We start from the raw sequence: 56,572 nt of genomic DNA, 5'->3' as shown, positions 1-56,572 counted from the left end.
GCCCACGTGGCTGGCCGGGGCGAAGCCCGTGACGACCGGGCCGATCACCGCCGCGGTGACCGCCGTACCGATCACCGCGACACCGAGCGACTGGCCGACCTGCCGACTGGTCGAGGCGACGGCCGCCGCCACACCGGCCTGGGCGCGGGGCATGCCGGAGACCGCGGCGTTGGTGATCGGCGCGTTCACCATGCCGAAGCCGAAGCCGAACAGCGCGTACGCGGCCAGCAGGAGGGCGGGCGGGGAGTCGGCGGCCAGCCGGGTGAGCAGCAGGCCGCTGCCGGTGAGGCCGATCCCGGCCAGCACCAGCGGGCCGCGCGGGCCCCGGCTGCCGACGATCCGGCCCGAGAGCGGCGCGCACACCAGCATCATCCCGGCCATCGGCAGCGTCCACAGGCCCGCCTCGACCGGGCTGTAGCCGCGGACGTCCTGGAGGTAGAGGGTGTTGAGGAAGAGGAAGCCGCCGAGCGCGGCGAAGGCGCAGACCGCCGTCAGGGTGGCGCCGGTGAACGGCGCACTGCGGAAGAACCGCGGGTCGACCAGCGGCTCGGCGACCCGGCGCTCCCACAGCGGGAAGGCCACCAGCGCGACCAGCGCCGTCGTGGCCAGGCCGAGGATCAGCGGGGACGTCCACCCGTGCTCCGGACCCTCGATGATCGCGGCGGTGCCGCAGCCGAGCAGCGCCACCATGAGCAGTTGTCCGACCGGGTCCAGCCGTCGGGCGCGGGGGGCGCGCGACTCGGGGACGTAGCGCGCGGTCAGCAGGAAGGCGACCAGGCCGACCGGGACGTTGATCAGGAAGATCGCCGGCCAGCCGGCGGCGTGCACGAGGAAGCCGCCGAGCAGCGGTCCGAGCGCCATGGAGATGCCGACCACGCCGCCCCAGACACCGATCGCCCGGGCCCGTTCGCGCGGCTCGGTGAAGGTGTTGGTGATGATCGACATCGCCACGGGGTTCAGCATCGAGCCACCGACCGCCTGCACCGCGCGGAACAGGACCAGCCACTCCAGGCTCGGCGCCAGGCTGCAGAGCAGCGAGCCGAGCACGAAGAGCAGCAGACCCGTCTGGAACACCCGGCGGCGGCCGAACCGGTCGGCCACCGACCCGAACAGCATCAGCAGCGAGGCCAGCACCAGGGTGTAGGCGTCGATGATCCACTGCAGGCCGGAGGCGGGGGCGTCCAGGTCCTTCTGGATCTCCGGGAGGGCGATGTTCACGACGGTGTTGTCGAGCCCGACGATGAACAGGCTCAGGCAGCAGATCGCCAGGATCAGCAGGCGGCGGCGCCGGCCGGGATCGGCGGACGGGCCCGGGTGCGGGGCGGCGGGCGGTGGACTGGGGGAGGTCGCTTCGGCCACGGGTCGATCCTCCCACCGGCCGGGCCGTCAGACGGCGGTGAAGCGGACCGTACGGGTGGCGGGGTCGGCGACGACCAGCCGGACCCGCACCAGCTCGCCGAGCGGCAGACCCCCGCCGCCTGACGCGCCGTCGGGGCTCTCGCAGCGGGCCCGGACGGCGGGATCCCGCAGCTGGACGGTGCCGCGACCGGGCCGCTTGCCGTCGACGTCGACCACGACCGCGGCGAAGTCCTCGCCCTCCCGGCCGGCCAGCAGCTCCGCCTCCACCAGGTCGATGCAGGCCCGCTCGACCTCACCCGAACGGCGGTCCCCCGCCGCCATCAGCGCCGGGATCCCGGGCAGCGACTCGCGCGCCCAGGCCGGCACCTCCTCCCCCGCCGCCACCGCCGCGCACACCTCCTGGGCGAACCGGTCCCCCAGCCGGCGCAGCGGCGCGGTGCAGTGCGCGTACGGCGCGGCGAGCGCGGCGTGCACCGGGTCGGCGGGCGCGGGCACGCCGCCGCTCACGTCGAAGGCGGCGTAGCCGGCCCCGCGCAGCAGGCCGGTGCACTCGTCGAGGAACGCGGCGTGCAGCGGGCGCTGCGGATCGAGGGAGCGGATCAGCTCCGGGTACGGCAGGCCGTCCGGCCAGTCCACGTCCAGCGCGCGGGCGGTGCGGCGCAGCCGCTCGTACGCGGCGGGCGGGGCGGCGGGCAGGGTGCGCAGCAGGCCGACGCCCGCGTCGAGCATCAGCTCGGCCGCGGCCATGCCGGTGAGCAGCGAGATCTGGGCGTTCCAGCCGTCGGCGGGGGTGGGCGCGCGGTAGCCGAGCGCATAGCCGCGCGGGGTCTCCTCGATCTCCTGCTCGGGGACGGGGAGGCTGATCCCGCCGCGCTCGCGCTCCCGCTCCTCGCGGAGCCGGCCGACGGTGGCGAGCAGGCCGAGCTGCTCGTCGGCTCCGCCGGCGTCCACGGCGCGCTGGACGGTCGCGTAGTCGAGCCGGCGCCGGGAGCGGACCACCGCGCGCCGGAGGTCGGCGAGGACGACGGCGCCGTCCGCGTCCAGGTCGAGCTGCCAGAGCAGGGCCGGGCGGAGCTCTCCGGGCAGCAGGCTGGCCGCGTCCTCGGAGAGCCGGGTCGGATGCAGCGGGACGCGCCGGTCGGGGAAGTAGAGGGTCTCGACCCGGCGGCGGGCCTCCTCGTCGATCGCCCCGCCGGGGCGGACGAAGGCGGCGACGTCGGCGATGGCGTAGTGCACCCGGAAGCCGCCGCCGGGGCGGTGGGCGAGGTGCATCGCCTGGTCGAGGTCGCGGGAGCCGGGCGGGTCGACGGTGAACAGCGGCAGGTCCGTGGCGTCGTACTCGGGCAGGCGCGGGCATTCGGCGGCCTGTTCGGCCTCCGCCAGGACGGCCTCGGGCCACTCGGTGCGGATCTCCGGTCGGGCCCGCAACTCGGCCAGTTCGGCGTTGATCCGGGCGGAGTCGGCGGCCTTGACACGCAGTTTTCGGCGGGGCATGGAGGCAGCGTAGGGCCGGCCGGGTGGTTCCGGCCGGACGTCGCCCGCGGGCGGCGTGCCGACGTCCGGCCGGTCCTGCGACGGCCGCGAGGCGGGGGCTCAGCGGCCCAGCAGCGACCTGAAGTCCTTGGCAGCAGCGGCCACGTCGTCGTCGTGGCGGGGCCGGTGGGGTGCCGGGGTGGCGGTGTAAGGGGTCGTAGCGTGGGGGGAGCTGGTGATCGCAACGGAGGAGGGGGATCGGGCGATGCGTGGGTCGAAGGTCGTGGGGTCGGCGGTGGCCGGGGTACTGGCGGGGACCGGGGCGCTGCACGCGCTGTGGACGGTGACGCCGTGGCCGCTGCGGACGCCGGAGGAGTTCGCGGACACCGTGGTCGGCACCGGCGAGGGGGTGCCCCCGGCCGCGGCGTGCGCGGCGGTGGCGGGGCTGCTGGGTTCGGCCGCGTACTTGGTGGCCGCGGAGGCCGGGGTGGTGCCGGCGGTCGGGCCCGCGCGGCTGCGCCGGGTGGGGGTGCGGGCGGTGTCTGCGGTGATGCTGGCGCGCGGCGCGGGCGGGCTGCTGCTCTTCGGTGGTGGGCTGCTCGGGCGCTCGGAGCGGTTCCGGCGCCTGGACACCCGGTACTACTCGCCGCTCTGCCTGGCGCTCGGCGCCGGGGCCGCGGCGGTCGCGGCGACGGGTTACCGGGAGCGGGGGCCGGTTGCGTAGGGTGGCCGGGTCCGCCGCCACGAAGTGTTGAGGAGTACGCCGTGCTGGTCCTGTTGCCGCCCTCGGAGGGGAAGGCCGCGTCCGGGGACGGTGTGCCGTTGGCGCTCGACGGGCTGTCGCTGCCCGGGCTGACGGCGGCCCGGGCCCGGGTGCTGGAGACCCTGGTCGACCTCTGCCGGGGCGACGGCGACGCGGCCGCCGAGGTGCTCGGCCTGAGTCCCGGCCTGCGCGGCGAGGTGGCGAGGAACGCCGGCCTGCCGACGACGGGCGCGCTCCCGGCCGGGGAGGTGTACACCGGGGTGCTCTTCGACAACCTCGGACTGGCGACGCTCGACGAGGCCGCGTACGACCGGGCGGCGCGGACGCTGCTGGTCTTCTCCGGGCTCTGGGGCGCTGTGCGGATCGACGACCGGATCCCGCCCTACCGCTGCTCGATGGGCGTGAAACTCCCCGGCCTGGGGGCGCTCGGAGCGTACTGGCGGGGTGCGATGGCGCCCGTGCTGCCGGAGGTGGCCGACGGGCTGGTGCTGGACCTGCGCTCCGCCGCGTACGCGACCGCCTGGAAGCCCGCCGGCGAGGTGGTGTCCCGGACGGCGACCGTCCGGGTGCTCCAGGAACGGGACGGCCGGCGCACCGTGGTCAGCCACTTCAACAAGGCGACCAAGGGCCGGCTGGTCCGCGACCTGCTGGTCACGGACGCGGCGCCCAAGGCGCCCGGTGAGCTGGTGGACGCGCTGCTGGGGCTCGGCTACCGGGTGGAGGTCGCCGCCGAGGGCACCGCGCGCAAGCCGTGGCAGCTGGACGTGGTGGTCACCGAGGTGCACTGAGGTGCACCGAGTCCGCCGGCACGCGTACCGCACGTCGAAGGGCCGGTCGTTCCCGACCGGCCCTTCCGTGGTTCCCGGCGGTCCCCGGCGCGGGTGCGCGCGGTTCCGCGAGCCCGCACGGTCAGCGCAGGTGCCCGGTGTCGTTGAGCAGCCGCACCGAGGCGTTGCCGTCCGCGTAGTACTGGACGGCGCAGAGCGAGGCGGCGGACAACTCCATCCGGTAGAGCGCGTCCGGCGGTGCGCCGAGCGCCAGCCGGACCAGCGTCTTGATGGGGCTGACGTGCGAGACGACCAGCACGGTCTTCCCCGGGTAGCGGGCGAGGACCTTGTCCCGGGCCACCCCGACGCGGTGGGTGAGGGTGGTGAAGCTCTCGCCGCCGCCGGTCGGCCTGGCCTTGGCGGAGCCCAGCCAGGCGGTGAGGTCCTCCGGGTGGCGCTCCTGCACCTCGCCGAAGGTCAGTCCCTCCCAGGCCCCGAAGTCGACCTCGCGCAGCCCCTCCTCGTACCGGACGTCGAGGCCGAGCCGGGCGGCGACGGTCTCGGCGGTCTGGCGGGTGCGGAGCATCGGCGACGCGACCACGGCCTGGACCGAGCCGCGCGCGGCCAGCGCCTCGGCGGCCCGCTCGGCCTGCCAACGGCCCTTCTCGGAGAGCTCCGGGTCGGTGCCGCCACTGCCGGAGAACCGCTTCTCCGGGGTGAGGTGGGTCTCGCCGTGCCGGAGCAGGACGAAGGTGGTCGGGGTGCCGAGGTCGGCGTCGCCGGCCCAGCCGGCCTTGGGCGCGGCGGTCTCCAGCGGCGGTTCCTCGACGACGGCGGCGGCGGCCTTGGGGGCCTTGGGCTCCCACTGGCGGCCGGCCTTGCCCGCGTCCATCGCCTCGTTGGCGAGCCGGTCGGCGTCCTTGTTCCGCTCGCGCGGGATCCAGGTGTACTTGACCTGCCCGCGCGGCAGGACGGTCCGGGCCTCGGCGGCGAGCGGCTGCATGTCCGGGTGCTTGATCTTCCAGCGCCCGGACATCTGCTCGACGACCAGCTTGGAGTCCATCCGGACGTCCACCGAGGCGTCCGGGTCGAGGTCCCGGGCCGCCTTCAGTCCGGCGATCAGGCCCTTGTACTCGGCGACGTTGTTGGTGGCGTGGCCGATGAACTCGGCCGCCTCGGCGATGATCCGGCCGGTGTCGCCGTCGCGGACCACCGCGCCGTAACCGGCCGGCCCCGGGTTGCCCCGGGACCCGCCGTCCGCCTCGACGACGAATCTGCGCCCCGCCACCGGCTCAGGCGCCCGAGTCGGCGGTGCGGACCAGGATCCGCCCGCAGTTCTCGCAACGGACCACCTTGTCGACCGGCTCGGCCTTGATGGCGTTGAGCTCGGTGATCGAGAACTCGGTGCGGCAGCCCTCGCAGCGGCGCTGGTAGAGGCGGGCCGCGCCGACGCCGCCCTGCTGCTCGCGCAGGCGGGTGTAGACCTTGATCAGGTCGGCCGGGACGACGGCGGCGACGGTCTCGCGGTCGCGCCGGATCTTCGCCACCTCACCGTCGATCTCGGCGAACGCGGCGTCCCGGCGGCCCTCGGCCTCGGTCAGCACGACGGTGGAGTGCTCCAGCCGCGCGGTCAGCTCGGTGACCCGGGTCTGGGCGGACTCCAGCCGCTCCATGATCTCCAGGACGACGTCCTCCAGGTCCCCCTGGCGCTTGGCCAGCGAGCCGATCTCGTGCTGGAGGTTCTCCAGGTCCTTCGGCGAGTTGATCGCACCGGAGTCCAGGCGCTGCTGGTTGCGGGCGGACCGGGCGCGGACCTGCTCCACGTCCTGCTCGGCCTTGGTCAGCTCGCGGGTGGTGTCGCCGAGCTGGGCCTGGGCGGCGACCACGAGGTCCTTGAGCGCGATGTGGTCGGCGTTGACCTTCTCGATCTCGGCGTGCTCGGGCAGGCTGCGCCGCCGGTGGGCCAGCTGGTCGAGCTTGGAGTCGATGGCCTGGAGGTCGAGCAGGCGGATCTGGTCGGCGGGCGCGGCGTTCAAGCGGAGAGCTCCTGTGAATCGGGTCAGGCGGGGAAGGACATGGGGGCGTGCGCGGTCCACGGGTCGGTGACCGTGTGGGAGACCTTCGTCTCCACGGCCCAGCCGCGCTTCTCGCCGGCGCCGTTCAGCGCCCGCTCGGCCAGGGTCAGCCAGGGCCACTCGGTGGCCCAGTGCGCGGCGTCGACCAGGGCGATCGGCGCCGTCTCGGCGGCCTCCGAGGCCGGGTGGTGGCGCAGGTCTGCGGTGAGGTAGGCGTCGACGCCGGCCGCGCGCACCTCGGCGAAGAGGCTGTCGCCGGAGCCGCCGCACACCGCGACCCGGCTCACCAGGCGGTTCGGGTCACCGGAGATCCGGACGCCGGCGGCGGTCGCCGGCAGGCCCGCGGCGACCTTCGCGGCGAACGCGGCGAGCGGCAGCGGGGGCTCCAGCAGGCCGACCCGTCCGGTGCCGCGCCGGCCCAGCGGGTCGGTCGGGTCCGGGACCAGCGGGCCGGTGACGGTCACGCCGACCGCCTCGGCGAGCGCGTCCGAGACGCCCGGGTCGGCGTGGTCGGCGTTGGTGTGGGCCACGTGCAGGGCGATCCCGTTGCGGATCAGGGTGTGCACGACACGGCCCTTGAAGCCGGTGGCGGCGACGGTCGTGGTGCCGCGCAGGTAGAGCGGGTGGTGGGTGACGACCAGGTCGGCCCCCCACTCGACGGCCTCGTCGACGACCGCCTGCACGGGGTCGACGGCGAACAGCACGCGTCGGACCTCGGCCTGAGGGTCTCCGCAGACCAGGCCGACGGCGTCCCAGGACTCCGCCCACTGCGGCGGGTACAGCTCTTCGAGGGCGGCGATGACGTCGGACAGTTTCGGCACCTGTCGAGACTACCGTGCGCGCGGGGGCGGCCGGGCCTCCCGGTTCGCACGGGCGCCCGGGCCGTCCGGTGCACGGACGGGCGTCAACCTGTGGTTCGGGGTGCGCGGGCGGCCGGCGCGCGCCGTCCGGAGGGCGCTCGGGGGCCGTACGCGCCGGGCCGCACGGCCCGGGTCCCGCACACGGGATGCCTCGCACACATGCGAAACGGCGCCCGGATCACCCTTACGAGTGAAGTGACCGGTTTCGCGTTGAGCATCCCTCACTACTGAAAGTAACTTCACTCCTGCGAAAGGGAGTTGCACCGCCCCCGAGGTCGGGCGGACGCCCCGCCCGGCCGCGGGCACGGACCCGCGCGGACCCGTACGGACCACCGGCAGGAGACCGCCGGACCGCGGGCCCGGGGCGGACGCGGCCGGGGCCGAACTCCCGCGCCCACCGAGGGACCGATTCAGGCCGCGGCCGGGTGCCCGGGTGCCGGAGCAGTGGGCACCGGCGGGCACCGGCCCAGACGAAGGGATGTGGTGGCGGATGGAAGCGGGCACATCGCTGCGTACGGCCGGGGGAACGGACTCGGCGGACCACGGGCCGGATGCGGTCGGCCCGTGGCCGGAGATGACGCGGGCGGTGCTGGCCGGAGCCGGGGGCCGGGGAGGCGGCGACTGGCGGATCGCCGCCGAAGGCCCCTGGTGCACGGCCAGGCCGCCCGCGGGCGAACTCGCGGACGAGGGCTGGAAGCTCCACGTCAGCGCCGCCTCGGCGGTCGGCGGCGTGGTGCTCGCCGCCGTCACCGAAATCCTGGCCGAGGACCCGTGCACGTTCCGGTTCGCCACCGGGTCGGCCCAGCTGCACGAGATCAACTCGCGCCACCGCGAACGGGGTTCGGCGGGCAAGTTCATCACCGTCTACCCGGACGGCGAGCCGCAGTTCCGGCGGCTGGCCGCCGCGTTGCACCGCGCCACCGAGGGCCTGCCCGGGCCGGTGGTGCTCTCCGACCGCCCGTACCGGCCGGGCAGCCTCGTCCACTACCGGTACGGCGCCATCGCGGCCCGCGCCGAGCTGGGCAACGACGGCGGCTACCGGTCCATGCTGCGCGGGCCCGGCGGCGAACGGGTCGAGGACGTCAGCGAGGCCGCGTACCGCTGCCCGCCGTGGGCCCGGGACCCGCTGGTGCGCGATCCCGCCGGGGACGGGCCCGGCGCGGGCCGGCCCCCGGCGCGGCGGCGCGGCAGCGGCGGGGTCCTGCTGGCCGGGCGGTACGTGATCACCGGCACCCTCCGGAAGGGCGCCGAGGGCGGCGTCTTCCTCGGACGGGACACCGACGGCGGCACCGAGGTCGTGGTCAAGCAGGCGCGCGCCCACATCGAGGTGGACCGCGCCGGCACCGACGCCCGCACCGCACTGCGGCACGAGGCCGCTCTGCTGGCCCGGCTCGACGGCCGGGGCCTGGCCCCCCGACCGGTCGAACTGGTCGAACAGGACGACTCCCTCTTCCTCGTCCAGGAACGGATCGCCGGACAGCCGCTCGGCAGCTGGGTCGCGGCCCGGCTGCGCCGGGACGGCAGCCCCGACGTCGACTGGGCCGAGGCCGGACCGGTGGCCCACGCCCTGCTCGACCTCGTCGAGCGGGTGCACGAGCAGGGACTCGTCCTGCGGGACCTCTCCCCCGGCAACGTCCTCGTCCTGCCCGACGGCTCGCTGCGGCTGGTCGGCCTGGAGCTCGCCGCCGAGGCCGGCAGCCGGGCCGGCTCGGCCGGCGCCCCCGGGTACCGCGCCCCCGAACAGGGCCCCGGGCGGCTCACGCTGGTCACCGGCGGCGCCTCCACCGCGGACCCGGAGACCGATCTCTACGCGCTCGGCGGGCTCTTCTTCCTGCTCGCCACCGGCCACGACCCGCTGCTGCCCGAGGACCTCCCGTGCGCCCGCCCGGTCGCCGACCGGCTGGGCCGCTGGCTCGCCCTCGCGGCGCGCTCCGGTGCCACCGCCCGCCGCCTCGCCCCGGCCGTCCTCGGGCTCCGCGCCCAGGAGCCCCGGCGGCGGTGGAGCGTGGCCCGCGTCCGGGAGGTGCTGGCGGGAACGGCGGCCGGGGCGGAGGCGGCCGGGCGCGGGTCCGGCGCGGCCGCGGAGTCCGGTGGTGGCGATGGCGGTGCCCGCGCACCGGGCGGCCGTCCGGTCCCCGACGACGGGACGCCGCGCTTCGCGTCCGTGTACGGCGGCGACACCGGCATCGGCACCGGCACCGGCACCGGCACCGGTACCGCCCTGCCCGCCGCCCGACCGCACGTGCCAGGACCGGGCGGGGACGAGGCCGACCCCGACGGCGGCGCCGCCGTCGACCGGGTGCTCCACGACGGCCTGCGCCACCTCGCCGCCACCGCGACGCCGCTGCGGCGCGACCGCCTCTGGCCGGTGGTACCGGCCGGGGAACGGTCGGATCCGTGCAACGTCCAGCACGGTGCGGCGGGCGTGCTGGCCGTCCTGGCCCGGGCGGCCGCGACCCACGGGCTACCGGCCGAGGTCCGGACCGTGGCCCGGACGACCGCACGGACGGCCGCCGAGTGGGTCGAACGCCGCTGCGCCGCCGAGCCGGTGGTGCTGCCCGGCCTGCACTTCGGCCGGTCCGGCGCCGCCTGGGCGCTGCTGGACGCCGCCGACGCGCTGGACGACCGCGCCCTGGCCGGGCGGGCGGCGGAGCTGGCCGCGCGGATACCCGTCACGTGGCCCAACCCCGACGTCTGCCACGGCGCGGCCGGTGCCGGCTACCTCCAACTCCGCTTCGCCACTGGGGTGCCGCTCCACCCGACGGTCGGCGGGCCCCCGGTCGGCGGGCCGCGGGACGGCCTCGCACCGGACACCGCGGCGTTCCTCGACCGGGCCGCCCGCTGCGGACACGGGCTGCTGGCGACCGCGCGGCAGGCCCCGTACGGCACGGTGTGGCCGGTGCCGGAGGACTTCGACTCCGTGCTCGCCGGCGTCACCCACCTCGGCTTCGCCCACGGCGTCGCGGGCGTCGGCGCCTTCCTGCTGGCAGCCGCCGAGGCCACCGGCGACGGCGCGCTGCTCGACGGCGCCACGGCCGCCGGACGCACGATCGCCGCGACCGCCCGCCTCGACCGGGCCGGCTCCGGGGAGACCGCGTGGTGGCCGCAGAGCGCCGACGATCCCGAGCACGTCCGGCTGGCGCACTGGTGCAGCGGATCCTCCGGCGCGGGCACCTTCCTGCTCCGGCTCTGGCGGGCCACCGGGGATCCCGACGCCCACCGGCTGGCCCTGGCCGCCGGACGGGCGGCGGCCGCAGCGCGGTGGCACGGCGGCATCACCGCCTGCCACGGCCTGGCCGGCGACGGCGAGTACCTGCTCGACCTCGCCGAAGCCACCGGCGATCCGGAGTTCCTCTCCTCCGCCCACGAGGTGGGCGCACTGCTCGCGGCCCGTCCGGCCCTGCGGGACGGCCTGCTGGTCCTGCCGGACGAGACCGGCACCGGGTGCGCCGCGGCGTACGGCACCGGCACGGCGGGCGCGCTGGCCTTCCTGCTGCGGCTGCGGTACGGCGGGCCCCGGCTCTGGACGGACCCGGCACCGCTCCCGTCCGCGACCACTACCGCGACCTCGGGCCGAACGGCGGACGGGCCGGCGAACAGGCCGGCGGACGGGCCGGCGGACAGGCCGGCGGACGGGCACACGGTCGAACCGGCGGAGGCGAGGACGACATGAACGTGGCCACCCGGACCACGACGCAGGCGCTGCGCCGGCTCGGCTTCACCTTCGCGACCGACGGCAGCCACGCCGCCTGTCTCGCGTCCGCCGCCGACGGCGGCTGGTACGTGGAGAGTTGGCGCCTGCCCCCGGACGGCCCCGCCTCGGCGGCCGGGCTCCGGCTGCCCGGCAACCGCTCGGAGGACCCCCGGTCGCAGCTGGTCGCGCCGCCGGACGGCTCGGTGCTGGTCTGCCGGCACGACGGCGACCGGCACGACCTGGTGACGCTGTCCCACACCACCGACCAGGACGGCCGACTCGTCACCGCCGAAAGGCCGTTGGCCACCCTGCGGGCGCCCGGGCTGCGCCTCCTGCCGCTGCCGGCCGGCGCCCCGACCGGCCCCCGGGCCCCGGTCGCCCTGGCGTTGGGCACCGACACCCGCCCGGCCACCACGGTCTGGCTGGTCCGGGCCGACGGCTCGGCGCCGCACCAGGTCGCCGAGTTCCCGGGGCTGCACGGCGGCGGGGTCTGGCTGGACCACACCGGCGCCCTGCTGGCGCTCGACCGGGTGGGCGGCGGCCTGGTCCGCACCGTGGTGCTGGACCTGCGCACGGGAGCGGTCACCCCGCTGCTGGAGATCGGCGAGCGGAGCAACGACCGGCTGGTGCTGTTCGACCCGGACAGCCGGTTCGCGATGGTGCGCAGCGACGCGCCCGGGACCGACCGGATCGGCTGGGGCGTGCTGGGCGGCGACGCGCCGCTGAGGTTCCCGGAGTGCCTGCACGTCGCGGGCATGCTCCTGCGCCCGGTGGCGCTGCGTCCGACCGCGGGCGGGGCCCGGGTGGTGCTCCAGGTCGACCACGGCGCCGGTTCCTCGCTCGCGCTGTGGCAGCCGGCCGCCGGGCGGCTGGAGCAACTGCCGGTCCCGCCGGGGCGGCTCGGCGCGGTCGGGCACTGGTCGGCGGCGGGGCTGCGGATGCCGTACTCGGCGCCCGACCACCCGACGGCGCTCGCCACCCTGGACGTGGACGCGCTGCTGGCGCACGGCCCGGCGCCCGCCGCGTCCGGTGCGACGCCGCTGCCCCTGCAGTTGGCACCGCTCGGCACCGGTCTGCCCGGGCCGTGGCGGGACACCGTCCTGCCCTGGTACCCCGGCGCCCCGCGCCCCGGCCCGCGGACCCCGCAGCCGGGCTGGCGCCTGGACGGCTCCACCCCGCCGGGCGAGGGCGGGCGCTGGCACCCCGCGCAGAGCCTCGAACTGGCGGGCCCTGCCGGACCGTTGGAGGCCGTGGTGTACGGCGGGGACGGCTGGCTGAGCAGCCCGCACCTGGTACTCGCGCTGCACGGCGGCCCGGCGGACGCGTGGCGACTGGAGTTCGACCCGGCGCTGCAGCGGATGGCCGCCGAAGGGCTGGCGGTGCTGGCGCCGAACCAACGCGGCTCCACCGGCTACGGGTTGGCGCACGCGATGGCCATCCGGGGCGCCTGGGGCGGCCCGGACCTCGACGACGTCCTGTCCCTGCTGGAGGGCATCGCGGGGCAGCGCGCCGCGCTCGGTCTGGAGCCGCCGGCCCTGTTCGGGGTCAGTTACGGGGCCTTCCTGGCCCTGTTGGCGGCGGCGCACGCTCCGGCCGAGCACGTGGCCCGCTGCGCGGTCGTCGCGCCGTTCCTGTCCGGAGCCCGGCTGCTGGCCGAAGCCGCGACCCCGGTAAGGGCGTTGACCACCCGGCTGGGCGGCGGAGAACCGATCGCGGACGCCCGCGGGCCGCGTGACGTGCTCCAGCTCGCCCACCGGATCGGCGCCCCGTTGCTGATCGTGCACGGCGACCGGGACGAGGTGGCGCCGGTCAGCCAATCGAGGTCGCTGCGCCACGAGTTGCTGCGGATCGGACGCACCGAGGGGACCGACTTCCGGTATGTGGAGGCGGCCGGCGCAGGTCACGAGGTCCTGGCCGAGGAGGGCGGCGCGGTGCTGCACGAGCTGCTCGCCGCGTTCCTGCGCACCGGCCGTCCGGGATAGGTCCCCGGTCCGGTCCGGGACAGGTCCCCGGCTCCGGTCCGGGACACGTCCCCGCTCCGACCGTCCCGCCGTCCGACCCGCGCTCAGGCACGGCCGTCCGGGGCCGTGGAGCCGGTGCGGTGCTCGTCGTGACCTCGCTAGGATCTCGCCCGCTCCGGCGGTTAAGGTGACCGGGGCACGGGCCGCGATCACCGGCCGTGCGTGCCCGGAGACGCCCCGGCGCCGCCGCCCGGGTCGAGTGCCCGACCGGGCCCCGACCGCGCCGGCGGTGACGGCCGGGCGCCGAAACACCCTCACCTCCGCACGGAAAAGACGATTCTGATGTCCACCCTCACCGACACCACCGGACCCTTGGCCAACGGGACCGACGCCGACGAGACCACGGCCGAGGGCGCCGCGTCGCACGGTCGCCACCGCGGCCGCTCCGCCTCCGACGACGTGCCCGAGGCCGACCCGCACGGCCGGCACCGCGCCGCCGCAGGCCGGGGCTGACCCGCACCGACCCCGCGCCCCCGTGCGACTCGCGCCACTCGCACCCGCACCACGCGCGCCAGGGCCCGCCGGACACTCCGGCGGGCCCTGGGCCGCATCCGGCGGGGCCACCCGCCGGAGGGTCAGTCCAGCGTCACGATCGTCCGCAGCGCCTCGCCGCCCCGCATCTGCGCGAGCGCCTCGTTGACGTCCGCCAGTCCCACCCGGTGCGTGATCATCCCCGCCAGGTCGATCCGCCCGGCCCGCCACAGCTCCACCACCAGGGCGACGGTGCGCGGCACCGGTGCCCCGCCGTACAGCGAGGGCAGCAGCCGCTTCTCGTTGAAGAACAGCTCCCCCATGCTGAACTTCGCCAGATCGTCCTGGGCCCCGGCACCGATCACCACCACGGCGCCGCCGCGCCGAGCCGCGTCGTACCCCGCCCGGACGGTGGCCGAGCGGCCGACGGCCTCGAAGACGTAGTCGAACCCGCCGCCCGGCAGGGCCTTCGCCGCCGCCTTGAGCTCCTCGGGGGCGAGCGCCTCGGTGGCACCGAAGGCCAGGGCCCGCTCCCGGCGCGAGGCCACCGGGTCGACCACCGCGATCCGGCCGGCACCGCAGACCCGCGCGCCCTGCACCGCCGAGACGCCCACCCCGCCCGCGCCGATCACCGCGACCGACGCGCCGGGCTCGACCCGGGCGGTGTGGACGGCGGCGCCGATGCCGGTGGTCACACCGCAGCCGATCAGCGCGGCCGGCTCGTACGGCAGGTCGGCCGGCACGGGGACGACCGCGTCCCGGTCGACCACCACCTCCTCCGCGAAGGTGCCGGTGCCGTAGAAGCCGGACGCCTCCACGAACCCGCCCTCCGCGCCGAAGCGGAAACCGGGCGCACCGAGGCGCCGCAGGCTGGCCACGCACAGGTGGCCCCGGCCGCGCTCGCAGTGGGCGCAGCGGCCGCACGGCGCCATCCAGCAGAGCACCACGCGGTCGCCGACGGCGACGTCCGTCACCCCCTCGCCGACCTCGACCACGTCTCCCGCGCCCTCGTGACCCGGCACGAACGGTGCCGGGTGCGGCAGCACCCCGCTCATCGCCGACAGGTCCGAGTGGCAGAGGCTGGCCGCCCGGAGCCGGACCCTCACCTTGCCGGGGCCGAAACCGACCGCCACCACGTCGTCGCGGACGTCCAGGGTGTCCTGGCCGGTCTTGTGCAGGACGGCTGCGCGCATGCGGCTGCTCCGGTTCTCCTCGGATCGACGGTCGGGCCGATTCTGGCACGACGCGCCGGGGCGGAGTAGAACACGTTCCACCCGGTGGCGCGCGGGGTCCCGGGGCCGGCCGGCGCCGTACCGTCCAGTAGGGTCCGACGGCGAGCAGGACCCCCGCCACCCCCCACCCCGCCGAGGAGCAGCACCATGTCCGACCTCCTGGAGACCGCGCGCCCCCGGCCCGAGGTGCTGACCGCGTTCGAGGGCGCGACCGGGTTCATGCCGGTGGACGAGGGCCTCGCGCTGTACGCCGCCGCCGTGACCGCCGCCCGCCGCACCGGCCTGCCGGTGCTGGAGATCGGCACCTACTGCGGCCGTTCGGCCGTCCTGCTGGCCGCCGCCGCCCGGGAGACCGGCACGGTCGCCCTGACCGTCGACCACCACCGGGGCTCCGAGGAGCAGCAGCCCGGCTGGGAGTACCACGACCCGACCCTGGTCGACCCGGAGGTCGGCCGGATGGACACCCTCCCCCGCTTCCGCCGGACCCTGCACGCGGCGGGCCTGGAGGACCACGTGGTGGCCCTGGTCGGGCGCTCCCCGCAGATCGCGGCCCTCTGGGGCGGGCGGCTCGGCCTGGTCTTCATCGACGGCGGCCACACCGACGAGCACGCCACCGGCGACTACGAGGGCTGGGCGCCCCACCTGGCGCCCGAGGGCCTGTTGGTGGTGCACGACGTCTTCCCGGACCCGGCCGACGGCGGCCAGGCCCCTTACCGGGTGTACCTGCGGGCACTCGCCGAAGGGTTCGAGGAGGTCTCGGTGACGGGATCGCTGCGGGTGCTGCGCCGCGCCGCCGCCTGAGTCGCCCGCCCTGATCTGCGGGCGGACCCGGCGGGTGCGGCCGGAGGGCCCGGGGAACGCGGACCGGAACGCGGGCGGGGAGCCCGGGCGGGGAACCCGGGCGGGGAACCCGCGGCGCGGCCGGGAATCGGCCGAGCCGTCCCACGGCCGATCACGGATGCTCTAACGTCGTGCCGGGGCTGTCGGGCGGGGGCGCGGACGGTACGGTGTCCGCGCGGTCGCGGGCGCCCGCGACCGCGGCACGGCCGCACGACACAGCAGAGCATCCGGGCAGACCGTGGGGGCTAGCGCAATGACGGACCAGCAGAACACCGCTCCGGCGGTCTGGGACCCGACCGCCCGCGGTGGCGCCGGCGGTTGGGTGCGCGGACCTCAGCAGCAGGCCGCACCCGCCGGCCCGCCCCCCACGCCGCCGGCAGGACCGCCGGCAGGACCTCCCACCGGCCCCGTCGCTCCGGCCGGCCACCCCCAGCCGCCCGCCGCCCCGCAGCAGCAGCCCTCCGCCGGCGCCGTCGGCGACCAGGGACCGCCGCTGGGCGCCCGCCCGTACCTGGCCGCCGCCCCGGACCCCGCGCCCGGCTACGACGCCCCGACGGCCCGCATCCCCCTGCCGGTCCCGCCCCAGCCGGCCCCACCCCGGTCCGTGCCGCCGTACGGCACGCCGTACCAGCAGCCGCAGCAGCCCGGGCAGCAGCCGCCCCCGCCGCCGTACGGCCAGGGCCCCGGCGCCGCTCCGTACCCGGGCCAACCGCCGCAGGGCCACCCGCAGCACCACCCGCAGCCGGACTACGCGCCGAACTACGCGCAGCCGGGCTACCCCCCGCCGGACTACCCGACCGGCTACGAGGACGTCGACGACGAGGACGACCGCGGCGGCAAGCGCGCGCCGCTGCTGATCGCCTTCGCCCTGCTCTTCGTCCTGGCGCTGGGCGGCGGCATCCTCTGGGCCATCAGGGACGACGGTTCCACGACCGACCGGGCCGCCCCGTCCCCGACCTCCGCCACCGCCGACGGCGCCGCCCCGTCCGGGGCCCCCCAGCCGGCCCCGGCGCCCACCGGCGGCACCGGCGCACCGACCCCGACCGACACCCCCTCGGCGAGCGCGAGCGCGACCCCCAGCCCGACCGCCGGGGGCGGCCCGAACGCCCAGCCGCAGGCCAAGGCGCTGGACGAGCTGCTGACCCAGGGCGAGGGCGCGAAGGCGCCGATCGGCAGTGCGGTCGCGAAGGTGAGCAGCTGCCCGTCCAAGCCCGACATCGACGCCGCCGCCCAGGTGTTCGACAACGGCGCCAAGCAGCGCGACCAACTCCTCACCAAGCTGGCCGCGTTGAGCTTCACCGACCTGCCCGGCGGCGCGGAGGCGGTGCAGTCGCTGACGTCCGCCTGGCAGCTGTCCGCGGACGTCGACCGGGCGTACGCGAGCTGGGCCCGGGCGGTCGCCACCCAGGGCTGCTCGGGCACGGCCCCGAACACCGCCGACAAGAAGCGCGCGGACGAGCTCAACCCGCGGGCCACCCAGGCGAAGAAGGACTTCGTGGCGAAGTGGAAGACGATCGCCGACCAGTTCGGCCTGACCGTCCGGACCCAGGACCGGATCTGAACCACCCCGTACGGCACAGGAACAGGACCAGAACCACCCGTGACCCGCACCGCCCACGGCCCGTCCGGCCCCACCGACCCGGCTCCGCCCACCGACCCGGCTCCGCCCACCGGGCCGTCCGACCCTGCCGGGCCGGCTCGACCGACCGAACCGGCTGAACCGGCTCAACCGGCTCAACCGACCGGGCAGACCGGGCAGACCGGGCCCCGCAGGCGCTCCGCCCTGCTGCGCACCGTCACCGTGATCGGCGTGCTGGGCCCCCTCGGTCTGGCCGGCTGGCTGGGCTGGCAGGCGGTCGGCTCCCCCGACCGCGGCACGCACGCCTCGGCCCCGACCGCCCCGGCGACCGCCGCCCCGGCACCGGCCGGCGCCGCACCACCCGCTCCCGACGCGTCCGGCGCCACTCCGTTCGCCCCGGCGACGGGCGCCCCCGCGACGACCCCGGCCGTCACCGACGCCCCGGCGACGGCCCCGGCCGCCACCGGCGCCCCCACCACCCCCGCGGCGGGCGCCGCCCCCGTCTCCTCCACCGCCCTCGCCGGCCGCACCGTCCTGCTCGACCCCGGCCACAACTCCGGCAACTTCTCGCACACCGCCGAGATCAACCGGCAGGTCGACATCGGCAACGCCCGCAAGGAGTGCGACACCACCGGCACCTCCACCAACGCCGGCTACACCGAGGCCGAGTACTCCCTCGACGTGGTCCGCCGGGCGCGTGCGATCCTCGCCGCACGGGGTGCGACGGTGGTGCTGGTCCACGACGGCGACCGCCCGTGGGGACCGTGCATCGACGAGCGCGCCAGGGCCGGCACCACCGCCCACGCCGACGCGGCCGTCTCGGTGCACGGCGACGGCGGCCCGGCGAGCGGCAGCGGGTTCCACGTGATCATGCCCGCCAAGGTGGTCGCCGGCCGGGCGGACACCTCGGCGATCGTCGCCCCCTCGCACCGGCTCGGCCTCCTGCTGCGCGACGGCTTCCGCGCCGCCACCGGCGAGCCCTACGCCGACTACACGGCGAGCCAGGGGCTGGACACCCGTTCGGATCTCGGCGGGCTCAATCTGTCGACCGTACCCAAGGTGTTCATCGAGTGCGGTAACATGCGCAACCCGACGGACGCCCGTCGAATGACGGACCCTCAGTGGCGCCAGCAGGCCGCCCAGGGGATCGCCGACGCGTTGACGACGTTTCTGACCACCCGGTAGGCGACGCCGCGAACAGCGCGGCGGCGACCCGGCAGGCAGCTCCCCGAGAACGCGCCGTGGAGCACACTGTGAGGTACGCCGCACAACAGGCGTCCTGAGGAGTCGACAGCCGGTGGGCGGGCCGGTGGACGGCAGGGGTCGGAACCGCGCAGTTTGCAACGACTTCGCCCCATTGCCGAGCCCGCCGTGCACCCGCCGGGCGGTTGGCCCTAGGCTTCTGGTCCGTTCGGGGTTTTCCGGCCGGTCAGCCGACCGCGTCGGGCGCCGACACGAAACCCGCCGACCACGACACACCAACGAGGGGAACGTTAGTGAATCTGCGCGCTCTCACCAAGGGAGACGCCGCCGTCGCAGGTGCGGCCGTCCTGCTCTTCATCGCATCCTTCCTGCCCTACTGGACCGTCGAGTGCAAGGGCAAGTACTGCGGCGACACCTCGACGAACGCCTGGGACAGCGTCCTGTTCCCCGTCCTGCCCTCGGTCTTCCTGCTCGGCCTCGTGGCCGCCGCCCTGATCCTGGTGCAGCGCTTCCAGGGCCAGGCCGCCGCCAACCGCCAGATCCTCGGCCTGCGGCTGGACCAGTGGGGCATCGCCTTCTCGGTGGCGGCGCTCTGGGCTGCGCTCTGGTCCCTCGGTGGCGGCCTGGAGGGCATCGGCCACGGCTTCGGTGCCTGGCTCGCCGTCATCGCGCTGATCGTGCTGGCCGGTGCGGCCGCCGGAGGTCAGCTGATCCCGGTGCTCAAGACCCCGCTGGTCAGCGACAAGCCGGCCGTGCAGCCCTACCCGGGCGGCGGCTACCCGACCCCGCAGGCGGGCCAGCCCGGCCAGCCCGTCGGCCACTACGGCTACCCGGGCCCCGGCCAGGACCCGAACCAGGCGCAGGCTCCGGCGTTCGGCGGCCAGCCCGGCGGCTACGGCTACCCGGCCGCGCAGGCGGGCCAGCCCGGCCAGCCGCTTCCGGGCCAGTCCCAGGCCGGTCAGCCGCAGGACCTCGCCGCCCAGCACGCGGCGCAGACCGAGCAGGCCCGGCCGGCGCAGGCCGCCGCCCAGCAGGCGCCCGCGTCCGACTTCGCGCCGTTCTGGTTCGCCGTCCCGGCGCCGCGCCAGCTGGCCCCGAAGGACAGCCCGGTCGGCGCTCCGGTCGGCGACCTCGTCCCGGGCACCTGGTACCTGGCGGTCGAGCAGCGCGGCACCGCGCTGGTCGCCCAGCTCCAGGACGGCACCCAGGGCCTGCTGGTCGACACCGCCGGCATCCAGCGCGGCTGACCCGGCCGCACGCCCCGCGTGCGACACGGGAACACCCCGCACGACACCGAAAGGGGCGGGACCGGCGCGATCCGGTCCCGCCCCTTCGGCATGTCGTCGGTCCGGGCACCGGCCGGGCCCCGGCCCGACTCAGGCCCCGGCCCCGAGGGGCTCAGGGCTCAGCAGCAGTCCTGGACCACCAGCCCGGTCGGCAGGTCGTCACCACCGAACACCGCCACCGTCGCCGGGTCCCCGCCCAGCGCCGCGACCGTCAGCAGCAGCGCGCCCGCCGTCCAGGTGGTGCGCTCCTCCGGCCAGATCGCGTCGTCCTCGAAGACGTACCCGGTCCAGTACGAGCCGTCGGTGTGCCGCAGGTGCTTCTGGATCCAGCGCAGGATGTCCACCGCGCGGTCGGACTCGCCGATCGCCCAGAGGGCCATGGCCAGTTCGGCACTCTCGCCGCCGGTCACCCAGGGGCGGTCGCTGACGCAGCGCACACCGAGGCCGGGCACGACGAACCGGTCCCAGTCCCGCTCGATCCGCTCCAGCGCGGCCGGGCCGCGCAGCGCGGTGCCGAGGACGGGGTAGTACCAGTCCATCGAGTAGCGGTCCTTGTCGAGGAACCGCTCGGGGTGGTGGGAGATGGCGTGCCGGAGCCGGCCGGCCGCGAGCTCCCAGTCGGGCTGCGGCTCCTCCAGGTAGTCGGCGACGGCCAGCCCGCAGCGGAGCGCGTGCAGGATGCTGGACGAACCGGTGAGCAGCGCCTCGCCTGCGGCCTCACCGTGCTCGTCGAGCCGCCAGGAGATCGGGCCGCCGGGAAGCCGCCGGGCGACGATGAAGTCGAGGGCCCGCCGGACGGTGGGCCAGATCCAGTCCAGGAAGGCGTCGTCACCGGTGGAGAGGTGGTGGTGCCAGACGCCGACGGCCACGTAGGCGCAGAAGTTGGTCTCCTTGGCGGCGTTGCACACCTCCCCGTCCGCGAAGCCGCCGGCGGCGGTCTCCGCACCCCCGGCGCCCTGGCCGTACGCGTAGGCGGCGTACCAGGAGCCGTCCGGGTTCTGGCGGGCGGCCAGCCAGCGGTAGGCGGCCTCGGCGGCGGCGTGCTCGCCCGCGGTGTCCAGGGCCATCGCGGCCTCGGTATGGTCCCACGGGTCGAGGTGGTGGCCGGTGAACCACGGTATGGCGCCGTCGGGTTGCTGCTCGGCGAGGATGCTGCGGACGGTGCCGGCGGCCTGCTCGGCGTCGAGCACGCCGTCGAGCAGCAGGACCTCGGGGACGGCGGCGGTCACTCCGAGCCGCCCGCCGCGCCCGCGCCCGTGTCCGTGTCCGTGTTCGCGCCCGCAGCGGCGGAGGCGGTCACGCCGGACCGGCGGGGCTTGGAGGCGTAGGCGACGAAGCTCTTGCCGATGACCGGGTTGAGCGCCCGCTCGGCGGCCTTGGTGAGGGTGCTGATCACCGGGGTGCCGACGATGTCCCAGACGAGCAGCTGGTGGTAGGCCTTGACCGGCAGCGCCTTGTCGTTGCCCACGCCGACCGCGCACTTGATCCACCAGTACGGCGAGTGCAGCGCGTGCGCGTGGTGGGTCCCGTACGGCTCCAGGCCGGCGTCCTTGAGCCTGCCGAGCAGTTCGTCGCCCCGGTAGATCCGGATGTGGCCGCCCTCGACCTCGTGGTACTCGTCGGACAGCGCCCAGCAGATCTTCTCGGGGAGCCAGCGCGGCACCGTGACGGCGAGCAGACCGCCGGGCTTGAGCACCCGGAACATCTCGTTGAGCACGCCCTTGTCGTCCGGGATGTGCTCCATCACCTCGGAGATGATGATCTTGTCGAAGTACTCGTCCTCGAAGGGCAGGGCCAGCGCGTTGCCCTCCACCGCGACCGCGGACGCGCCCTCGGGGGCCTCGCCGGCCTGCTCCATGGCGGCGAACCACTTCCTGACCTCGGCGATCTCCTCGGCGTTCTGGTCGAGGGCGATCACGTTGGCACCGCGCCGGTAGCACTCGAACGCATGCCGCCCCCCGCCGCAGCCCAGGTCGAGCACCCGGTCGCCGGGGGCGAGCGGGAAGCGCGAGAAATCAACGGTCAGCACTGCGGGCTCCCATTCCTTGGTAGGAAACGTTTCTGACGCCGAGTCAGAGATATCGCGTTGCACGAACCGGGCGGCCGTCGGGCGAACCCGCCGGCCGATCGGCCCACCCCCGAACCGGCCCACCCCCGAACCGGCTCGCCGACGGACCGGCTCACCGACGGAGACCGACCCGCCGCCGGACCGGCGGCCCGGCGGACCCGCCCGACGGCCGCCCGTCAGGCGACGTAGCGCCAGCCCGGACCGGACCGGGCGTTCCGGCCGACCCCGGTGGCGATGGCCGCCCGGTAACCCTCGACGGTCAGCTCGGCGGCGCGCTCCCAGGTGAACCGTGCGAGCACCCGCTCGCGTCCGGCCGCACCGAGCGAGGCGCGCAGCGCCGGATCGTCCAGCAGCCGCCCGAGCGCCGCCGCCAGCGCGCCCGCGTCGCCCGGCGGCACCGCGAGGCAGGTCTCGCCGTCCGGGCCGGCCACCTCGGGGATCGCCCCGCCCGTGGTCGCGACCAGCGGCGTGCCGGTGGCCATCGCCTCGGCGGCGGGCAGCGAGAAGCCCTCGTACAGCGACGGCACGCAGGCCACCTCGGCCGAGCGGTAGAGGTCGACCAGCTCCCGGTCGGTCAGGCCGTGCCGGAACTCGATGTGCCGCTCCAGCCCGAACCGGCGCACCGCCTGGGCGATCGGCCCGTCCCCCTTCTGCGGCTTGCCGACCACGACCAGGTGCGCGTCCCGCTCGGTGCGGACCTTGCCCAGCGCCTCGACCAGGTGCACCAGGCCCTTCAGCGGCACGTCGGCGCTGGAGGTGGTGACGATCCGCCCGGGCACCCGGTCCACCGTCGCCGACGGGGACCAGAGGCGGGTGTCGGCGCCGATCGGCACCACCGAGACGGCGCCCGGCACGGCGCCCAGGTGCTCGGCGATCTCACGCTTCGAGGTGCCGGAGACGGTGATGATGTGGTCCAGCCTGGCGGCGACCCGGCGCTGCATCCGGGTGAAGGCGTACCAGCGGCGCAGCGACAGCCGCCTGATCCTGCTGGTGGCCGCCTCCAGCTCGACCCGTCGGTCGACGGTGATCGGGTGGTGGATCGTGGTGACCAGCGGGAAGCCGTGCCGGGCCAGCCCGAGCAGGCCGTAGCCGAGCGTCTGGTTGTCGTGCACGACGTCGTAGCGGCCGCGGTGCCGGGCCAGGTACTGGCGGGCGCGCAGCGAGAAGGTCAGCGGCTCGGGGAACCCGCCGGTGCGCATGGTGGCGTACTCCAGGAGGTCCACCGGCCCCCGGTACTCGTCCAGCGCCGGGGTGCGGAACGGGTCGTCCGTCCGGTACAGGTCCAGGCTGGGCAGCTCGACCAGGCGGACCGAACCGGGCCCCTCGACCTCGTCCAGCACGGGGTAGGGCTGGGCGCCGATCACGTCGACGTGGTGGCCTAGGCGGGCCAGTTCGCGGGACAGGTGCCGCACGTACACGCCCTGGCCACCGCAGAACGGGTCGCCCCGGTACGAGAGCAGGGCAATCCGCAGCGGTTGCGCGGTCATCGTCGGCCCTCGTCTCTGCTGCTGTCGGTGCTGCCGGTCGCTAAAGTAGATCAGGTTTCAGTGTGGTGTGGAGTTCGCCGGAAACCAGGTGAACAATGAGAGACCTCGAAGATACCGGCCCGTAGCTTCCACTCAGGAGCCAGGGCTGGTGATTCACGCCACGCCCGAGCACCATGCCCGAGCAGCCCGCCCGAACAGTCGCCCGAGCGGCCGTGGAAGCGGACGCCCGGGCACTGCCCGGACACCGCCCGGAGCCGCCGGGCACCGCCGGAGCAGCCCGTCACTCTCGCGCCCCGGGAGCCCCCTTGCCGTCGTCCGCCATGCCTCCGCCCACGTCCACCGCCCCCGCCGCCCCCGCTCTGCCGACCGTCACGCCGCCCGGTGCGCCGCCTGCCGCACCGGTCTCCGACGTGCCCCCGACCGCCGTCGGCCCGACACCGCCGCTCACCGCCCGGCAGGCCGAACGGCGCCGCCGGATCCTGCGCACCGCGACCGCGCTGGCGGCCCGCGGCGGGTACGAGGCGGTCCAGATGCGGGAGGTCGCGGAGGGCGCCCAGGTGGCGCTCGGCACGCTGTACCGGTACTTCCCGTCCAAGGTGCACCTGCTGGTGGCGGTCATGCTGGAGCAGTTGCGCGGCCTCCAGGAGCAGGTCCGACGGCACCCGCCGGCCGAGCGCGAACCCGCCCCGCGGGTCGCCGAGGCGCTCACCCGGGCGTTCCACGCCCTCCAGCGCGAACCGCTGCTCGCCGAGGCCATGGTCCGCGCGCTCTCCTTCGCCGACCGCTCCGTGAGCGCCGAGGTCGACCAGGTCTCGGTCGCCACCGGCCGGCTGATCCTGGATGCCATCGGCCAGTCCGAACCACCGACCGAGGCCCAGCGCGCGGCCGTCCGGGTGATCGAGCACACCTGGCACGCCGCGCTCGTCGCCTGGCTCTCCGGCCGCGCCTCGATCGCCGAGGTCCGCGCCGACCTGCACACGGCGGCCCGGCTGCTCACCCTGCCCTGAGGGCTCGGCGCCCCGCCCCGGGGCGGCCCCCGCTCCACCCGCCCCCTCCACCCTCGCCCCCCTCCGCACACCCCTCCTTCACGCTCCCCCTCCGCCGCCTCCTCGTTCTCCGCCCGCTCTCCCCCCACGCCCCCTCCACCCCCTCCAGGACTGGAACGTGTTCTCGCCCCGCCGGATCCACCCCGCCCGGCGCGGCGGCTAAAGTCGGCATGCAGGACAATTCCATCCCGTTTCTCCTCCGGGGAAAGCCGGTGCGAATCCGGCACTGACCCCGCAACCGTGAGCCCGGCACCACGCCTGCCGGGCGAGTCGGAGCGCCCGGGGAGAGGCGAGCGGCCCAGCCGGGCGGACCACCGCCGGGCACCGTCGAGGGCTACGGAACGGCCTGTCCAGGCCGACACCGCTCACCGAAAGGCACACCTCCCACCATGCTCACCGCCGCCCGCCTGGGCGCTGCCGCCCTGACCGCCGCGCTGCTCACCGGCACCGCCGCCGCCCCGGCGCTCGCCGACACCCCCACCCCCGGCGCCGGTGCCACCGCGCTCCCCGAGGGCCTGTACGGCAAGGGCGACCCGACCTACGACGCGGTGTGGCGGCAGTCGCTCTCGCTCACCGCGCTCGCCGCCGCGAAGGTGACCCCGGCCGACTCCGCCGTCTCCTGGCTCACCGGCCGGCAGTGCGCCGACGGCGGCTGGCTCTCCTACCGGGCCGACGTCTCGGCCGCCTGCGACCCCACGCAGGCGGACAGCAACGCGACCGCCGCGGCGATCCAGGCGCTGGTCGCCCTCGGCGGGCACCAGGACGCCGTCGACAAGGGCGTCCAGTGGCTCAAGGCCAACCAGAACGCGGACGGCACCTGGGCCTACAACCCCGGCAACCCCGGGGACGCCAACTCCACCGGCCTCGCCGTGAACGCCCTGTTCGCCGCCAAGGCCGACCCGGCCGGGGTCGCCAAGGCCGGCAAGAACGCCTTCGACGGACTGGCGACCTTCCAGCTCGGCTGCGCCGCCCCCGCCGACCAGCGCGGCGCCTTCGTCTACCAGTCCGCCCCGGACGCCGCAGGCGAGGCGAACGCCCTGGCCACCGGCCAGACCTCGCTCGCCGCGGCCGGCGGGAAGCTCCCGGTCACCAACACCAACCGGACCGACGCCGCCCCCAAGCCCCTCACCTGCACCGACGGCGCCACGGCCGCGCCCGTGCCACGCGCCGACTCGGGCGAGGCGGTGGCCGCCTACCTGACCACGCAGCTCGCGTCCGACGGGCAGCACCTGATGCTGAAGCTGGCCGGCGCGACGCCGACGCCCGACTACACCGCCACCGCCTGGGCGGTGCTCGGCCTGGTCCAGGGCGGGCACCCGCAGCAGGCCGCCGGTGCGGTGGACTGGCTGGCGAAGGAGGGCGGCACCTGGACCAAGGGCGGGACCGACGCCGCCGCCACCGCCACGCTGCTGCTGGTCGCGCAGGCGGCGCAGCGCGACCCGGCGACGTTCGGCGGGAGCGACCTGGTCGCCCAGCTGACCGCCCTCGGCCCGGCTCCCAAGGCCGTCGCCGCGAACGGGTCGCCCACCGCGTCCGCGTCCGAGACCGCGAAGAAGGACGACGGCGGCGGACTCAGCACGTACTGGGTGCTCGGCATCGGCCTGCTCATCGGCATCGGCGGCGGCCTGCTGCTGAGCCTCCAGCGCAAGCGCGGCGCCAGGCCGTGACCGACCCCGCCCCGTTGGCCGGCCACCCACGGGTGGCCGGCTCCTCCCCGTCACCGGATGCGCCCGGCTCGGATGCGCCCGGCTCGGGTGCGTCCGGCCCGGGTGCGTCCGGCGACGCGGGCGGCCCCGCTGCCGGGCTCTCGGCCGGGCTCTCGGCCGCCGAGCGACGACGGCGGTGCTGGCGGCGGGTGGCGCCCGCGGCCGTCCGGTTCCTCGCCGGGCTGGTCACCGGGGTGCTGATCCTGCTGGTGCTCGGAGCGGCTCCCGCACAGGCGGCCGGGTACCGGTACTGGTCGTTCTGGAAGTGGTCCGGCAGCGGTTGGGCCTACCAGCAGCAGGGGCCCGCCGTGCACGTCCCGCCGGACGGCGCCGTCGAGGGCTGGCGGTTCGCCGTCAGCCCGGACGGCGGCCAGGAGGCCGCGCGACCCGGCACCCCGGGGGACTTCGCGGCCGTCTGCGGGGCGACCCCGGAGCAGAGCGGGCGCAAGCGGGTCGCCGTAGTGCTGGACTTCGGCACCCCCGCCGACGCACCCGCACGCGAGACCCCGCCCGAACCGCGCACCGCCTGCGCCGTCGTCAGCGCCCGGGCCACCTCGGCGGAGGTGCTGGCCACCGTCGCACCGCCGCTGCGGTACGACGGCAACGGGCTGCTCTGCGCCATCGCCGGCTACCCGCGGACCGGCTGCGGCGAGCAACTCGGCAACGCCGACCGGCCGTCCGCCGCCGGCACCACGCCGGTCGGCGGGTCCGGGAACGCAGCCGGAAGCGGCTCCGGGACCGACTCGCACGACGACGCCTCGTCCGGCATCGGCGGCCCCGACCTCGGCGTGATCGCCGACGTCGCCCTCATCGCCCTCCTCGTGGCGGGCGCCGTCCACCAGACGCGCCGCCGCCGATGAGGACGACGGCCGTCCGCGCACCGGGTCACCGCCGCCCCGCCCCGTAGACCGACCGACGTCCGTCGACCAGAACGGAGCGGACCGACCCGCCGACCCGCCCGGACCGTCCCACCCCGCCCCGGCTCCCCCGACCCCCGCTCCCCAGGACCCCACCGTGCCCACACCCCGTGCCGCCCGCCGCCGACCGGCGCCAGGCCCCCGCCAACTGCACCCCGGGGCCTGGTGGCTGTGGGCACTCGGCCTGGGCGCCGCCGCCACCCGGACCACCAACCCCCTCCTCCTGCTCCTCCTCGCCGCCGTCGCCGGCTACGTGGTCGCCGCCCGCCGCACCGACGCGCCGTGGTCGCGCTCCTACGGCACGTTCCTCCGCCTCGGCCTCCTCGTGCTCGGCATCCGCCTCGTCTTCGCCGTCCTCCTCGGTTCGCCGGTCCCCGGCACCCACGTCCTGTTCACCCTCCCCGAAGTGCCCCTTCCCGCCTGGGCGCAGGGGGTGCGGATCGGCGGCCGGGTCACCGCCGAGGGACTCCTCGCCGCGCTGTACGACGGGCTCCGGCTGGCCACCCTGCTGGTGTGCGTCGGCGCCGCCAACGCCCTGGCCAGCCCGGCCCGTCTGCTGCGCACCCTCCCCGGTGCGCTCTACGAGGCGGGCGTGGCCGTCGTGGTGGCGATGACCTTCGCGCCGAACCTGGTCGCCGACATCCAACGACTGCGCGCCGCCCGCCGTCTGCGCGGGCGCAGCGACCGCGGGATAGCTGCCGTCCTGAGCGTCGGACTGCCCGTCCTGGAAGGGGCGTTGGAGCGTTCGGTGGCGCTGGCCGCCGCGATGGACACCCGCGGGTTCGGCCGCACCGCCGACGTTCCGCGCAGGCTGGCCCGGGCCACGGCCGCACTCACCCTGGCCGGGCTGCTCGGCATCTGCCTCGCCGCGTACGGGCTGCTGACGGCAGGCGGCGCCGGCTGGGCGGCGCCCGTGCTCCTCCTCGGCCTGGCCGCCGCCTTCACCGGACTCCTGCTGGGCAGCCGGCGCTCCGTCCGGACCCGCTACCGCCCGGACCCGTGGGCGCTGCCCGAGTGGCTGACCGCCGGATCGGGCACGGCCGTGGCCGCGTTGACGACGTGGCTCGCCGCCGGCTACCCGGCCGCCTTCGCACCCACCGTGGTGCCGCCGACCGTCCCCGTCCTGCCGCTGACCGCCGTCCTGGCCGTCCTGGTCGGTCTGGTGCCGGCGTTCGTCACCCCGGTGCCCCGCCCCACCACGGTGACCCGCCCGGTCGGCGCGGACACCGGCCCGCCGCCGGATCCCGGACCGGACACCGGGGCCCGCACCCGCACCGGCACCCGCACCCGCACCCGCACCCGCACCGGCACCGGCACCGGCACCGACCCGAACGACGCACCGACCCCGCCCCGGAGGGCCTCGTGATCACCTTCGAGCAGGTCACCGTCCAGTACTCCGACACCGACGCGCCCGCGCTCAGCGGCGTCGACCTGACCGTTCCCGAGGGCGAACTCTGCCTTCTGGTGGGCCCGTCGGGTTCCGGCAAGTCCACCCTGCTGGGTGCGGTCAGCGGCCTCGTCCCGCACTTCACCGGCGGCGTGCTGCACGGCCGGGTCACCGTCGGCGGGCGCGACACCCGCGAGCACCGCCCCCGCGAACTCGCCGACCTGGTCGGCACCGTGGGCCAGGACCCGCTGGCGCACTTCGTCACCGACACCGTCGAGGACGAACTCGCCTACGGCATGGAGTCGCTGGGCCTCCCTCCGGACGTGATGCGGCGGCGCGTCGAGGAGACCCTCGACCTGCTCGGCCTCGCCGGCCTGCGCGACCGGGCGCTCACCTCGCTCTCCGGCGGCCAGCAACAACGCGTCGCCATCGGCTCGGTGCTCACCGTCCACCCGCGCGTCCTGGTCCTGGACGAGCCCACCTCCGCCCTGGACCCGAGCGCCGCCGAGGAGGTACTGGCCGTGCTCCAGCGGCTGGTCCACGACCTGGGCACCACCGTGCTGATGGCCGAGCACCGGCTGGAGCGCGTGGTCCAGTACGCCGACCAGGTCCTGTTGCTGACCCCCGGCGCGCCGCCCGTTCTCGGCGAACCCGCCGAGGTGATGGCGCACTCGCCGGTCCACCCGCCGGTGGTCGGACTCGGCCGGCTGGCCGGCTGGCACCCGCTCCCGCTGTCCGTCCGCGACGCCCGCCGCCGGGCCGCCGGCCTCCGCACCCGCCTGGACGGCCACCACCCCACCGGATCCCCCGCCCCCCTCGGCACGGTCCTGGCCGAGGCCGGCCGCCTGGCCGTCCGTCGCGGCTCCGTCCCGGCGCTGCGCGGCGTCGACCTCGCCCTCCACGCGGGCGAGATCACCGCCCTGATGGGGCGCAACGGCGCGGGCAAGTCCACCCTGCTCGGCGCCCTGGTCGGCCTGCACGCGCCGGCCTCCGGCACCGTGACGGTCGGTGGCCGCGCCCCGCACCGCACCCGGCCCGCCGACCTGATCCGCCACGTCGGCCTCGTCCCGCAGGACCCGCGCGACCTGCTGTACGGGGAGAGCGTCGCCGCCGAGTGCGCCGCCGCCGACGGCGACGCGGGCGCCGAACCCGGCACCTGCCGCGCCCTCGTCGAACGCCTGCTGCCCGGCCTCGCCGGCGCCGCCCACCCCCGCGACCTCTCCGAGGGCCAGCGCCTCACCCTGGCCCTGGCCGTGGTGCTCACCGCCCGCCCGCCGCTCATCCTCCTGGACGAACCCACCCGGGGCCTGGACTACGCGGCCAAGGCCCGGCTCGTCGAGATCCTGCGCGCCCTGGCCGCCGACGGCCACGCCGTCCTCCTCGCCACCCACGACGTCGAGCTGGCCGCCGAACTCGCCCACCGCACGGCCATCCTGGCCGAGGGCGAGATCGTCGCGGACGGCCCGACGCCCGAAGTCGTACTCGGTTCACCGGCGTTCGCCCCGCAGGTCGCCAAGGTGCTCGCTCCGGGCCCTTGGCTCACCGTCCCCCAGGTCGCCCGCGCCCTCGCCGAGGTCGCGGAATGAGCAAGAACGGCCTGAACCGTCCCGTCCCGCTCGGTCGTCGCTCGATCACGGCCCTCCTCCTCACCTCGCTGGTCGGGGTGGCCGCGTTCGGGTGGCCGCTGCTCGCCTCCGCCGAATCGGCCCTGGTCGGCCACTCCACCGACGCCCCTTGGCTGTTCGCCCTGCTCCTCCCGCTGCTCCTCGCCGTCGTCGTCGCCCAGATCTCCGAGGGCCGCACGGCGGGCGGCGGCGCCCCCGGCCTGGACGCGAAGGCGGTCGCCCTGCTGGGCGTGCTGGCCGCCGCCGGCGCCGCCCTGCGACCGCTCGGGGCGGGCACGGCCGGGCTGGAGCCGATGTTCTTCCTGATGGTGCTCGCCGGACGGGTCCTCGGTCCGGGCTTCGGCTTCGTGCTCGGCGCGCTCTCGATGTTCGCCTCCGCCCTGCTGACCGGCGGGGTGGGGCCCTGGTTGCCGTTCCAGATGCTCGCCATGGGCTGGGTGAGCCTCGGCGCGGGGCTCCTCCCGGGCCCGGACCGCGTGCGCGGCCGGCGCGAGCTCGTCATGCTCGCCGTCTACGGGGCGGGGGCGTCCCTCCTCTACGGCATGATCATGAACCTCCAGGGCTGGCCCTACATCGCCGGGCTCGCGAGCTCGATCTCCTTCGTCCCGGGCGATCCGCTCTCCGACAACCTGGTCCGGTTCGCCGTCTACTGCCTCACCACCTCGCTCGGGTGGGACCTCCCCCGCGCCGTTCTCACCGTCACCCTCTGCCTCACCCTCGGCACCCCCGTCCTGCGCGCCCTGCGCCGGGCCACCCGCCGCGCAGCCTTCGCCGCCCCGGTCGCCTTCCACCCGCCGCGGGAGGACTGACGGCGGCGCCCCAGGGCATCGGGGTTCTCCCGGGGGCGGATCCGCGCTACCGGGAGCCGCGGCAACCGGCGCAGAGCTTCCCCGCTCCGCCGACATGACGCCCGCACATGCCGCCCCGCCCCGGACACTCGTGGTGCCGCCTCTGACCCGGGACCACGGCCACCCCGACACCCGCCGTCCGCAGGCCCGTTGAGACCGGCGAGACCGGCGGGACCGGCGGGACCGGCGGGACACCCAGCAACCGGGCGCCGAGGATCGCCCCGACGCTGCGGGTGACCTTCTCCGGCAGCGGGGCGGACAGGATGCCCGCCAGGGCGTCCGGCGCCCAGCCGCCCGCCAGCAGGCCCTCCACCCGGGCGGCCTGGTCCGTCAACGGCTTCCCCGCCAGCGCCAACCGCGGATCCCGGCGGCCGAGTTCGATCAACAGGCCCAGGCCCTCGGTCCTCCGGGGCGGCGCCGCGACCGGCCTGCCCGTCCCGGACGGAAGGACGGAAGGCTTCCCGGCTTCCTTCTCCCTCGTCGTCCTTGCCTTCGGGGAAGGGCCTCCCGCCTTCCCGGCACCTGCCGCACCGGCTCCGGCGGGCCCGGCGGCCGGGGACGCGGGAACCGGCGGCACCGTGTGAACGGCCTTTCCCACCACCGGGACTTCGTGCACCGAGACCAGCGTCCGGACCCGGCCCGAGAGGGGATCGCGCGAGGTCCGGCGGACGTAGTGCCCGGCCTCCTCCAACTCGCGCAACGCCCGGGCCACCGTCGCCCGGCCCTCGACGCTCTTCGCGGCCAGGGTCCGGACGTCCTCCCGCGCCCCGTCGGGCAGGCTGAGGAGGTACCCGAGCAGCCCACGGGCCGCCCAGCTCAGCGAGTGCTTGCGCACGACATGCCCGTTGTCGAGGATCGTGTACCCGGGCGCGTGCTTGGGGATACGATTGATCTGCATCGTGGAGCGCTTTCTCCTGGTGCCGTTCCCCGGGGTGTTGGCGCACCGCCGGGGTTTTCCTTGGAACGCTGCTGCTGAGCGCAATGATCACGCTAATCCAGCAGACCGCCCCGGAAACCCCATCCGGATCACCCGATCGGGCGGCGCACGCGCACTCACCCCGGCGCACGCCGACACCCCACAACGCGCCCTGCCCCGGCACCGACCGGCTCGACACGCACCTCGCCCGCAGCCGCGAAGCGGGACCCGACGACGGTGCGCCCCGGACGAGCCGTCCGGGGCGCACCGTCAGGAGCAGCCGGCCTCAGACCTTCGGGGCGGCGGACTGCACCACGTCGAAGGACCACAGGGTGGAGCCGCTGGCGGCCGGGCGCTGCGGGGCCTCGCCCTCGGCGGCCGGCGGGCCCTGGCGGTGGGCCGCCTGCATGGGCCCGGCGAGCCAGGCCTGGAAGGACTCCTCGTCGCGCCAGCGGGTGTAGACGAGGTACTGGTCGGTGCCCTCGACCGGGCGGAGCAGCTCGAAGTACTCGAAGCCGTCCGAGTTCTCCACCGCACCGGCCCGGGCGGCGAAGCGCTTCTCCAGCACCTCCCGCTGCTCAGCGGGGACGGTCAGGACATTGATCTTGACGACGGACACGCCGTACCTCCTCGTCCGCCCGCCCCCGACGCAAGGTCGGGGTGCGGGCCCTGTTCACTGAGAAGGCAGTCTGCTACACCTCACGCGGACGAAGCGTCGCAGGTCAGGCGATCCACGGCGGGACGACGTGGTCGCCGGTTCGGCGCGCACCACCGGTCTTGTCTCCATGGATCGCCGACGAGCAGCGGCCCGTGCCCGTCCGGCCTTCACCGGCCGGACGGGGTCTTCTGTCGCCTCAGGGGAATATTCGAGAATCAACGCCGTCCTCGGACCGATTCCACGGCATCCTGATTCGGCCTGACCGACAGCGAGGGGAGCGGCTGTGAGCCGACGACTGCGGTACATCGGAAGCAACTCGGGGAACAACGGATGCCCGACGCTCTACGAGGATGTCGAGACCGGAGAGGTGCTGGTGCAGGGCGACGCCGTCACCGACCCCGACGAAGTGGCCCAGCTCCGCAACGTCAAGCCCGGCGAGGGGTTCGTGGTCGTGCCCCGCGTGCTGCTCGCCGACTTCGCTCCGCGAGACGTGGGCCGGGAGCCCGTGCTGATCGACTTCGAGGAGTTCGACAGCATGTTCGACAGCTTCGAGCACACGGCCTTCCGGCTGGAGACCCGTCGCAGGTACCGGTCCGACGAACGAACCGAGACCTACCGCCGGTTCGTCGCCGGGCAGGATGTCGGATGGGACCTGGAGGACCCGTGGTGCCGTTCGCGCCGCGAGCAGGTGGCCCTCGGCAAGCGGTTCGAGCGGGTGAGGGTCATGGACAGCCCGCCCACCCCGGGGCAGCGGTACCTGCTCGACAACGCCGAACGGAACAGTGCCGTGGGCGAGGACATCCGGTACCTCTGGCGCGCCGACGCCGATCATCTCGGCCTTCCGGCGGAGGACACCTGGCTGTTCGACTCGCGCGTGATCGCCCTGCTGCGCTTCGACCCCGACGACGATCTGACCGGCGTGGAGCTGATCACCGACCCGGTCCAGGTGGCTCGCGCCTGCCAGGTCCGGGACGCTGCCCGGCACTTCGCCACGCCGCATCGGGCGTTCGTCGCCGGGGTACCGTCCGGCGTGTGACCACCGACTTCCGACAAGCGAGAATCGCCCTCGGCCTACGGCTCCGCGAGCTGCGCACCGAGGGCGGTCTCACGGGCCGGCAACTGGCCGAGCACCTGGGCTGGACCCAGTCCAAGGTCAGCAAGCTGGAGACCGGCCGACAGACCGCCACCCACGACGACCTCAGGGCTTGGGCAACGGGTGTCGGCCGGCCTGGCGCGGGGCCCGAACTGACGGCCAGGTTGCGGGCGTTCGAGTCGCAGTCCCGGTCATGGCGACGGCAACTCGCGGCCGGACACCGGCCGGTGCAGGACACGCTGACGATCGAGTACGAGCGGTCGACGGTCATGCGCGCCTGGGAAGGCTCCATGATCGTCGGCATGCTCCAGACGGCCGACTACGCCCGACACGTGTTCAACGCGTACGTGGACCTCCACCGGTCGCCGCGCGATGTCGAGGAGGCGGTACGAGCCCGCGTTCGACGGCAGGAAACCCTCTACCGGCCGGGCAAGCAGTACCGCATCGTCATGTGGGAGGCCGCGCTGCGTGCCCGGCTCTGCCCGCCCGCCGTCATGGCCGCTCAGTTGGACCGGCTCAGCGGCGTGATCGGCCTGGACACCGTCACCCTGGGCATCGTGCCGTTCGAGGCCCAGCTCGCCCTTCCGCCCGCCAACGGTTTCTGGATCTATGACGAACGGCTTGTCATTGTCGAGGACTGGCACGCGGAACTGTGGCTGGACCAGGCGGAGAACGTGGCCCTGTACGCGCGCGCCTGGGAAACGATGGCCGGCGCAGCCGTCTTCGGACCGGACGCCCACAGGGTTCTGGCGCGGTGCCGTAGGGCACTCGGAGCCGTCTGAGGAATCCTCGCGCATCCGGCCCGCGAGCCCTGGAATATTCGAGAATCACAGGCCCATCGGTGGTTCCCGCAGGCATAGCGTGCCGGCCAAGGAGCTTCGACCGACGCGGAAGGCCCACCCGTACCCCCTGAAGGACCCGCCGCCCCCGGCCGGTCCTCACCCACGAAGGGCTCGGCGATGCGCCGTTGACGACCGAGCAGCGTCAACGGCGGACGGCACTGCCGACCCGCTCGGACCGCCGCCGCGCAGAGCCCCGCCCGTCCGTCCCCGATGGCGGACTGCAGGATCCATGGCCGCAGAAGCGGATCGGGTCCGACCTCAGAGTCAGGAGAGTCCACATGATGTCGATCAGCACGGAGCGGATCACGGGCCGGTCCCTCGTCGACCCGGCCCTGTTCGAGCGGATGGTCACCCGGATCGCCGGAGAGGAGGAGATGGACCTCGCGCTCGCCGAGCGAGTCATGGACCAGGCCCTCGCCTTCCTGGGAGCGTGCGCAGTCAACCCCGGCGCCAGGCTCGCCCCGTCGAGCCTGGTGGACATCGGATGGCACACGTTCATCCTGCACACCGCCGACTACGCCGAGTTCTGCCGCTCGCTGTCCGGCCGGTTCCTCCACCACGTGCCGACCGAGGGCGCGGGCGAGTCCGCCGAAGGCGTCGGCATCGCCACCACGGTGGCCGTCATCGGGGCGAGCGGGTACGCCGTGGACCCCGAACTGTGGAGCATGTCCGCCGAGTGTTCCGAGGGCAGCGGAGGAGACGGAAGCGACACCAGCGGCAGCGGTAACTGCTCGCAGTGCCACCGCGGTTGCCACAGCAGCTAGGAGCCGATCAGATCGCCCGCCCAGCCCTGCGGTCCGGGACCGGGCGGGCCCGACCCCGAGGAACCCCCGATGGCCGACATCTGGAAGCAGCTACCGGACGCCCTGCGCATCAGCATCGAAGGGCGGACCGGCACGGTGACCGCCGCCGTGCCTCCCACGGCGGGAACGGTGTCCGACTTCGCCGCCACGCTGGAGACGACCGGCGGGCCGGTCTTCTGCAAGGCCGTGCGCGAGGACAACCCGAAGGCGTGGATGCACCGCCTGGAGTCCGTCGTGAACTCCGTGCTGCCGCCGCACATCGCGCCCCGCATGCTCTGGAAGGTCGAGGCCGGCGGGTGGCTGGCCCTGGGGTTCGAGCACGTTCCCGGCAGGCACGCGGATCTTTCTCCGGGGTCCGCCGACCTGCCGTTGGTCGCCCGGACGCTGGAGACGCTCGCCGGAACACTGACCCCGGCGCCGCCCCTGCGCGCCTTCAGCCTGGCCGATCGGTGGTCGGGACAGGACTTCTGGCACCACCTCGGTAACCGGCACCGGGACCGACTCGATCCGTGGACCGTGGCACGGCTGGACACGCTGGTCCTGGCCGAACGCGAAGCACCCGACCTGATCGACGGCAGGACCCTGGTCCACACCGATCTGACCGGGCCGAACCTCCTCGTGGACGGCGCAGCCGTGCGCGTCGTCGACTGGGCCTTCCCCGCCCCCGGCGCCGCATGGGCCGACACGGCTTACGTGGTCGTCCGGCTGATCGAGGCAGGGCACACTCCCGAGCGCGCCGAGCGGTGGGCCGACGGCGTCTCCCTGTGGCGTGCCGCGCCCCACCGGTCCGTCACGGCCTTCGTCGCGATCCTCACCGGCTTGTGGACCCTCCGCGCCGCCGAGACGCCCGGGCGGCAGTGGGACGCCCTGGGCGCTCACGGACTCGCCTGGCTTCGCCACCGTCTCGGGTAGCCGCCCGGAACAGGTCCGGCCGCCGACGCCTCCGCGCAGCAGCCGGACCTCCGCACCCTCAGTCGGGGAAGGCGGGCCGAGCACGGCAGGCGAGCACCCCGGTCGATCGCCGTCGCAGGTCAGGCGATCCACGGCGGGACGACGCGGTCGCCGGTCTCCGGGTTGACGGCCCGTGACGGGGTCGGGGAGGCGACCACGGCGGTGAAGCCGCCCTCGGAGCTCATCCGGCGGACGACCTCGGCCGGCAGGACGAGGGTGTCCCCGGCGGCGACCGCCAGGGCTTCACCCGCCAGGTCGACGGCGGCGGAGCCGGTGAGGAAGGTCCACACCTGCTCGGTGTCCATGGCGTGGCGGGGGCCCGAGCTCCCGGGTGCCATCTCGACCTTCCAGAGCGCGAGGCCCGTACCGCCCTGGGCGGGCGAGGCGAAGGTGGTCATGACGGCGTTGGGCGTCTCGGTACGACGGGCCTCGGTACTGCGGATGACGGACAAGAGCGGTTGACCCCCTACAATGGACAATCAAGTTGTCTATATAGTCAATGAGGTTGTCGATCGTGTCAAGGGAGAACGACCCGCAGCAGGACGAGGCCCCCCGGACCACGCCCGAATCCCGGGCGCAGCCCGGCTACGAACTGCCGCTCCGCCTGCTGCTCGCCTTCCGGGTGATCATCGACGAGCTGCACGAGCGCATCGCCCGCGAAGGCCACCCGGACCTCCGGCCGATGCACGGCTTCGTCTTCCAGGCGATCGGGCCGGAAGGCACCACGGCGGTCGAGCTGGGGCGGCGCCTCGGCGTCTCCAAGCAGGCCGCCGGCAAGACCGTCGAGCACCTCGAACAGCTCGGCTACGTCGAACGCGGGACCGATCCGGCCGACGCCCGGCGCAAGGTGGTCAGGTTGACCCCCCGCGGTGTCGACTGCCTCGTCCGCTCCGCCCGGATCTTCGAGGAGCTGCGCGGACAGTGGTCCGCGACCCTCGGCGGCGAGGAACACCTGCGCGCCCTGGAGGCGGCCCTGCGCACCCTCGCGCCCGGGGACCCGTTCCGGCTGGACACCCCGCGCTGGTTCGGGGCCCCGTAGCGAGGGGCGACGGGGAGAGAGGGGAGGAAGGGGAGAGAGGGGAAGGAGGGGAGGAAGAAGAGAGAGGAGAGGGAGCGTCAGAAGGAGCGGCCCTCGCCGTGGTAGGGCAGCTCGTGCCCGACCGGGTCCGGGCGGTCGCGGCGGTCGGCGCAGAGCGTCGAGGAGAGCCGGGTGAGCAGTGCGGCGAGGTCGTCGAACTGCTTCTCGTCCCAGTCGCCCAACAGGTCCGCGAGCTGCTCCCGGCGGGCGGCGACCAGCTTGAGCGCCACCTCCTCGCCCGGCTCGGTGAGCCGCAGCGGGAGGCCGCCGGTGCGGGACGCCAGGCCGTTGCCCTCGACCTCCCGCACCGCCTCCTCGACCACCGCGAACGGGACGATCCGACGCTCCGCCAGTTCGGCGGGCTCGACCGACCCCTGGTGGTGCATCTGGAGCAGCAGCCAGCTGGACGCGGGTTTCAGGTCGAGCCCCGCGGTGGCGGTGATCCGTTTGAACAGGTCGCGCCGGGCCTCCCGACTGCTCAGCACGGACAGCGCCCGGCTGATCTCGTCCAGCGAGGAGCGCTGCACCGGGTTGAGGCCGATCGACTCGCTGAGGTCGGGAGCGGTCACGGTGGTCCGCAGCTTCTGCTCCTTCAGGAACAGCGAGAGCACGAACGCCACCACGGCGACCGGCACCGCGTAGAGGAAGACCCGGGTGATCGACTCCGCGTACGCGTGGTAGATGTCGGCCTGCGTCGCGGCCGGCAGGCCGCTGATGACGCGCGGGTCCGAGGTGATCGCGTCGGGGTTGAAACCGGGTGGGAGCGTGGCGCCCGCCAGGGCGGTCCGCAGCCGGTCGTTCAGCCCGGACGCGAAGATCGTCCCGAAGATCGAGACGCCGAAGGAGGCGCCGATCGAGCGGAAGAAGGTGGCGCCCGCGGTCGCGACGCCCAGGTCCTCGTACCCGACCGAGTTCTGCACGATCAGCACCAGGACCTGCATCACCAGGCCCAGTCCGAGGCCGAAGACCAGGAAGTAGCAGCTCATCTCGAAGGTGCTGCTGTGCTCGTCCAGCCGGGAGAGCAGCAGCAGGCCGACGACGGTGACAGCCGTCCCGGCGATCGGGAACGCCCGGTAGTGGCCGGTGCGGGCCACGATCTGACCGGAACCGATCGACGTGGCGAGCATGCCGAGCACCATCGGCAGCATGTGGATGCCCGACATGGTCGGCGAGACCTGCATGACCACCTGGAGGAACGTGGGCAGGTAGGTCAGCGCGCCGAACATCGCGAAGCCGATGACGAAGGAGATGACGGCCACCAGGCTGAACGTCCGGGACCTGAAGAGGCGCAGCGGCAGGACGGGTTCGGCCGCCGCCCGCTCGGCCAGGACGAAGGCGACCAGCAGCAGCACGCCGAGCACGCCCAGCCCGACGATCTGCCACGAGCCCCACGCCCAGGTGGTGCCGCCGAGCGAGGTCATCAGCACCAGACAGGTCGCGACGGACGCGATCAGTACCGTGCCCAGGTAGTCGATCCGGTGACTCCGCTTCACCTCCGAGCCGTGCAGCACGGTGGCGATCACCACCAGGGCGACCACGCCGACCGGCACGTTGATGTAGAAGACCCAGCGCCAGCTGAGGTTGTCGACGAAGAGCCCGCCGAGCAGTGGACCGAGCACGCTGGTGACGCCGAAGACCGCGCCGAAGAGGCCCTGGTACTTTCCGCGGTCCCGGGGGGCGACCAGGTCGCCGACGATGGCCTGGGAGAGCACCATCAGGCCGCCGCCGCCCAACCCCTGGAGCGCGCGGAAGGCGATCAGCTCGCCCATGTTCTGGGCGATGCCGCAGAGCACCGAGCCCAGCAGGAAGATCACGATGGAGGCCTGGAAGAAGACCTTCCGGCCGTACATGTCGCCGAGCTTGCCCCAGAGCGGGGTGGCCGCGGTGGAGGCCAGCATGTAGGCGGTGACCACCCAGGAGAGGTGTTCGAGGCCGCCGAGGTCGCTGACGATGGTGGGCAGGGCGGTCGAGACGATGGTCTGGTCGAGCGCGGCGAGGAGCATCGCCAGCAGCAGGGCGCCGATCGGCACCCAGAGGTTGGGGGCGTTGGCCTCCGGAGGGCCCGGCTCGCTCACCGGGGCCCGGTCGGGGCCTCGGTCGGACGCGGCGATCGGATCCGTCATGGCGTCTCCGTAGCGGTGTCAGCGGTGTCGGCGGTGTCGGCGGCAGTGGTGGTGCCGGGGGCAGCGGTGGCGGCGGTCACGGCAGCCCGGTGCGCCCGGGGGCGCCGTTCGGATGATCACTCCCGATTCACCATGCTGTCAGAAATGCCCGGATTTGCTCCGTTCAGTTGAGCCGAACGTAAGCGGCACCGCCATGCGCCCGACATGTGGACGCCGGGCCTGCCACACCGACCGTTCATCAGTTCCCAACCGACACCAACCGGCACAAGGCCCCCACACCGGGCCGGACGCCCCTGTCCCGTCTCAGGGACGTCCTGCATAATCAGGCCCGTCCGCCACCTGGAACACGAGTCCGAGTCCGGGAGACCGAGCGAGAACCGAGGAGGGCCGGCCGATGCCGGACCAGCACTGCCCGACGTGCGGCACCGTGCGCTCCGCCGGGTGCAGGTGCTTCCCGGACCGCGCCCTCGACGAGACCACCGTCCTGCCGCACATGGAGGGCCCGCCGCTGGTCCGCCCGTACGTGCCGCAGGCGGTCGGGCAGCTCTCGGACGGCCCGTCGGACGGGACCGCCGGCGATCCGTTCGCCACCACGGTGCCGCCGTCGGCCGCCCGGCCCCGGACGGCCCCGACGCCCCCGCCGCCGGACCGTCCTCCGGTCGCCCCACCGCTGGGCCCGGACGCCGACGCCTACGCGACGACGGTGCTCCCGCCGCTCGCGTCGGCCCCCCAGTTCCCCCCGCCGTTCCCCCCGCAGCACCAGCCGTACGCCGCGTCGCCGCCCGAGGGGCTCCCGCCCGCCGAGCCCGCCGCTCCCGAGGCCGGCGAACTCGGTGTCTTCCCGTTCGCCCACGACGCCCACGGCTCCGCGTCCCACTCCGCCGCGACCGACGGCGCCGCGCCCGCCCCCGGCGGCCGGGCCGCCCGGCGCGCGGCCGAGCAGGACGCGGGTCCGGTCCCGCTCGCCCGGCGCAGGGGGGTGCTGGTCGCGGCCGGCGCCGCGCTGCTGGCGGTCACCGTCGGCATCGCGTACGCGGTGACGCCCTCCGCCGAGCCGGAGCGTCTGGCGGTGCCCGTCCCCACCACGACAGCGGCGCCGGCCCCGGTCGACCCGACCACCCCGGCCCAGCCGAGCCCGAGCGCGCCGGCGCCCACCAGCAGCTCCCCGAGCCCGACCAGGACGACCGCCAAGCCGAGCCCGACCCGGTCGACGGCCACCACCGCGGCGCCCGCGCCGATCACCCCGCCCGTGAGCGCCGCGCCCCCGGCTCCGGCACCGGCTCCCGACCCGGTCCCCCCGGCGCCGAGCCCCTCCGCCGAGACGCCACCCGCCACGACGCCCACCCCCACCCCGACGCCCGCTCCGACGGCCACCTCGACGCCGACGCCCACCTTCCAGCCACTGAAGTACGGGATGAACGGGCCGGAGGTCCTCACCCTGCAGAAGAAGCTGGCCGTCGTCATGTGCTGGATGAGCGTCCCGACGACCAGCAACTTCGACCGTCGAACCGAGAGCTCCGTCGCCTACTTCCAGGTGCTGCAGGGGGTGCAGGGCGACGAGAGCGGGGTCTACGGGCCCCACACGGCCGCCGCCCTGGCGAAGCGCACCACCTGCTGAACCGGCCCGGCACCCCGTCGGTCGGGGGCCGGGCCGGCTGCGGCAGGACTCCGGGCGTCAGCCGGTGATCGCCTGGAAGATGCTGAACCCGGCCATCAGCACCATCACACCCGCCGCCACGCGGATGATCATCTTCATCGGGACGTGCTTCAGCAGCTTCTGCCCGCCCAGGATCGCGATCCCGGCGACGGCGCAGAGCGCCAGCCAGGCGCCCAGACCCACCGCGAGCGGGTCGGCGTACTTGGCGGCAAGGTTGGCGGTCATGATCTGGGTGAGGTCGCCGAACTCGGCGATCGCCACGACCACGAAGCTGGCTCCGGCGACCTTCCAGAAGCTGTTGGCGGTGGGCTCCTTGGCCTCGTGCCCGTCCTCGTCGCCACCGCCGTGGAAGAGCAGCATCGCCGCGCCGGCCAGGAACAGCACGCCGGTGACGCCCTCCACCCAGCGGTGCGGCAGCAGCGAGAGCAGGTGCCCGGCGACCAGGGCGATGCCCACCTGGAGGGCGAAGGCGGCGGCGATGCCGGCGAAGACGTAACCGGCGCGGTACTTGGCGCCGAGCATCAGACTGGCCAGGGCGGTCTTGTCCGGCAGTTCGGACAGGAAGACGATGCCGAAGGTGATCGCGGCTACGGTCAGGCTCATCGGGGGTTCGGTCCCTCGGGTCGGGCCGCCGGACTCCCGCGGCTCCGTCAGGGGACGCTTCGGCCCGACAGCGCTGGTTGGAACATCACAGCACTGCGGCCGAAGGTCTCGCCGGCACCCCTGTGCGGTGTGCCCCGGGCGCCGGGCCCCGCAGGGGGCCAGTATGTCGACGGTCCGGTGGAGGGCTACTCCCCTTCAACGGCACCCACCCTACCCGATCCCCTCCCCCGGCCGCCCGGCGCGGACCAGACCGCGGCCCACCAGCTCCAGCACCGCCACGACCGCCACCGCCTCCACCACCAGCAGCCCGACCAGCACGAACAGTTGCACGGCGCCCGCCTGGACCGGTGACGCCCCGCCGAGCAGCATGCCGACGAAGGCGCCGGGCAGCGTGACCAGGCCGACCGTCCGGGTCTGGTCGAGCGCCGGGACGAGTGAGGTGGCGGCCGCGCTGCGGCAGATCTCCAGCCGGGCGTCCCGCTCCTCGAAACCGAGCGCCAGCGCGGCCTCCACCTCGCCGTGCCGCTGCCGGAGCTCGTCCAGGGCGCGCCGGCCGGAGAGCGAGGTGGCGGTGAGCGCACCGCCGATCAGGATGCCGGAGACCGGGATGACGGAGAGGCCCTCGGGCGGCAGGAGCCCGGTGCCGAGCAGCAGCGCGAGCACCGGCAGCACCCCGGCCCCGATCGGCGCGGCCGCCCACATCCAGGCGCGACCGCCCCCGCCGGGCATCCCCTCTCCACCGGCCGCCCCCTCTCCGCCCGCCGCTTCCTCGGCGCCCGCGCCCGCCGTGCGCCGCCCGCCGGGCATCCACCGGCCGACGGCCGCCCGCAGACCGCTCCGCACGCGCCGCCCGCCGCCCGTGCGCGGGCCGTCCACCATCCGCTGCCCGGCGGTCCGCACCGCGACCGCGAACATCAACAGCACGAAGAGCACCGACCACCCGAGCGAACCGGCCACCCAGCTGATCACCACGGCGACGGCAGCCAGCTGCACCACCGCGCGCAGCCCGGCCCGGAGCACCGCGGACCCGTGCCCGAGCCGACCCCACCCGGCGACCGCGACGGCCGCGGCCAGCAGCAGCGCGGTGACCACCCCGAGCGCCGGGGTGACCGGGAGCAGTTGGTCCTGCGCGGCCGCGAGCGCCGCCACGGGTCAGATCCAGCTGGTGAACCACATCCGGTCCTGCCAGGACGTCATCGGGATCACCTCCGCCGTGTACAGCGGGTGGAAGAAGGCGAAGCAGGCCATGATCGCCAGCACGATCACCCCGGCCCCGGCCGCACCGATCCGTCGCCGCTCGGGCGTGCACCCCTCCGGCCCGAGCATCGCTCCGAGCATCTGGGCGACGGCCAGGCAGAGGAAGGGGACGAGCACCACCATGTAGAAGGAGAAGACGGTCCGCTCCTGGTACTGGAACCACGGCAGGTAGACGCCGGCGACGCCGCAGAGCACCGCGCCCGACCGCCAGTCGCGGCGGAAGAACCAGCGCCACAGCAGGTAGAGGAGCGCGAAGCAGGCCGCCCACCAGAGCAGCGGCGTGCCCAGGCCGAGGATCTGCGACGCGCAGCCGCCGGACGCGGTGCACCCGCGCTGCCCGTTCGGCACCTGCTCCCAGTACATGGAGACCGGACGGCCCTGGACCAGCCAGCTGAACGGGTTGGACTGGTAGGTGTGCGGGGTGCTCAGGCCGGTATTGAAGTCGTACATCTGGGCGTGGTAGTGCCAGAGGCTGCGCAGTGGCGCCGGCACCCAGCTCATCGGGACCTGCGGGAGGGGGACGCCGAGGAAGCTGTCCGCGGAGAGCCCGGCCCGGTCGTCGGCCCAGTGCCGGTCGAAACCTCCGCCGGTGCCGCCCCTGCCGCCGCCGGTGAACAGCCAGCCGGCCCAGCCGCCGACGTAGACGACGAAGGCGACACCGACCGTGGAGAGGAAGGCGGGCAGCGCGTCGCGGCGGAGCATCGAGCGCCAGGGACGGCGGGCGCCGGCCCAGCGCCGACCGGACTGGTCCCAGAGGACGGTGAGCAGGCCGAAGGCGGCGAGCACCATGGCGCCGTTCCACTTGACCCCGCAGGCGGCGCCGAGGAACACACCGGCGGCGATCCGCCACGGGCGCAGGCCGAGCCGGACGGCGTCACCGCCGTAGGTGTCCCGGACGGCGGCCAACCGGACCCGGGCGTGGTCGCGGTCGACGAGCAGCGAACCGAAGGCGGCGAGCACCAGGAACATCTGGACGCCGTCCAGCAGGCCGACCCTGCTCATCACCAGCTGGAGGCCGTCGACCGCCATCAGCAGGGCGGCGGTGCAGCCGATCAGGGTCGAGCCGAAGAGCCGGCGGCCGATCCGGGCCAGCATCAGCACGGCGACCGTGCCCAGCAGCGCGGTCATGAACCGCCAGCCGAAGGGGTGCAGGCCGAAGGCCCACTCGCCGAGGGCGATGACCCACTTGCCGAGCGGCGGGTGGGCGATGAACTCGGGGGCCGCGGTGAGCGGGATGTGCTGCGGGACGCCCAGGATCTCGGAGTTGGCGTTCTCCGGCCAGGTGCCCTCGTAGCCCTGTCGCAGCAGCGACCAGGCGTCCTTGGGGTAGTAGGTCTCGTCGAAGACGAAGGCGTTGGGGTACCCGAGGTTCCAGAACCGCAGGAGTCCGGCGAAGAGCGCCACACCGATCGGGCCGAGCCAGTCGGCCCGGTCGGCCGCCTTGCGCAGCAGCCCCCGCCGCCCCGGTTCCGGGGCTGCGGGGGCTGGTGGTGCGGGTGGGTGCGTGAGCGCCACTTGCGTCATAGCCTCGCCGATTTCGCCTGTCTCGCCTGTGCCGGCCGGGGCCGGGCGGTCAACAGCCACTGACACTATGTGCCGGTGGTCGCGAAGCCAAGCGCGACGGGCGCCGTCCAGGTGACCTGCTCGATCCTGGTCCGGCGCCCGTTTCGTACACCTGTCCCACCCGGTGGCGGGCTCCCCCGGCGGTCACCCGTCGTGATCGCCCGCTGCCGTCGCCCGCCCCCGTCGCCGCTGCCGTCGCGCGCGGCCCGCGCCCCGCGGTCGGGACGCCGGTCGCGCGCCCGGCGTCACGCCGCGGTCTGGAGCTCCCGGACCACCGGGACCGGCGTGCGGACCACGGCCGGGGCCGCGTTGTCCTGGGCCGCGGTGAGGTACGGCCGCAGGCGCAGCGCCATCACCACGATCAGCACGGTGCAGCCGGCCATCGCCGCCAGGTAGAGCGGCCAGGTGCCGGAGCCGACCAGCAGCACGCCCACGGCCGGGCCGACGGCGATCGCGATCTGCTTCACGAGGGCGTAGCCGGAGTTGTAGGTGCCGAGCAGCCGGGCCGGGGCGAGGTCCGCGACGATCGGGCCCAGGGTGGGCGCGAGCAGCGACTCGCCGACGCCGAACAGGGCGTAGATCGAGACGATCGCGACGGTGGCCGCCATCGTCTCGGTCCGGATCAGACCGGCGACCAGGGCCATCGTCCAGGCGCCCAGCCAGACCACTCCGGCGGCGGCCATCGCGGTGGTCCGCCGGCGGCGGGCGGTGATCCGCACCACGAACATCTGCAGCACCACGATGGTCAGCGCGTTGGCGCCGATCGCGATGCCCAGGGTGGAGGGGGCGGTGCCGACGGTGTCGGTGGCGAACGCCGCGACGCCGGACTCGAACTGGCCGTAGCAGGTGAAGAAGATCAGCCCGGCGAGCAGGCAGAGCCGGAACATCGCCTTGTCGGCGACCAGGGCGCGCAGGCCCTGCGGACCGCCGGCCTTCTCCTGGACCGCCACCGGCGCGGCGTTCGGGATCCGGGCGGTGCCGGTCACCAGGGCGAGGCCGAGGAAGGTCGCGGCCTCGATGGTGAAGAGCCGGGTCAGGCTGGCCGGGTCGGCGACGTCCACGATCTGCCCACCGACCAGCGCGCCGATGCCCATGCCCAGGTTGATCAGCGTGAACTGCAGAGCGAAGGCGTGCGAACGGGTCGCGGCCGTCGAGCAGCGGACGATCATGGTGGCGAGCGCCGGCTGGCAGGTGGTGACACCCGCGCCGAACAGGAAGGAGGAGACCAGCAGGGCCGGGGTGTCGGTGGCGTGACCGAAGGCGAACGCGCCGGTGGCGGCGAGCGCGGCGCCGGCGAGCAGCACCGGACGCGGGCCGTACCGGTCGATGCCGCGGCCGGTGAACGGCAGGACGGCGAGCGCGGCCAGCGCGAAGACGGTGAACACCATCCCGGCGGCCAGCGACCCCAGTCCCCGCACCTGGTCCACGTACACGAACATGTACGGCATCGTGAACCCGCTGCCGAACGCGCTGAGCGCGTTGCCGATCTGGACGCGGCGCAGCGGGCCGCCCGCCCCGCGACGCTGCTGCCTCTGCTGCTTCACCGTGCCGGTCACCGTGCACACCCCTTCGTCGAGCTCCGCCAAGGCCGGATCCGTCAAGGATCCGTTGGCTTTCACTGGATACTCTTAAGGCCGGAAGACTTAAGAGCTAAAGTTTGACCCTAAAGTCTTAGCACTGGAAGAGTGCTGAGTCAAAGGCTTAAGGAGTGCACCTCTTCATGCGACACTGGTCGGCATGACTGCAGAGAAGCCCGCGCCGGCCACCGACCGCGAGTTGGGCATCGCCGAGCAGGTGGCCGTCTACCAGCGGGAATTCCCCATGGTGGATCCGCAGGTGGAGACCATCGTGCAGACGCTCTCCCGGGTCGCCCGGCGGATGACCGTCGCCTACGACCGGCAGCTCACTGTGCTGGGAATCACCTCGGCGGAGTGGGAGGTGCTCAAGGCGCTGGTGGTCTCGGGCAGTCCGTACCAGCTGGGGCCCGGCGAGCTGGCCAAGCGGCTCGGACTCACGCCGGCCGCGATGACCCACCGGATCGACCGGATGGTCACCGAGGGCCTGGTCACCCGGGAACGGGACGAGGCCAACCGGGTCCGGGTGATCATCGAGCTGACCGACCTCGGCCGCGACAAGTGGCTGGAGTCGATGCGGATGGCCGCCGGCTTCGAGGAGGAACTGCTCCAGGACGTCGTGGGCGAGGACCGCACCGTCCTCTCCGGGATCCTGGCGCGGATGCTCCGCCGGATCGAGGAGAGCCAGCCGGACGCCCTCGGCCGCACCGCCGACCTGGGCTGACGGCCCGCGAACGACAACAGTCCGGCCCACCGGGGAGACTCCCCCGGCGGGCCGGACTGCTGTGTACTGCGGTGCACTGCGGTGCGAGGGTCCGTCAGGCCCTCGAACACTCGGGCACTCGGGTCTCCGCTCCGCGGATCTCCAGGTGCACGGGCGTTCAGGTGCTCAGGTGCTCAGGTGGTCGAACCGGGGGGTTCAGCAGGGACCGTTGTCGGTCCAGACGCCCCACTGGCCGGCCAGCGACGGGTCGTCGCCCTTGGTCCACCACTTGTTGGTGTAGTAGCGACCCTTCCAGGAGACCTTGGTCGGGGTGGCGTAGGTGGTGGCCGAGTCCCAGCTCGGGGCAGCGGCGCAACCCGGCGGGGTGGTCGGCGGCGTCGTCGGAGGAGTCGTCGGCGGGGTGGTCGGAGGCGTCGTCGGCGGCGTGGTCGGCGGGGTGGTCGGAGGCGTGGTGGGCGGCGTGGTCGGCGCGGCCGGGCAGGCGGCGGCGGAACCGTTGGTGGCCTCGACCATCTTGTCGAACAGCGCGGTCTTGGTGCCCAGGTCGTACAGCGAGAAGGCGAAGGAGCCGCCGAGGCCGTTGCAGTGGGCGTAGTCGATCTTCGCCTGGATCGAACGGGCGTCCTCACCCGACCAGAACGTCGAACCGTCGTAGAAGTACGTGGTCTTCGCGGTGTCGTCCCAGAAGGTCTTCGCCGGGTTGTCGACGAAGCCGGCCAGCTCCTTGTACATCTGGATGCCGGGGACGTTGCCCGAGAGCGCGGCACCCGCGGCGGGGCCGGTGGCGGGCTGGAAGAGGCCGTTCTTGCCGTTGTTCTGGACGCCGGTCCAGCCACGGTAGTAGAACGGGACACCCACGTTGATCTTCTTGGCGGGGAAGCCGCCGGGGATGCCGTAGTCCGGGTCACCCGCGGTGTACGCCTTGATCGCCGCGTCGACCGAGTACTTGCCGTTGCCCGGCTTGGCCGGGGTCATCGGGTCGTTCGGACCGGAGTAGATCGGGGCCTGGTGGTTGGTCGGGCCCTTGGCGTCCCACGCACCGTGCATGTCGTAGGTCATGATGTCCAGGAACGTCAGGTACTGACCGATCTTGTCGGTCTCGACGTTCCGGATCTTGTCCTGGCCGGCGCCGACCGCCGCCGCGGTGGCGTAGGTCTTGTTGTCGGCCTTGCCCTGGGCGTCGAGCTGCTCACGCAGCTCCTTCAGCAGCAGGGTGAAGTTCTGCTTGTCGTTCGGGCTCTCCAGGTTGCCGGCGTGGCCGCCACCGCCCGGGTACTCCCAGTCGATGTCGATGCCGTCGAAGATGCCGGCCGCCGAGCCCGGGCCGCCGTAGCCGGCGTCGACCGGCAGGTTGCCCTTGATGAACATGTCGATGCAGGACGAGACCAGCTTCTTGCGGGAGGCATCCGTGGCCGCCGCCGCCGAGAAGAACTTGGAGTAGGTCCAGCCGCCCAGCGAGATCAGGATCTTGAGGTTGGGGTTCTTCGCCTTCAGCTTCTTCAGCTGGTTGAAGTTGCCCGCGATCGGCTGGCCCCAGGCGTCGCCGACGCCGTCGACCGAGATGTCCGGACCGAAGCTCTTCTGGTAGTCCGCGAACGCGTCGCCCGCGCCGTCACCGGCGTTCGGGTTGTTGTCGTCCTGGTTGGCCGCCTTGGTGGCCTGGAAACAGGAGAGGTTGGTCGGGTGGATGTTGGCGAACGAGTAGACCAGGTAGTCCAGCTTCCCGGCCACGCCGGTGTCCTGGATCGTCTTGGGGTAGTACGCGTTCGCGTAGATCGACCACTGGTCGAAGTAGGCGACCTTGATGCCGCCGCTGGTGGCGGGCGCGCCGGTGGTGTTGGTGACGGCGGCGTTGGCCGCGGTCCCGCCGGAGAGGGCGAGGCCCGCGCCGAGCAGCAGGGAGGCCGTGGTACCGGCGGCGATCGCGGTCAGGCTCTTGGACCGCCGACGACGGCCGCCCTCCTGAACCGGGGCCCCGGCCCTTTCGATGCGTGAACGGAGCATGGGTGCGTGACTCCTGGTGTGGGGGATTCCGTCCGTCCCGGGCGCTCGTACGGGGTGGGGCCGTACGACCAGGACATGACAGAACGGGATGGGGAATCGAGCGAGAGCATGCCTTCGACGGACGCCGGGAGAAGCCGAACCGGCGCCAGTGGCGAACCACTGACGCCGGTTCAGGGGCTCCCTGCACCTGGGCACTAAAATGGACTAGACCAACTACCCCGTCAAGGGGTGATGTTGAGGCTTGAGCCGCCCTTAAGGTTCCCCCGTGACCGGGCCGACCCCACTGACCTGCGGGTCAGCGGGGTCGGCCGGGCCGGAGCAGGCGACCGGTACCGGCCGCCGGCGGCTCAGTACCGCACGGCATTGGCGACTACGGCCTTGACCGAGCCCGTGAGGTCCCGGTTGCTGCGCGCGGTCCCCTGGCCGCTCTGTCCGGCCGCCACGTCCGAGATGTTGACCACCGCCGCGTCCAGCACGTTGCCGGAGTCGTCGGTGAAGTTGACCTGGACCACGTACCGGTTGGCCTGCTGCTCGTGGTTGTTCACGGTGACCGGCACCTCGACCTTGCCGTCCGAGGCGGTGGTCACCGCACCCAGCGACGTGTCCCCCTTGGCATCCAGGCCGCCCTTGATCCCGGCGATCGCCGAGGACGCCGCGGCCTGCGCCGACGCGGCGGACGACGAGAGCCCGCCCGCCACCGACGCGGCCGCCGAGGAGAGCCCACCCGCCGCCGAGGACAGCGCCGAGCTCGCCGCCGACGCGGCGGCCGAGGCGGCGCCCGCGATCCCCGACTGCACCGCGGCGGCGGCCGAGGAGACGGCGCTGCTCGGCGCGGAGTCCGAGGAGCAGCCGGCCAGTGCGGCCCCGCCGAGCACCGCGGCGCCCAGCACCGCCGCCAGCGCCCGGCGCGGACGGCGGACGGCCGGCGCGGCCTGGTCCTGGACGGTGGGCCGGGGCGGGGCGGCCCGGTCCCGCGCGGTCGGCCCGGGCCGGGCGACGGTCCGGCGGGACGGAGCCGCAGTGCGGCTGAGCGGCTGGCGATCCATCGGGGTCCTCGATTCTGGCCTGCGCCGGAGGGCCCGGCACGCCTCCCGCCCACCCTCCGGGGGCCGGGGCGGGCCTGCCATCAGGGCTGGTGCGTTCGGGTGAGCACCCTCCGGAGCCGCCCCCGGGGCACCCGGGCGGGAGCCCGGCGGTGCCCGGGGCCGCAGACCCGGGGCCGCGGTGCCCGGGCGGGAGGCCGGAGCGGCGCCCGGCGCGCCCCGGAGGGCGGCCGGGGGTCGGCCCGGCACGCCCCCGGGGAGCGCCCGCAGGTGCTCAGGAGAGCCCCGCGCCCTCCTGCTCCTGCGCCTCCACCGCCGCCCGCTCCTCCTGCAACCGGACGACGTGCCGGCGCCGCGCCACCACCCCGTACGCCGAGGCCGCGCTGCCGGCGAAGGCCAGCACGCCGACCCACGGCCGGTTGAAGACGTGCCCGGTCAGGTGGTCCAGCGAGTACCGGCCGGGGCCGGCCAGCCCCAGCGCCAGACCGGCCGCCCCCAGGAAGGCCGGGTACTCGTAGCCGCCCGAGGTCATGAAGAACCCGGCCGGGGCGTGCACGGCGACCGCGCCCGCCATGGTGCCGGCGACCACGGCGCCGGCCGCGGGCGTGGCCAGGCCGGCGACCAGCAGCGCGCCGCCGCCCGCCTCGCCGAGCCCCGCCGCCAGGGCGCTCTGCCGGGCCGGGTGGAAGCCCATCGCCTCCATCGCCTTGGCGGTGCCGTCCAGGCCACCGCCGCCGAACCAGCCGAACAGCTTCTGGGTGCCGTGGGCGATCAACACCCCGCCGACGGCACCGCGCAGGGCCAGCAGGCCCAGGTCGATACGGTTCAGAGCCATGTCGCATCCTCTTCCAGTCACCAGCGGAGGGACGATCCGGTTTCCATAGCACCGGACGACGCCCGACGGCTCGACTCGGGGCCGCCATCCGGGCGATTTCAGGCCCGGCCGGGAATGAACCGCCACCGGCGCGGCCGGCGCCGGACGACACCGTGCCCGGGGGCGTGGCGGCCGGACCGCGCCGACCGCCGAAGGGATGCTTGGCCCATGTTCGTCTTCAACCTGAGCAGCGCCTTCATCGCCTTCTTCGCCGTCGTGGGCCCGCCGAAGGTCCTGCTGTCCTTCGCCCGGCTGGCCGGCACCCGGTCCACCGCGGAGCTGCGCCGGCTGGCCGCCTGGAGCACGATCATCTCGGCGGTGATCGGCGTGGTGCTCGCCTTCAGCGCCGACTTCGTCACGTCGCTGTTCCACATCAGCGACCAGTCGTTGCAGCTGGCCGGCGGGACGATCTTCTTCACCTACGCGATGGCACTGGTCTTCGGCGTCCACCTGGGCGGGGGCACCGACGAGGAGGACGAGCACCTCGCCAACCCGATGGTGGACGGCATCCGCGAACTGCTGCTGCCCTACATCGCCAGCCCGCTGGCGGTCACCGCGGTGCTGGTCGGCTCGCTCACCAAGGACGACTGGGGCTGGCGGGTCACCGTGGCCGGCGCGTACCTCGCCGTCGTGCTGATCAACTACGTCTGCGTGTCCGTCCTCGCCCCGCTGATGCGCCACACCCACCGCACCTCGCTGGAGGTGGTCTCCCGGCTGCTCGGCCTGCTGCTGGCGGCGGTCGGCGTCGAACTGTTCCTGAACGGACTGGCCGGGCTGGGCCTGCACCTGCCCGACGGGCACTGAGCCCCGACGGGCAGGGCGGCGGCCGGGCGTGGGAGGCGGCCCGGCGTGGGAGGCGGCCGGCACGGCGCCGGCCGGGCGGGCGGGGCCGCGGTCGGCCCGCCCCGCTCAGCCGGCCGTGGTCAGCCGGACCATCACCTCGCCGATCCGGTCCCGCACCAGCGGGTCCGCGACCAGCCCGTCCGGCCCGACGTCCCCGCGCGCCAGCGGGACCCGCACGCAGGCCTCCTCCACCACGACCGCCCCGGTGTACCGGAGCACGGTCCGGAGCGCCTCCTCCGCACCGAGCCCCCGGCCCGGCCCGGCCGTGCTGATCCAGGCAGCCGGCTTCTCCGCGATCTCGATGCCGCCCACCGTCCAGTCCAGCAGGTTCTTGAAGGCGCCCGGCAGGGTGCCCGCGTACTCGGGGGCGCAGATCAGCAGCGCGTCGGCGGCCTCGATCGCGGCCCGCAGCCCGGTGACCGGCTCCGGCAGCGGGTCGGTGTCCAGATCCGGGTTGAAGTGCGGCAGCCCGCCCAGACCCGTGTAGTAGGTGGCGGTGATGCCCTCGGTGAAGCGCGCGACGGCGGCGGCCGTGCGCAGCACCGTCTCGTTGGCGGATCCGGCGCGCAGGCTGCCCGGGAGCAGCAGGATGTGACGGTCGTTCGGGTCGTTCGGCATGGCGAGGAACCTACTCCCTCCGCCGGCCCCGGTCCGCCGCCGGGCCGTCCACGCCGCCCGGCCGCCCGTGCACCGCTTCCGCCCCGGGCTACGGCACCTCCACCGGCCGCCAGGGCACCGGGCTGGAGAGGATCATCGAGCTGGACGGCTGCCCGTAGCCGCCGAGCCGGTCGGTCAGCGCCTCGAAGTCGGCCATCGTCGGCACCGCGACCAGCAGGACGCAGCAGGCCCCTCCGGTCACCCGGTGCAGTTGGAGCACCTCCGGCCAGGCCGCCACCGCGGGGTCGCGCAGCAGGCAGCGCGGTCCGTAGCACTGGATCTGCACCAGGGCGGTGATCGGCAGCCCGGAGCGGGTCAGGTCCACGTGGGCGTGGTAGCCGGTGATCACCCCGTCGGCCTCCAGACGGCGCACGCGTTCGGCGACGGCGGGTGCGGAGAGGCTCACACGGCGGGAGAGTTCGTTGTACGAGAGCCGGGCGTCGGCCTGCAGCTCGGCCAGCAGACGGCGGTCGACGGCGTCCATCACGGCTCCTCGCGGATCGGTTTCGAGTGGCTGGATCCCGCTGCTTTGCGATCGTGAGGAGAATCGGGAAAACGCCTCTCGTACGACAGGCCCGGTCGCGGTTACCGTGCCCGCCACCCATTCAAATGCGGGCCGGGGCCGCCGCACAATGGGGCCGCGGCGACGCCCGGGGCGGCAGGACCGAATTCCGGGCCCGTCCGGTTATCGGCCGTCCGGCTGTCGGACCCCTGGATGTCCGTCGCCGCAGAACCAGAAGGGATCGGCATGGGGCACGACACGGTGGAGACACCCAGCCTGTCGTTCGGTCGGGGCGGGGAGCCGGGTCGGGGCACCCCGTACGCCCGCTACGCCCGGCTGGAGGAACTGCACAGCCTGCAGCACCCGCTCAGCAAGGTCCCGGCGGAACTCTCGTTCATCGTCACCACCCAGGTGATGGAGCTGCTCTTCGACCTGTTGCGGCACGAGTGGACCCTCGCCCAGCAGGCGATGCGCGAGGACGACCTGCCGACCGCGCTGGCCGCGCTGCGGCGCGGCACGCACGCCCAGGACGTGCTGGTGGAGTCCTGGGACCTGCTGGCCGCACTGACCCCGCAGGAGTTCAACGCCTTCCGCTCGGTGTTCGGCGAGGCCTCGGGCTTCCAGTCGTCGGCCTTCCTGCACCTGGAGTTCCTGATCGGCAACAAGAACGCCGCGCTGCTGCGGATGTACCGGGACACCCCGGAGACGCTCGCCGAACTGACCGGCGCGCTGCACGCCCCCGGTCTGTACGACGACGCGCTGGCGCTGCTGGCCCGGCGCGGCCTGGTGGTGCCGCACGAGGCGTCCGACCAGCGGTACCAGGAGGACGAGGCGGTGACGGCGGCCTGGCGGCGGGTCTACACGGAGCCGGAGTTCGCCGGGCTGCTGCCGCTCGCCGAGGCGCTGCTGGACGTCGCCGAACGGGTGACCCGCTGGCGTCAGCGCCACCTGGCGTCGGTGAAGCGGTCGATGGGCGCCAAGCCCGGCTCGGGCGGTTCGAGCGGCCTGACCTGGCTGCGCCGCGCGGCCGAGCAGGACGTCTTCCCGGAGCTGTGGACCGTCCGGAACGAGCTGTGACCGGCGCGGCCGGCGGCACGGGCAGAACGAACGAGAGGCTGGGCATGATCACGCGCGAGGAGTGCGGGGCGCTGGACGCCGCCGACCCGCTGGCGGCGTTCCGCGGGGAGTTCGCCCTCCCGCCGGGGGTGGTCTACCTCGACGGCAACTCGCTCGGCGCGCTGCCGGTCCGCACCCCCGGGCGGGTGCGGCAGGTCGTCGAGGAGGAGTGGGGCCGGGAGCTGATCCGCAGCTGGAACGACGCGGGCTGGTTCGAGCAGCCGTACCGGCTGGGCCGGCGGATCGCGCCGCTGGTCGGAGCCGCTGCGGAGGAGGTGGTGGTCTGCGACACCACCTCGGTGAACCTGTTCAAGGTGCTGACCGCCGCCCTGCGGCTGCGCCCCGGTCGGGGGACGGTGCTCGGCGACGGCGCGGCCTTCCCGACCGACCTGTACATCGCCGAGGGCGTGACCGGGCTCGTCCCCGGCGCCCGCAGCCTGCTGGTGGACCCGGCGGAGCTGGACGCCCACCTGGACGCGGACGTCGCCGCGGTCGTCCTCTCGCACGTCGACTACCGCACCGGCGAGCTGCTGGACATGCCCGGGATCACCGCCCGGGTGCAGGCCGCCGGGGCGCTGATGATCTGGGACGTCTGCCACTCGGTCGGCGCGCTCCCGGTCGAACTCGGCGCGAGCGGCGCGGACTTCGCGGTCGGCTGCACCTACAAGTACCTGAACGGCGGACCCGGTTCGCCGGCCTTCCTCTACGTGGCCGGCCGGCACCTGGAGGCCGGCCCGGAGCAGCCCCTGAGCGGCTGGTTCGGACACGCCCGCCCGTTCGCCTTCGAGCCGGGCTACGCGCCGAAGGACGGCATCGGCCGCTTCCTGACGAGCTCGCCCTCGCTGCTCGGACAGGCCGCGCTGGAGTCCTCGCTGGACGTCTGGGAGCGGGTCGACCGGGCCGCCGTCCGGGCCAAGAGCCTGGCGCTGACCGACCTGTTCGTCTCGCTCGTGGAGGGGCTGGACGGGATCGAGGTGGCGACCCCGCGGGAGCACGCCCGGCGGGGCAGCCAGGTCGCGCTGCGGCACGCCGACGGCTACCCGGTGGTGCAGGCGCTGATCGCGCGCGGGGTGATCGGGGACTTCCGGGCGCCGGACCTCATGCGGTTCGGCTTCACCCCGCTCTACCTCTCGTACACCGACGTGTGGGACGCCGCGCGGCACCTGGCGGAGGTGCTGGAGAGCGGCGAGTGGAAGGACGAGCGCTTCGCCCGCCGCGGCGAGGTGACCTGACCGGCCCGGACGGCCCCTCCCCCGCAGGACCGGGCGAGGGGCCGCCGCCGCCGGACCTCCGTCGGGGCCGCCGTCGGGCCGGCTTCAGACCGCCGTCAGTTCGGCGATCAGCCGCCGGTAGACCCCGAAGGCCGGCTTGGGCGTGTAGTCGTCCCGGAGCAGGCCGAAGTGGTGGAAGGGACCGGGGCCGGCGCTGTCCGCGTCCCGGAGGCCGAAGTGCCCGTAGCCGGTGACGTTCAGCTCGGCGGCGAGGCCCGCGACCGTCCGGACCACCTCCTCCACCACCTCGGCCTGCCGCCCCTCCGAGCGGTCCGGCCCGGTCGGCCAGCCGTGCTCGCAGATCCGGATCGGCACCGCCGGGCCGATGCCGGCCGCGGCGACGCTCTCCTTCCGGAAGCCGGCGAGCACCGCCGCGACCACCTCGGCGAGCCGCTCGGCCGGGACGGGGCGGAAGACGTCGGGGAAGAAGTCCAGACCGACGTAGTCGAGCGCGCGGTGGAACCGCTCGTCGGCGAGCGCGCCGAGGTCCGGCCAGAACGTGTCGGCGGGGTCGAAGGTCAGCACCGCGTTGAACCCCACCGCGAGGTCGAGGCCGCAGGCCAGTGCCTCCTCCTTGGCCGCCACCACCCCCTGGACCAGGGCCTGCCGGACGTTCGGGACGGAGCCGTCGAGCACCGGCGAGTCGGCGTTCGGCTCCTCGCAGATCTGGAGCACGCCGATCCGGTGGCCCTCGGTGCGGACGGTCCGCCGGACGAAGTCGAGCCAGCCGTCCAGCCGTCCGGTCGGCTCGCGGAACTGCAGGACGAGGTCGAGCCGGCGGCCCTCGACGGCGTAGCGCTCCGGCCCGGCCGGGGTGGGCGGGGTGGCCGGCCCCTCCGGGTACGAGCGGTAGGCGCGGACGAGCAGGGTGGGCGCCCCGCCCTGGAGGTCACGCAGTGCGGCCGTGATCCGGTCCGGGTCGTCGGGGCTCACGGGTGCGACCGTGCCGGTGTCGTCGCCGAGCAGGCCGCCGGGATAGATGCCGAAGGTGAAGGTCATGCCTCACCGTAGCCGACATTATTGGTGTCACTGCAAGTTTGGTGCGGCACTATGATTTCGGCATGGGACTTCGCGAGGACAAGAAGCACCGGACCCGCGCCCTGCTGGCCGACACCGCCATGGGGCTGTTCGCCGAGCGCGGGTTCGAGCAGGTGACCGTGGTCGAGGTGGCCCGGGCCGCCGGGGTCTCGCCCAACACGGTGTTCAACTACTTCCCCACCAAGGAGGACCTCTTCTTCGACCGGCAGGACGAGGTGGAGGGTCACCTGGCGCGAGTGGTGCGGGAGCGTCCGGCGGGCGCGTCCGTCGTGGACGCCGTCCGGACGGACCTGCTGGCCGGGCTGGACGCGGGCGAGCCGACGTACGGGCTGAGCCCGCAGGCGGCGGTGTTCTGGCGGTTGGTCGCGGAGAGCCCGGCGCTCCGCGCACGGCTGCTCGATCTGGGCGAGCGCGCCGAGCGGGCGCTGGCGGCGGCACTGGCCGAGGAGGCCGGGACACCCGCGGACGCCCCGCTCCCCCGGCTGGTCGCGGGCGCGATCGCCGGGGCGCACCGGGCGGTGTTCGCGGAGATCCGGCGGGGCATGGTGGCGGGCGAGCCGGTGGACGCGGTCCGCACGAGGGTGGAAGCCGCGGTGACCGCGGGGTTCGGCCTGCTGGGGTCGGGCCTCGCGGGGTGGCCGCCCGCCCGGTGAACGGCCGCCGGGCCGCGCACCC

At 74.7% G+C, this 56,572-nt stretch carries 49 protein-coding genes and 1 riboswitch (1 of these 50 cut by a window edge); of the genes, 26 read left to right on the top strand and 23 right to left on the bottom strand.

The window, feature by feature from the left end:
• On the bottom strand, positions 1–1,278 hold the 5' portion of the coding sequence (locus ACFWOG_RS03280) for a DHA2 family efflux MFS transporter permease subunit (RefSeq protein ID WP_380354226.1). 165 nt of this gene lie to the left of the window's left edge; the window shows 1,278 of its 1,443 coding nt (coding positions 1–1,278); the start codon lies at positions 1,276–1,278; its stop codon lies beyond the left edge, outside the window.
• 108 nt (positions 1,279–1,386) lie between these two features.
• A complete protein-coding gene (locus ACFWOG_RS03275) occupies positions 1,387–2,853 on the bottom strand; it encodes an RNB domain-containing ribonuclease (RefSeq protein WP_380354205.1) in 1,467 nt (488 codons plus the stop codon).
• A gap of 244 nt (positions 2,854–3,097) precedes the next feature.
• Between ACFWOG_RS03275 and ACFWOG_RS03270 the strand changes: the two genes are divergently transcribed.
• Together ACFWOG_RS03270 and yaaA are read left to right on the top strand one after the other, a co-directional pair.
• Complete coding sequence (locus tag ACFWOG_RS03270) at positions 3,098–3,556, top strand: DUF3995 domain-containing protein (RefSeq protein WP_329951630.1); 459 nt, start codon at positions 3,098–3,100, stop codon at positions 3,554–3,556.
• Positions 3,557–3,597: 41 nt separating this feature from the next.
• On the top strand, positions 3,598–4,383 hold the full coding sequence (yaaA, locus tag ACFWOG_RS03265) for a peroxide stress protein YaaA (protein ID WP_380354203.1): 786 nt from the start codon (positions 3,598–3,600) through the stop codon (positions 4,381–4,383).
• A gap of 121 nt (positions 4,384–4,504) precedes the next feature.
• Here the strand turns inward: yaaA and ACFWOG_RS03260 are convergent, their stop codons facing one another.
• The 3 genes from ACFWOG_RS03260 to ACFWOG_RS03250 are packed head-to-tail and all read right to left on the bottom strand — an operon-like array spanning position 4,505 to position 7,258.
• Positions 4,505–5,650 (bottom strand): bifunctional RNase H/acid phosphatase, encoded by a 1,146-nt coding sequence (locus ACFWOG_RS03260; RefSeq protein ID WP_355407749.1) that lies wholly within the window; start codon positions 5,648–5,650, stop codon positions 4,505–4,507.
• 4 nt (positions 5,651–5,654) lie between these two features.
• Entirely contained in the window at positions 5,655–6,398 is a 744-nt protein-coding gene (locus tag ACFWOG_RS03255; RefSeq protein ID WP_380354201.1) for a zinc ribbon domain-containing protein, read from the bottom strand.
• A gap of 23 nt (positions 6,399–6,421) precedes the next feature.
• Positions 6,422–7,258, bottom strand: coding sequence for a Nif3-like dinuclear metal center hexameric protein (locus ACFWOG_RS03250; RefSeq protein WP_329878856.1), 837 nt, complete (start codon positions 7,256–7,258; stop codon positions 6,422–6,424).
• 529 nt (positions 7,259–7,787) lie between these two features.
• Here ACFWOG_RS03250 and lanL point away from each other — a divergent pair.
• The 3 genes from lanL (at position 7,788) to ACFWOG_RS03235 (ending at position 13,465) form a co-directional block, all read left to right on the top strand.
• Positions 7,788–10,970, top strand: a complete 3,183-nt coding sequence (gene lanL / locus ACFWOG_RS03245; protein WP_380354198.1) for a class IV lanthionine synthetase LanL — start codon at positions 7,788–7,790, stop codon at positions 10,968–10,970.
• On the top strand, positions 10,967–12,973 hold the full coding sequence (locus tag ACFWOG_RS03240) for an alpha/beta fold hydrolase (RefSeq protein ID WP_380354195.1): 2,007 nt from the start codon (positions 10,967–10,969) through the stop codon (positions 12,971–12,973). Before lanL ends, ACFWOG_RS03240 begins: the two co-directional genes overlap by 4 nt.
• A 321-nt stretch (positions 12,974–13,294) precedes the next feature.
• A complete protein-coding gene (locus ACFWOG_RS03235) occupies positions 13,295–13,465 on the top strand; it encodes a hypothetical protein (RefSeq protein WP_329878860.1) in 171 nt (56 codons plus the stop codon).
• 122 nt (positions 13,466–13,587) lie between these two features.
• On the opposite strand, the gene ACFWOG_RS03230 is transcribed toward ACFWOG_RS03235, so the two are convergent.
• Positions 13,588–14,676, bottom strand: a complete 1,089-nt coding sequence (locus tag ACFWOG_RS03230; protein WP_380354192.1) for an alcohol dehydrogenase catalytic domain-containing protein — start codon at positions 14,674–14,676, stop codon at positions 13,588–13,590.
• Positions 14,677–14,862: 186 nt separating this feature from the next.
• On the opposite strand from ACFWOG_RS03230, the gene ACFWOG_RS03225 reads away from it, so the two are divergent.
• The 4 genes from ACFWOG_RS03225 (at position 14,863) to ACFWOG_RS03210 (ending at position 19,584) form a co-directional block, all read left to right on the top strand.
• Positions 14,863–15,516, top strand: a complete 654-nt coding sequence (locus tag ACFWOG_RS03225; protein WP_329878862.1) for a class I SAM-dependent methyltransferase — start codon at positions 14,863–14,865, stop codon at positions 15,514–15,516.
• Positions 15,517–15,808: 292 nt separating this feature from the next.
• On the top strand, positions 15,809–17,116 hold the full coding sequence (locus ACFWOG_RS03220) for a hypothetical protein (protein ID WP_380354189.1): 1,308 nt from the start codon (positions 15,809–15,811) through the stop codon (positions 17,114–17,116).
• A 249-nt stretch (positions 17,117–17,365) separates the two neighbouring features.
• Positions 17,366–18,319 (top strand): N-acetylmuramoyl-L-alanine amidase, encoded by a 954-nt coding sequence (locus ACFWOG_RS03215; RefSeq protein WP_380354186.1) that lies wholly within the window; start codon positions 17,366–17,368, stop codon positions 18,317–18,319.
• Between the two features lie 311 nt (positions 18,320–18,630).
• Positions 18,631–19,584, top strand: coding sequence for a hypothetical protein (locus ACFWOG_RS03210; RefSeq protein ID WP_380354184.1), 954 nt, complete (start codon positions 18,631–18,633; stop codon positions 19,582–19,584).
• 158 nt (positions 19,585–19,742) lie between these two features.
• Here ACFWOG_RS03210 and ACFWOG_RS03205 read toward each other — a convergent pair whose 3' ends face one another.
• The 3 genes from ACFWOG_RS03205 to ACFWOG_RS03195 form a co-directional block, all read right to left on the bottom strand.
• Entirely contained in the window at positions 19,743–20,852 is a 1,110-nt protein-coding gene (locus tag ACFWOG_RS03205; protein ID WP_329951621.1) for a prenyltransferase, read from the bottom strand.
• The gene (locus ACFWOG_RS03200; protein ID WP_380354181.1) at positions 20,849–21,652 is read right to left on the bottom strand and encodes a methyltransferase domain-containing protein; all 804 of its coding nucleotides are present in this window, start codon (positions 21,650–21,652) and stop codon (positions 20,849–20,851) included. The genes ACFWOG_RS03205 and ACFWOG_RS03200 overlap by 4 nt, the downstream gene beginning before the upstream one ends.
• Positions 21,653–21,867: 215 nt before the next feature.
• Positions 21,868–23,178 carry a glycosyltransferase family 4 protein gene (locus ACFWOG_RS03195; RefSeq protein ID WP_380354179.1) on the bottom strand — a complete coding sequence of 437 codons (1,311 nt, stop codon included), beginning with the start codon at positions 23,176–23,178 and terminating at the stop codon, positions 21,868–21,870.
• Between the two features lie 320 nt (positions 23,179–23,498).
• Between ACFWOG_RS03195 and ACFWOG_RS03190 the strand changes: the two genes are divergently transcribed.
• The 6 genes from ACFWOG_RS03190 to ACFWOG_RS03165 all read left to right on the top strand — a co-directional run bounded on the left by ACFWOG_RS03190 (position 23,499) and on the right by ACFWOG_RS03165 (position 30,668).
• A complete protein-coding gene (locus tag ACFWOG_RS03190; RefSeq protein WP_380354176.1) occupies positions 23,499–24,185 on the top strand; it encodes a TetR family transcriptional regulator in 687 nt (228 codons plus the stop codon).
• Positions 24,186–24,432: 247 nt separating this feature from the next.
• A riboswitch (cobalamin riboswitch) is annotated at positions 24,433–24,499 on the top strand.
• 114 nt (positions 24,500–24,613) lie between these two features.
• Positions 24,614–25,891 carry a prenyltransferase/squalene oxidase repeat-containing protein gene (locus ACFWOG_RS03185; RefSeq protein WP_380354173.1) on the top strand — a complete coding sequence of 426 codons (1,278 nt, stop codon included), beginning with the start codon at positions 24,614–24,616 and terminating at the stop codon, positions 25,889–25,891.
• Positions 25,888–26,790, top strand: a complete 903-nt coding sequence (locus tag ACFWOG_RS03180; protein WP_380354170.1) for an SCO2322 family protein — start codon at positions 25,888–25,890, stop codon at positions 26,788–26,790. Before ACFWOG_RS03185 ends, ACFWOG_RS03180 begins: the two co-directional genes overlap by 4 nt.
• A gap of 154 nt (positions 26,791–26,944) precedes the next feature.
• Positions 26,945–28,213: a CbiQ family ECF transporter T component gene (locus ACFWOG_RS03175; RefSeq protein WP_380354168.1), complete on the top strand. Its 1,269-nt coding sequence runs from the start codon at positions 26,945–26,947 to the stop codon at positions 28,211–28,213.
• Complete coding sequence (locus ACFWOG_RS03170) at positions 28,210–29,820, top strand: ABC transporter ATP-binding protein (protein ID WP_380354165.1); 1,611 nt, start codon at positions 28,210–28,212, stop codon at positions 29,818–29,820. Before ACFWOG_RS03175 ends, ACFWOG_RS03170 begins: the two co-directional genes overlap by 4 nt.
• Positions 29,817–30,668: an ECF transporter S component gene (locus ACFWOG_RS03165; protein ID WP_355406457.1), complete on the top strand. Its 852-nt coding sequence runs from the start codon at positions 29,817–29,819 to the stop codon at positions 30,666–30,668. Before ACFWOG_RS03170 ends, ACFWOG_RS03165 begins: the two co-directional genes overlap by 4 nt.
• Positions 30,669–30,714: 46 nt before the next feature.
• On the opposite strand, the gene ACFWOG_RS03160 is transcribed toward ACFWOG_RS03165, so the two are convergent.
• Both ACFWOG_RS03160 and ACFWOG_RS03155 read right to left on the bottom strand, forming a co-directional pair.
• Entirely contained in the window at positions 30,715–31,605 is an 891-nt protein-coding gene (locus ACFWOG_RS03160) for a helix-turn-helix domain-containing protein (RefSeq protein ID WP_380354161.1), read from the bottom strand.
• 304 nt (positions 31,606–31,909) lie between these two features.
• On the bottom strand, positions 31,910–32,242 hold the full coding sequence (locus tag ACFWOG_RS03155) for an antibiotic biosynthesis monooxygenase family protein (protein ID WP_380354159.1): 333 nt from the start codon (positions 32,240–32,242) through the stop codon (positions 31,910–31,912).
• Between the two features lie 322 nt (positions 32,243–32,564).
• On the opposite strand from ACFWOG_RS03155, the gene ACFWOG_RS03150 reads away from it, so the two are divergent.
• The 4 genes from ACFWOG_RS03150 (at position 32,565) to ACFWOG_RS03135 (ending at position 35,931) form a co-directional block, all read left to right on the top strand.
• Positions 32,565–33,317, top strand: a complete 753-nt coding sequence (locus ACFWOG_RS03150; protein ID WP_380354157.1) for a DUF6879 family protein — start codon at positions 32,565–32,567, stop codon at positions 33,315–33,317.
• Entirely contained in the window at positions 33,314–34,156 is an 843-nt protein-coding gene (locus tag ACFWOG_RS03145; protein WP_329878877.1) for a helix-turn-helix transcriptional regulator, read from the top strand. Before ACFWOG_RS03150 ends, ACFWOG_RS03145 begins: the two co-directional genes overlap by 4 nt.
• A gap of 338 nt (positions 34,157–34,494) precedes the next feature.
• Complete coding sequence (locus tag ACFWOG_RS03140) at positions 34,495–34,980, top strand: glycine-rich domain-containing protein (protein ID WP_380354154.1); 486 nt, start codon at positions 34,495–34,497, stop codon at positions 34,978–34,980.
• Positions 34,981–35,049: 69 nt separating this feature from the next.
• Entirely contained in the window at positions 35,050–35,931 is an 882-nt protein-coding gene (locus ACFWOG_RS03135; protein ID WP_329878879.1) for a phosphotransferase, read from the top strand.
• Between the two features lie 119 nt (positions 35,932–36,050).
• On the opposite strand, the gene ACFWOG_RS03130 is transcribed toward ACFWOG_RS03135, so the two are convergent.
• On the bottom strand, positions 36,051–36,422 hold the full coding sequence (locus ACFWOG_RS03130) for a cupin domain-containing protein (RefSeq protein WP_380354151.1): 372 nt from the start codon (positions 36,420–36,422) through the stop codon (positions 36,051–36,053).
• A gap of 62 nt (positions 36,423–36,484) precedes the next feature.
• On the opposite strand from ACFWOG_RS03130, the gene ACFWOG_RS03125 reads away from it, so the two are divergent.
• Complete coding sequence (locus ACFWOG_RS03125; protein ID WP_380354223.1) at positions 36,485–37,009, top strand: MarR family winged helix-turn-helix transcriptional regulator; 525 nt, start codon at positions 36,485–36,487, stop codon at positions 37,007–37,009.
• Between the two features lie 77 nt (positions 37,010–37,086).
• Here ACFWOG_RS03125 and ACFWOG_RS03120 read toward each other — a convergent pair whose 3' ends face one another.
• Complete coding sequence (locus ACFWOG_RS03120; RefSeq protein ID WP_380354149.1) at positions 37,087–39,171, bottom strand: DHA2 family efflux MFS transporter permease subunit; 2,085 nt, start codon at positions 39,169–39,171, stop codon at positions 37,087–37,089.
• 394 nt (positions 39,172–39,565) lie between these two features.
• Between ACFWOG_RS03120 and ACFWOG_RS03115 the strand changes: the two genes are divergently transcribed.
• A complete protein-coding gene (locus tag ACFWOG_RS03115; protein WP_380354146.1) occupies positions 39,566–40,789 on the top strand; it encodes a peptidoglycan-binding protein in 1,224 nt (407 codons plus the stop codon).
• Positions 40,790–40,846: 57 nt separating this feature from the next.
• On the opposite strand, the gene ACFWOG_RS03110 is transcribed toward ACFWOG_RS03115, so the two are convergent.
• The 4 genes from ACFWOG_RS03110 to ACFWOG_RS03095 form a co-directional block, all read right to left on the bottom strand.
• Complete coding sequence (locus ACFWOG_RS03110) at positions 40,847–41,431, bottom strand: TMEM165/GDT1 family protein (RefSeq protein WP_329878883.1); 585 nt, start codon at positions 41,429–41,431, stop codon at positions 40,847–40,849.
• Positions 41,432–41,641: 210 nt separating this feature from the next.
• Positions 41,642–42,580 (bottom strand): ABC transporter permease, encoded by a 939-nt coding sequence (locus ACFWOG_RS03105; protein WP_380354141.1) that lies wholly within the window; start codon positions 42,578–42,580, stop codon positions 41,642–41,644.
• A 3-nt stretch (positions 42,581–42,583) separates the two neighbouring features.
• Positions 42,584–44,212 carry a dolichyl-phosphate-mannose--protein mannosyltransferase gene (locus tag ACFWOG_RS03100; RefSeq protein ID WP_380354139.1) on the bottom strand — a complete coding sequence of 543 codons (1,629 nt, stop codon included), beginning with the start codon at positions 44,210–44,212 and terminating at the stop codon, positions 42,584–42,586.
• A gap of 284 nt (positions 44,213–44,496) precedes the next feature.
• Positions 44,497–45,795, bottom strand: a complete 1,299-nt coding sequence (locus ACFWOG_RS03095; RefSeq protein ID WP_380354221.1) for an MFS transporter — start codon at positions 45,793–45,795, stop codon at positions 44,497–44,499.
• 193 nt (positions 45,796–45,988) lie between these two features.
• Here ACFWOG_RS03095 and ACFWOG_RS03090 point away from each other — a divergent pair, with 193 nt between their 5' ends.
• Complete coding sequence (locus ACFWOG_RS03090; RefSeq protein ID WP_329951602.1) at positions 45,989–46,549, top strand: MarR family transcriptional regulator; 561 nt, start codon at positions 45,989–45,991, stop codon at positions 46,547–46,549.
• Positions 46,550–46,744: 195 nt separating this feature from the next.
• On the opposite strand, the gene ACFWOG_RS03085 is transcribed toward ACFWOG_RS03090, so the two are convergent.
• From ACFWOG_RS03085 to ACFWOG_RS03075, 3 genes are all read right to left on the bottom strand, one after another.
• On the bottom strand, positions 46,745–48,553 hold the full coding sequence (locus ACFWOG_RS03085; protein ID WP_355406479.1) for a glycosyl hydrolase family 18 protein: 1,809 nt from the start codon (positions 48,551–48,553) through the stop codon (positions 46,745–46,747).
• Positions 48,554–48,900: 347 nt separating this feature from the next.
• Positions 48,901–49,599: a hypothetical protein gene (locus tag ACFWOG_RS03080; RefSeq protein WP_329951600.1), complete on the bottom strand. Its 699-nt coding sequence runs from the start codon at positions 49,597–49,599 to the stop codon at positions 48,901–48,903.
• Positions 49,600–49,870: 271 nt separating this feature from the next.
• Complete coding sequence (locus tag ACFWOG_RS03075; RefSeq protein ID WP_329878889.1) at positions 49,871–50,431, bottom strand: DoxX family protein; 561 nt, start codon at positions 50,429–50,431, stop codon at positions 49,871–49,873.
• A 207-nt stretch (positions 50,432–50,638) separates the two neighbouring features.
• Here ACFWOG_RS03075 and ACFWOG_RS03070 point away from each other — a divergent pair, with 207 nt between their 5' ends.
• Positions 50,639–51,274 (top strand): MarC family protein, encoded by a 636-nt coding sequence (locus ACFWOG_RS03070; RefSeq protein WP_329878890.1) that lies wholly within the window; start codon positions 50,639–50,641, stop codon positions 51,272–51,274.
• A gap of 105 nt (positions 51,275–51,379) precedes the next feature.
• Here ACFWOG_RS03070 and ACFWOG_RS03065 read toward each other — a convergent pair whose 3' ends face one another.
• Together ACFWOG_RS03065 and ACFWOG_RS03060 are read right to left on the bottom strand one after the other, a co-directional pair.
• A complete protein-coding gene (locus ACFWOG_RS03065; protein ID WP_329878891.1) occupies positions 51,380–51,931 on the bottom strand; it encodes an NADPH-dependent FMN reductase in 552 nt (183 codons plus the stop codon).
• An 88-nt stretch (positions 51,932–52,019) separates the two neighbouring features.
• A complete protein-coding gene (locus ACFWOG_RS03060; protein WP_329878892.1) occupies positions 52,020–52,454 on the bottom strand; it encodes an Lrp/AsnC family transcriptional regulator in 435 nt (144 codons plus the stop codon).
• 264 nt (positions 52,455–52,718) lie between these two features.
• On the opposite strand from ACFWOG_RS03060, the gene ACFWOG_RS03055 reads away from it, so the two are divergent.
• Together ACFWOG_RS03055 and kynU are read left to right on the top strand one after the other, a co-directional pair.
• Positions 52,719–53,549, top strand: coding sequence for a tryptophan 2,3-dioxygenase family protein (locus tag ACFWOG_RS03055; RefSeq protein ID WP_329951599.1), 831 nt, complete (start codon positions 52,719–52,721; stop codon positions 53,547–53,549).
• Positions 53,550–53,593: 44 nt separating this feature from the next.
• Positions 53,594–54,820, top strand: coding sequence for a kynureninase (gene kynU / locus ACFWOG_RS03050; protein WP_380354132.1), 1,227 nt, complete (start codon positions 53,594–53,596; stop codon positions 54,818–54,820).
• A gap of 84 nt (positions 54,821–54,904) precedes the next feature.
• Here kynU and ACFWOG_RS03045 read toward each other — a convergent pair whose 3' ends face one another.
• Positions 54,905–55,858, bottom strand: coding sequence for a hypothetical protein (locus ACFWOG_RS03045; RefSeq protein ID WP_380354129.1), 954 nt, complete (start codon positions 55,856–55,858; stop codon positions 54,905–54,907).
• Positions 55,859–55,920: 62 nt separating this feature from the next.
• On the opposite strand from ACFWOG_RS03045, the gene ACFWOG_RS03040 reads away from it, so the two are divergent.
• The gene (locus ACFWOG_RS03040; RefSeq protein ID WP_329878896.1) at positions 55,921–56,550 is read left to right on the top strand and encodes a TetR family transcriptional regulator; all 630 of its coding nucleotides are present in this window, start codon (positions 55,921–55,923) and stop codon (positions 56,548–56,550) included.
• Positions 56,551–56,572 lie beyond the last annotated feature (22 nt).

Origin of the sequence: Kitasatospora sp. NPDC058406 (assembly GCF_042722765.1) — a bacterium.
Taxonomy (GTDB): domain Bacteria; phylum Actinomycetota; class Actinomycetes; order Streptomycetales; family Streptomycetaceae; genus Kitasatospora.
This window is presented reverse-complemented; position numbering and strand designations above follow the sequence as displayed.

Coding starts and splice junctions, on each gene's coding strand:
- ACFWOG_RS03275 (WP_380354205.1), bottom strand. CDS start 2,853: ATGCCCCGCCGAAAACTGCGTGTCAAGGCCGCCGACTCCGCCCGGATC.
- ACFWOG_RS03270 (WP_329951630.1), top strand. CDS start 3,098: ATGCGTGGGTCGAAGGTCGTGGGGTCGGCGGTGGCCGGGGTACTGGCG.
- lanL (WP_380354198.1), top strand. CDS start 7,788: ATGGAAGCGGGCACATCGCTGCGTACGGCCGGGGGAACGGACTCGGCG.
- ACFWOG_RS03240 (WP_380354195.1), top strand. CDS start 10,967: ATGAACGTGGCCACCCGGACCACGACGCAGGCGCTGCGCCGGCTCGGC.
- ACFWOG_RS03235 (WP_329878860.1), top strand. CDS start 13,295: ATGTCCACCCTCACCGACACCACCGGACCCTTGGCCAACGGGACCGAC.
- ACFWOG_RS03230 (WP_380354192.1), bottom strand. CDS start 14,676: ATGCGCGCAGCCGTCCTGCACAAGACCGGCCAGGACACCCTGGACGTC.
- ACFWOG_RS03225 (WP_329878862.1), top strand. CDS start 14,863: ATGTCCGACCTCCTGGAGACCGCGCGCCCCCGGCCCGAGGTGCTGACC.
- ACFWOG_RS03220 (WP_380354189.1), top strand. CDS start 15,809: ATGACGGACCAGCAGAACACCGCTCCGGCGGTCTGGGACCCGACCGCC.
- ACFWOG_RS03195 (WP_380354179.1), bottom strand. CDS start 23,178: ATGACCGCGCAACCGCTGCGGATTGCCCTGCTCTCGTACCGGGGCGAC.
- ACFWOG_RS03190 (WP_380354176.1), top strand. CDS start 23,499: ATGCCTCCGCCCACGTCCACCGCCCCCGCCGCCCCCGCTCTGCCGACC.
- ACFWOG_RS03185 (WP_380354173.1), top strand. CDS start 24,614: ATGCTCACCGCCGCCCGCCTGGGCGCTGCCGCCCTGACCGCCGCGCTG.
- ACFWOG_RS03165 (WP_355406457.1), top strand. CDS start 29,817: ATGAGCAAGAACGGCCTGAACCGTCCCGTCCCGCTCGGTCGTCGCTCG.
- ACFWOG_RS03160 (WP_380354161.1), bottom strand. CDS start 31,605: ATGCAGATCAATCGTATCCCCAAGCACGCGCCCGGGTACACGATCCTC.
- ACFWOG_RS03140 (WP_380354154.1), top strand. CDS start 34,495: ATGATGTCGATCAGCACGGAGCGGATCACGGGCCGGTCCCTCGTCGAC.
- ACFWOG_RS03135 (WP_329878879.1), top strand. CDS start 35,050: ATGGCCGACATCTGGAAGCAGCTACCGGACGCCCTGCGCATCAGCATC.
- ACFWOG_RS03120 (WP_380354149.1), bottom strand. CDS start 39,171: ATGACGGATCCGATCGCCGCGTCCGACCGAGGCCCCGACCGGGCCCCG.
- ACFWOG_RS03115 (WP_380354146.1), top strand. CDS start 39,566: ATGCCGGACCAGCACTGCCCGACGTGCGGCACCGTGCGCTCCGCCGGG.
- ACFWOG_RS03110 (WP_329878883.1), bottom strand. CDS start 41,431: ATGAGCCTGACCGTAGCCGCGATCACCTTCGGCATCGTCTTCCTGTCC.
- ACFWOG_RS03100 (WP_380354139.1), bottom strand. CDS start 44,212: ATGACGCAAGTGGCGCTCACGCACCCACCCGCACCACCAGCCCCCGCA.
- ACFWOG_RS03090 (WP_329951602.1), top strand. CDS start 45,989: ATGACTGCAGAGAAGCCCGCGCCGGCCACCGACCGCGAGTTGGGCATC.
- ACFWOG_RS03085 (WP_355406479.1), bottom strand. CDS start 48,553: ATGCTCCGTTCACGCATCGAAAGGGCCGGGGCCCCGGTTCAGGAGGGC.
- ACFWOG_RS03080 (WP_329951600.1), bottom strand. CDS start 49,599: ATGGATCGCCAGCCGCTCAGCCGCACTGCGGCTCCGTCCCGCCGGACC.
- ACFWOG_RS03075 (WP_329878889.1), bottom strand. CDS start 50,431: ATGGCTCTGAACCGTATCGACCTGGGCCTGCTGGCCCTGCGCGGTGCC.
- ACFWOG_RS03070 (WP_329878890.1), top strand. CDS start 50,639: ATGTTCGTCTTCAACCTGAGCAGCGCCTTCATCGCCTTCTTCGCCGTC.
- ACFWOG_RS03065 (WP_329878891.1), bottom strand. CDS start 51,931: ATGCCGAACGACCCGAACGACCGTCACATCCTGCTGCTCCCGGGCAGC.
- ACFWOG_RS03060 (WP_329878892.1), bottom strand. CDS start 52,454: ATGGACGCCGTCGACCGCCGTCTGCTGGCCGAGCTGCAGGCCGACGCC.
- ACFWOG_RS03055 (WP_329951599.1), top strand. CDS start 52,719: ATGGGGCACGACACGGTGGAGACACCCAGCCTGTCGTTCGGTCGGGGC.
- kynU (WP_380354132.1), top strand. CDS start 53,594: ATGATCACGCGCGAGGAGTGCGGGGCGCTGGACGCCGCCGACCCGCTG.
- ACFWOG_RS03045 (WP_380354129.1), bottom strand. CDS start 55,858: ATGACCTTCACCTTCGGCATCTATCCCGGCGGCCTGCTCGGCGACGAC.
- ACFWOG_RS03040 (WP_329878896.1), top strand. CDS start 55,921: ATGGGACTTCGCGAGGACAAGAAGCACCGGACCCGCGCCCTGCTGGCC.